The organism is Erythrobacter sp. (assembly GCF_030066995.1).
Lineage (GTDB): Bacteria > Pseudomonadota > Alphaproteobacteria > Sphingomonadales > Sphingomonadaceae > Erythrobacter.
In genome coordinates, this window is the sequence record NZ_JASJAP010000007.1 from 57026 (window position 1) to 112909 (window position 55884).

A 55884-nucleotide genomic window follows, 5' to 3' on the forward strand; every position below is an offset into this window, starting at 1 on the left:
CGAGTGAATCGGGGCCAGCCACCGCAGGGGCCAGCGCGGGCGTTGGGGTGCAGGTTGGCGCGTACAGCTCTCGTGAACGCGCGGAACAAGGCTGGCGGGTGCTTCAGCGTCAGTCGCAGGCGCTGGTTGGGCTGAAAAGCCGTATCCTCGAAGGGCAGGCGGACCGTGGCCGCGTGTTCCGGCTGCAAGCCGTCACGCCAACGCGGGCAGAGGCCAACGCGCTTTGTCGCACTCTCAAGAGCCAGGGTCTGGATTGCCAGGTCAAAGGCTAACGCGCTGATTGGCGCACAACCGGGGCCGTTTCGGCCCATTCTGGCCGAGTTTTGCCGCTGTTTCCCCCATTTTCGTCGAGGTGGTGGTTACCGCGCTTGCCTCCATGCCAAGCGGATGCAACGCTTGATCAATGACGCCCGCAATCTTTGGATTTTCCGGCCCCACCCTGACTGCTGACGAGCGAGCCTTCTTCCGCGAGGCGGATCCCGCTGGATACGTCCTGTTCAAGCGCAATTGCGAAAACCCCGAACAATTGCGCGCGCTCACCGACGATCTGCGGTCGATCCATGGGCGCGAGCGCCTGCTTGTCTCGATCGATCAGGAAGGCGGACGGGTCGCGCGCCTGCGCCCGCCGCATTGGTCCCCTTATCCAGCGGGCGAAGCGTTCGACAGACTTTACACTCGCGCGCCCGCCAGCGCGATCGAGGCCGCGCGCGCCAACGCCGAAGCAATGGCGCTGGAACTCGCGGCGATGGGAATAACGGTGACGTATCACCCGCCACTCGATCTGCGCCAACCGGGGGCTCACGATGTAATTGGCGACCGCGCGCTTGGCTCGGACCCGATGCAGATCGCCGCCATTGGGCGCGCCATGCTTGATGGGCTTGCGCGCGGAGGGGTTTCTGGCTGTATCAAGCATATGCCTGGCCATGGCCGAAGCATGGTTGATACCCACAAGGAAGTGCCAACGGTGCGCGAAAGCGCGCAGGAGCTGGAGCGCGATATCGCCCCTTTCCGTGCGCTTAGGTCAGCCAAGATCGGGATGACGGGCCACCTGATCTTCCCGGTGTGGGACCCCGAGAACCCGGCAACACTCTCGCCCACCATCATTCGCGACATCATTCGGGGCGCAATTGGTTTTGAAGGCCTCCTGCTGACCGACGACATCGATATGGAAGCGCTGACGGATACGATCCCTGAGCGCTCTGCACGCGCTTTCGCGGCTGGCTGCGACATTGTTCTCAATTGCTGGGCGAAAATGGACGACATGCAAGGTATCTGCGAGGTGGCGCCGGCAATGTCGGATGCGGTGGCCGCGCGGCTAGACGCGGCGCTTGCAGACACTCGGATTGCGGCAACCATCCCTCCGGCGCATAGCGAACTGCTCGCCAAGCGCGACGCACTGCTTGCGCTTGCCGGAGAAGCCGCGTGAGCGAGCGTGAAAAGGAGCTTCAGGCCGTGCAGCTCGGCGATGCTGAACAGTCCGACCGGGCGGACGCATTCATGCTTGCCGATGACAACGAGGCGCACACCGAACCGACCGCGCAAGGGTGGGGTAACTCCCAGCCGCCGCGCAGTCCTGGGGACAAGCTCTATCTGGAACTGGACGGCTGGGAGGGACCACTTGACCTGCTGCTTGATCTCGCTCGGCGGCAAAAGGTCGATCTGCGGCAGATTTCAATTCTCGCGCTGGTGGATCAGTATCTGGACTATATCGAGCGCGCAGCGGACCTAAAGCTGGAGGTGGCGGCGGACTACCTCGTGATGGCCGCCTGGCTTGCCTTCCTGAAATCCTCGCTCCTGCTGCCGAAGGAAGAACAGGAAGACCCAAGTCCGGAAGAACTCGCTCTGCGCCTGCAACTGCGTTTGCAGCGACTGGGGGCGATGCGTGAGGCGGCGGCGCGTTTGATGGCGCGCGACCGGATCGGGCGCGATATCTTTCTGCGCGGCGCGCCCGAAGGTTTGCGGATCGACCGCAATACGCAGTGGAAGTCGGACACTTATTCCCTGGTCCAGGCCTATGGCCAGGTGAAGGCTCGTACCGCGCCGCGGATCTATCACGTGGCCGACCGCCCGGTAATGACGCTCGACAGCGCGCTCGATCGCGTCTCCGCCATGCTGGGGGTGAGCGTGGACTGGATAGACATTCGTGACTTCCTGCCCCCGCATGCGAATTCCGACCTGCGCCGATCAGCGCTTGCGTCAAGCTTTGTGGCCGCGCTTGAACTGGCGCGTCTCGGTCGCGCGGAAATCGCTCAGGATGGAGCGTTTGAACCGCTGCGCATCCGCCGCCTCAAGGGTAGCGCTCAGCCGAAGGCCCGCTCATGAGCGAGTTGACCGACGATGCGGTGGCCCAACACGATGTCGCACCTGATCGCGCGCCCGACGAGGTAGAGCGCGCGCTGGAAGCAACCCTTTTTGCGGCCGAGAAACCGATGAGCGTCGATCAACTCGCGGCGCATCTGGGCGGGCTTGCGAACGCCAGTGTGCGGGAGGGCTTGCGCGCTTTGTCCGAGCATTACGCCGACAGGGGCGTGCGGCTCGTCGAACGCGCAAAGCGATGGCATTTCGAGACCGCGCCCGAGCTTGCTCATCTGCTGCGGCGCGAGCGCGAGCAGGTCAGGCGTCTGAGCCGCGCAGCGACCGAAGTGCTGGCGATCATCGCTTATCACGAGCCGGTCAGCCGGGCGGAGATCGAATCGATTCGCGGCGTGCAGACAGCCAAGGGGACGCTCGACGTGCTGCTGGAGGCGGGGTGGATCAAGCTCGCCGGTCGCCGCGAGGTGCCCGGCCGCCCAGTGATCTACGCAACCACAGCGGAGTTTCTCGACCATTTCGGCCTCGCCTCACGCCGCGACCTTCCCGGCATCGATGAATTGCGCGCCGCTGGCCTGCTCGACCCGGTCGATGAGGCGCTGGAGGACGCCATGTCAGCCGCCGCCAAGCCCGAAGACGAGCCCGAAGATGAAGGGGACTGTGAGGTCGAGATCGAAGACGAATTCCCGCGCGGCCTCGATTGATTGACCCGTCTGACTGGCGCATGAGCGCTTTGCGCCCTATATTGTGGTCGAACAAACCAAGGAAAGTGTGTCCCCATGGGTCTTAGCGTCTGGCAAATTGCAATCATCGCGGTGGTCGTCCTCGTCCTGTTCGGGCGCGGTCGCATCTCGGAAATGATGGGCGACTTCGGCAAGGGTATCTCCAGCTTCAAGAAAGGCATGAACGAGGATGTCGACGACACCTCTTCCAACGCCAGCGCCAGCAAGGCGCAGATTGAAGCGCCTGCAAAGGAGGTTGGTGGAGCCGAAACCACGCCGAGCGAGGCGGGCGATACCGCCAAGTCCTGAGTTTCACGCGCTCCCGAAAGGGACCACAATTGACGTAAGGAGCGGCGCCGCTGAGCGCGACCCATGTTCGATATCGGCGCTCTTGAACTGCTGGTGATCGTCATCGTTGCGGTGCTGGTTATCGGCCCCAAGGATATGCCCGCGGCCATGCGGACTGCGGGACGCTGGATCGGTCAGGTGCGCAAGGTTTCCGCGCATTTCCGCACCGGGATCGACGCCATGGTTCGCGAGGCCGAGCTAGAGGACATGGAAAAGAAGTGGAAGGCGCGAAACGAGGAGATCATGCGCCAACACCCGTCAACCGCCGAAAGCGCGGCGGGTGAAGGCGCGGGTTCCGATACGATGACGGGCCAACCGGTCTCGCAAGAATCGGCGGATGCCGCTCCTTTGGACGCGCCATCCGCTCCCGCGTCGAAGAAAGAGCCGTCGACCGGGCCATCAATCGAGCCGCCGGGGCAGCCCCCCGCCGCTGATGCGCCCGAGAAAGCGTGACCACGGCCATGGCGTTCGAGATAAAGGACATCGATGAGAGCAAGGCTCCGCTGCTGGATCACCTTGTCGAGCTGAGGACGAGGCTGGTTCGGTCGGTTGCTGCTTTGGTGATCGCGTTTGCCGTGTGCCTTTATTTCGCCGATCCGATCCTCGGTTTCCTGGTCCAGCCGCTGCGCGACGCGTTTCCTGAGGGTGAGGGGCAGTTGATATTCACGAAACTGCCCGAGGTGTTTTTCGTCGAGCTCAAAGTAGCGTTGTTTGCCGGGTTCATGATGAGCTTTCCGATCATCGCCAACCAGCTGTGGGCGTTTGTCGCGCCGGGCCTCTACGCCAACGAGAAGAAGGCGTTCCTGCCCTTTCTTTTTGCCACGCCCGTGCTGTTCTCGGCCGGAGCGGCTCTGGCGTATTACGTGGTGATGCCGACCGCTTTCCTGTTTTTCCTCGGCTATGGTGGATCGACCGGGGGGCTGGATATCAAGGCGCTGCCCTCGGCGGGGGACTACCTCAATCTGGTGATGCAGTTTATCCTCGCCTTTGGGGTCACATTCCTGCTCCCGGTGCTTCTTATGCTGCTGCACCGCGCCGGGATCGTGACGCGCGAGCAATTGGTGGGCGCGCGGCGTTATGTGATCGTTGGCGTTGTCGCGCTGGCTGCGATTGTCACCCCGCCCGATCCAGGCAGCCAGGTCATCCTCGCGGTGCCGCTATTGCTGCTGTTTGAGGGATCCTTGCTGCTGATGCGTTTTCAGGAAAAGAAAGTCCGCGCGCACGCGAATGGAAACGAGGGCAGCGCAAGCGAGAAAGCGTCGGGTGCGAGCGCAAGCGAGGTTGAGGAGCCTCAGCGCTGATCATCCTTGCGTGCGATGGGTGACGGTACTCACCACAAAGCGTTTCAGAGGTGGGTTGGGAATTCACCCATGTCGCAAGTATCGTGCCCTGCTCCTTTCCGGGTCTCCGGCACAAAAAAGCCCCGTCGAAGCGGGGCTTTTTCAAAACGTGTTTGACGGTTTAAGACTTAACCGCTGACTGAGTCGTCGTCTCCGTCATCGACTGCGATGACGATGCCGGCGATGATCGCGGCCGCCGCGAGGACACCGAGAATTACGCCCGATCCCTGAAGCTCGCTTTCGCCTTCAATGGGGGCGCTCGCGCGCTCGAAAGTGGCCTGAGCGATCGCCGGAGCCGTAGCAAGCGACAGCGCAGCGGTGGCCATGGCAATGTTGCGGAACTTCATCTGTTGTCTCCTGTGAGCTCTTTGTCTTCTTAAGAGTTGCTAGCTGAATAGGCCAGCTGTCGCGCGATTACAACCCACTTCGTGTATCAATTCGTCCGATCATTGGGCAAAAGAACAGAGCGTATTCAGTCTTCTAGGGCTTTGTGACAAAAATGCACCGCCTACCAAATGGTCAGAGCGCCATGTCGGGCCTTGGGCATATCGCAAAAGGCGTTAACACCTCGGTCTGTTCAAAGCGGACGGCAACGGCTTTGGCGTGCGATATAGGATTCAATCCCAACCAAATAGTGAATTCCCGGAAGAAACCAGGCCGTTTCTTTGCCCCTCCGCGTCTTTGACGAAGCACTGAGCCAATTCATCGGCCACGCACATTGCGCCCGCCGATCCAGACTTCCTCAATTTGTGTTCGCCGGATTTCCTGCGGCGAAGACAGAAATGGATCCCGGTCGACCAACAGGAAATCCGCGCGCTCTCCCGGCACCAGCCGTCCAAATCGACCGTCGGCGAAACCAGCGTAAGCGGCGTCGGCCGTAAACGCCCTGAGGGCCTGCTCGCGATTGACAGTCTCCTCAGCTCGCCATCCTCCGAACGGGTTCCCATTCTCATCGGTCCGACTGATTGCCACCGCGATGCCAGCGAAGGGATCGGCGGGCTCGACCGGCGTGTCCGAGCCGAAGGCGAGCTTTGCGCCTGCTTTCAGGACGCTGCGCCAGGCGTAGGCGCCGACTAGCCGATCTTGTCCCAACCGCGCCTCGGCCATTTGCATGTCAGAGGTCTGGTGGAGCGGTTGCATCGAAGCGATCGTCCCATGCCGACCAAAGCGCGACAAATCCTCCGGATGAACGATCTGGGCGTGTTCCACCCGCCAGCGCCGATCACCTTTGTAAACCTGCGAGAGTTCATCGATGGCCTGCAACACGTCACGGTTGGCGGCATCGCCAATCGCGTGAATGGCAGTCTGGAAATTGTCGAGCGCGGCGCGGCTCATGAGGTTACGCAGCTCGGTGGAACCGAGAAGCGGCACCCCGCGCGATTCCATCTTGTCCTTGTAAGGCTTTAGCAACAGCGCCCCGCGCGAGCCCAATGAACCATCGACAAACAGCTTGATCCCATTGAGTCGCAGCTTGTCATCATACAGCCACCTTGTGGGGCCCGGACCGCCGATCAGTTCCATCGTCTCGGCGTCGACCGCGTAGGACATGATCCGGATTTTCAGTTGTCCAGCGTCGCCTGCGCGGCGGAAGGTCTGCCAATCGGCCATGGTCGTGCGCATGTCCGCAACCGCCGTAACGCCGTACTCCAGCAGCTTTTCCTGCGCGGCGGCGAAGGCTGCGTCGCGGTCTCCCGGTCGCGCATTGGGGACAGCCGCGCTGACCAGGCTTTTGGCCCGGTCGACGAACACACCGCTTGGCGCGCCGTTCTCATCGCGGATCACCTGGCCGCCCGTGACATCGGGCGTCCCGGCAGTAACGCCGGCGATCTCCATGGCGCGGCTGTTTGCCCAGTTGGCGTGATTGTCGGCGCGTTCGAGCCAGACGGGGCGGTCGGCCACGACGCGGTCGAGCTCGGCGGCCGTCGGGAAACGACCGAGACCCCACTTCTCCTGGTTCCAGCCGCGACCAAGGATCCAGGGGCGCGCAGGGTTGTCCTCGGCAAATTGCCTGATCTTGCCGAGCGCTTCTTCGAGCGAAGTCGTGCCTGAAAGATCGAGCGTCAGCTGGCCAAAGCCCAGATCCATGACATGGACATGCGCATCGATCATGCCGGGCAGCATCACGCGTCCCGCGCCGTCGATCGCGAAATCGGTTTGGGGCCGGGCATCATCGCGCTTGAGGGTGTGGGTGATGATGCCTTCATCATCGAACACGAGGCCTGTGAAGCGCTTGATCTCCCCGTTCTCGTCGATCGTGATGCCTTCAACGTTGTCAACAAGCGTGTCGGCAAGGGCGGGCGTCGCAAAGAGCGCGATTGAGGCGGCAAAGACGGCGCGGAAGGTGCCTTTCATCGCGTGGTTCGCCTCAGGAATTCGACTTGGGCAGCCGAGTGACGAGCGCGCTCGTATCGGACCGTGCGCCGCCGACGGCCTGCACGTCAGCGTAGAACTGATCGACCAGAGCTGTAATCGGTGCAGAGAGCCCCAGCCGCCTTGCCTCGTCCAGCGCGTAGCCCAGATCCTTGCGCATCCAGTCAATGGCAAAGCCGAAGTCAAACTCATCCTGCGTCATGGTCGCCCAGCGGTTGTCCATCTGCCAGCTTTGCGCCGCGCCGCCTGAAATGGCTTCGTAGGTCTTGTCGAGATCAAGCCCCGCGCCTTGCGCCAGCCGGATCGCTTCGGAGAGCCCGCCGAGGACCCCGGCAATGCACATCTGGTTTGCCATTTTTGCGGTCTGGCCAGCGCCGGTCGGACCGACATGGACGATGGCCTTGGCGTAGGGCTGCATGATGGGCTGGGCGCGGGTCATGGCCCCCGCGCTGCCGCCACACATGATCGCTAGCTGGCCATTTTCCGCCCCAGCCTGTCCGCCGCTGACCGGCGCGTCGATGAACTCGACGCCCCTGCCAGCGCACGCCTTGCCCAGTTGGCGCGCCATGTCGGCTGAGGTGGTTGTGTGGTCGATCAGCAAGGCCCCCTCGCGCATCGCCGAGAGAGCGCCGCTGTCGCCTCTGATAACGCTGGCAATGTCCTGATCGTTGCCGACGCAGGAGATAACGACGTCTGCCTGCTCTGCGGCGCGATCTGGGGTGTCTGCAAGCGCGCACCGAACCCGTTCCTCGCCGCGCTCTTCGAGCCAGGTTTGGGCGCGCTGCGTTGTCCGATTGTAAACGAAGACATGATGGCCCGCGCGAGCCAGATGGGCCGCCATCGGTCCGCCCATAACGCCCAGCCCGAGAAAGGCGATGTTGGTCGAGGTGGTCATGCGCGCGGGTGCCTAACGGGTTATCTGCCAATTGCCAACGAAATCGAATTGCCCTTGCCGATGCAAAGGCCTAGTCCGGCGCGCGTCATGACCAACCCGCTCGCTCTTCACACCTCTGGTGCCACCCCGGCCGATCTCACCATCGAAGATGTTCGGGCCGCCGCCGCTCGGATCGAGGGCGCGGTGGTGAAGACGCCGCTGATGCATTCGATCACTCTGTCCGAAATTACCGGCGCGGATATCTGGCTGAAATTCGAGAATCTTCAGTTCACCGCCGCGTACAAGGAGCGCGGCGCGCTTAACGCTCTGTTGCACCTGACCGAGGACCAAAGGCGGCGCGGCGTGATCGCGGCCTCGGCCGGCAATCACAGCCAGGGCCTGTCCTATCACGGAACGCGGCTGGGTGTGCCGGTCACGATCGTGATGCCGCGCACGACGCCCACGGTAAAGGTGATGCAAACCGAGAGTGTTGGCGGGAATGTGGAGCTGTTCGGCGAGACATTCGATGACGCGGCTGGCTTTGCGCGCGAGCTTGAGCAGGAGCGCGGCCTGACTTTCGTGCATCCGTTCGACGATCCGCATATTGCGGCGGGTCAAGGCACGGTGGCGCTCGAAATGCTGGAGGCGAAGCCGGATTTTGACTGCCTCGTCACGCCGATCGGTGGAGGCGGGCTGATCTCCGGCATGGCCACCGTCGCGCGCGCGCTTGAGGCGAGGATCGAAATGGTGGGCGTGCAGGCAGAGCTATTCCCAAGCATGTACGCCGCGATCAAGGGCGGAGACCCGGCCTGCGGCGGCGACACGCTGGCCGAGGGTATCGCCGTGAAACGGCCCGGCGCCTTTACCTCGCAGGTCATCGCCGAAAAGGTCGATGACATCGTGCTGGTGGATGAGCCGAGCCTTGAAAAGGCGGTCGCGCTGCTGCTTCAGATCGAGAAGACCGTGGTCGAGGGCGCGGGCGCGGCCGGTCTTGCAGCGGTGCTCGCCAACCCTGAGCGTTTTGCCGGCAAGAGCGTCGGGCTCGTGCTGTGCGGCGGCAATATCGACACCCGGCTGCTGGCCAACGTGCTGCTGCGCGATCTGGCGCGGCAGGGGCGCCTGGCGCGATTGCGCGTCACCTTGCAGGACCGACCGGGCGCGCTGTTCAAGGTGATGCGTCTGTTTGACGAGCACAACGTCAACATCATCGAGATCTATCACCAGCGCATCTTCACGACCTTGCCGGCCAAGGGCCTGATCACCGACATCGAATGCGAAGCGCGCGATGCGGCGCAGGTTGAGCGTTTGGTTAGCGCGCTGCGCTCGGCCCATTACAAGGTCGATGTCGTCGAACTCAACTGAGTCGGCGTCGGGCTCTTTACCCTCGGCCGCGCGGCTGTTTCGAAACAGGGCAGGGCGCGCACGCAGGCTCGGAACCTGGTCCGATTTGGTCCGGGATCGCGGCCGAATGTGTGCATAGTCGGTCTTTAATTGTCCCGTTTCATGGTTAAGGGTCTTTTACCGGGGAACCGGAGTGGGCATAACAAAGTCTTAATAAAGACATCGCCGATTCTCCCAACGTGTAAGGACACCGATCACCAGTGACGGCTCCGATCCGCTTTCCTCGCTTCTTCGTGACAAGCCCCGCGCCCTGCCCGTATCTGCCGGGCCGTCAGGAGCGCAAGGTGTTCACCGAGCTCAAGGGCGCGCACGCGGATCAGTTGAACGAGGCGCTGGGCCGCATCGGTTTCCGCCGCAGCCAGACCGTCGCTTACCGGCCAAGCTGTCTCGATTGCCAGGCGTGCGTTTCCGTGCGTGTGGTGGCCGACGAGTTCAAACCCTCCTCGACCCAGAAACGCGATATCAAGCGCAACTCGGACCTTGTTGTCACCGAATGCCGCCCCTGGGCGACCGATGAGCAGTTCGAGCTGCTCACCAAGTATCTCGGCGTGCGCCACCCCGATGGGGGCATGTCGGCGATGGACGAGCTCGATTACGCCGATATGGTCGAACACACGCCTGTCACCAGCCATCTGGTCGAATACCGCGAACCCACGAATGACGGCTCGCCCGGACGACTGGTCGGCGCGTGCCTGACGGACCGCCAGGGCGACGGCCTGTCGATGATTTACTCGTTCTACGATCCCGAGCACACCGAGCGTCAGGGTCTGGGCAATTTCATCATCCTCGACCACATCAAGCGAGCCGCGCGTGATCGCTTGCCCTTTGTCTACCTTGGCTACTGGGTCGATGGCAGCCCGCGGATGGCGTACAAGGTACGTTATCGACCGCTTGAAACCCTGACGCGCGAAGGCTGGCGCCGAATGGATGAGGAGCAGCAGGCAAAGCTTATCGCCGCCGCCACCGCCCCGCGCGCCAGGGAAGACCGCGAGGCGGCAACCGCAGGCAGCAAGGATGGACAAGCGGTCCGATTTCGCGCGAGCTGACGCGCGATAAGCGCGCAGACCCCACTCCCAGCTGCTACCCAAGACCTTCGCGGTATAGCCGTTCTTCTTCCGAGCGGCGGCGCACCAGCCCCTTGAGGACGCGTCCCCCGGCCTTGTTCCAGCGTCGGAATTCGCGCGCCGCGCCCTCGTAATCCTGAGCCTTGTGCTTCTTTGTCAGCGTGGCGCGCGCGATCGCGCCGGTGTTGTAGTGAAAGCTGACGAGCGCATCGAATTGGGCCTGCGTTGTTGGCGAATCGCCAATCGCACGTGCGACGTCGCCTGCGTGGAGCTTGAGATCGCGGTCGAGACGCGCGTCGCACTGGCCTTGCGTCCACACTGTGCCGGGGCCGATCCGGCTCCCGCGGTCAAGGCCAGCGCCAGTCGCGCCCCAGCCAATCGTCCACGGATCACCGCCGGTGCCCGGATCGGGATAGGCCTCAAGCAGCCCGTCGGTGCGCAGCCGCGCGCAGCCTTCGAAGCGCTTGATCAGCGCGATCCCATCCGGACTCACGCGCCGCGCGGCAGCGTATCGTTCAACGGTTCGTCGTATGTACGGAACGCCTGATACACTTGGAACACTGTCCTGGGTCGAAAAATCCCGCGCTTGGCCGGCCCTGTCCGCCAGCACGCGGTCAATCGCCGCGTCGATCGCATCGACCTCGGATTGGCGAAAGCCGCGTTTGAGCATCGCGCGGATAGTGTCGAACAGTCTTTTACGCTTGGAAACGGGCATCGGCAAAGCCTCCTGTCAGGGTGGAAGAGGCCGGCTGATTAGGCACAAAAGGGCCGGGTAGGAAAACGGTTTGATGCGCTGGCGAGCGCGCGCACAAGAGGCAGGGGTGACAAGAGCTCTTGACTGACAAGAGTTCTTTACAGTAAAGAGCTCTTGTCAGGTCGCTAGGGGCGATTCGTTGGAAAACCGATTGAAGTATCACCGCGAACAGCATGGCTGGAGCCAGGGTGAGCTTGCCCGCAGGCTCGGCGTGTCGCGGCAGACGATCAACGCGGTTGAGACCGATAAATACGATCCTTCGCTGCCGCTCGCTTTGCGCATGGCAAAGCTGTTCGCGGTGAGTGTGCCTGATCTGTTTGTGGATCATTGGGAGCCAGGAGATGACGACGATGACTGACAAAGACCAGCGCATAAGCCGCAAGCTTGTGACGATCGCGGCTCTGTCTTTAGGTGCCGGAGTCATCGGCTATTTCGGCGGATATGCTTTTGGCGAAACGTCAGTGGAGACCGGCTACGAATTGAGCATGTCGGTGATCATCGCACTGGCGGTTGCCGTCATGTATCTGACCACAGCCGGGCTGGTGCTCGTCGGTACGGCAGTCCCAAAGTTCGGTGAGAACGTCCTTAATGTCGAGGATGCCGAAGAGATCGAGGAAATGCGAGCCATGGTGCTCAATTCAGCGTTCGCGCTCGGTTCGTGGGGCGCGGCGCTACTGGTCATTGCCCTGGCCGAACCCGCTGGCCCGATCAGTCCCTTACACTCATTTCTGGTATCGGCAGCTGGCATCGTTCTGGGATGCTATTTCGCGGCGGTTTCGTATCGCCACTCCGACGAATTGATGATGGCGGTGAACCGAGAGGCTGCCGTCTGGGCATACGGTCTGGTGTTCTGCGTAATCGGCGGCTGGGCGATGGCTGCGCACGCAGACCTGCTCGCGCCGCCAGCCCCGTTGGATGTCATGACGGGCTTTTACGCGCTGGTGCTGCTGGCGACCTGCATCGCAGCGGGACGCCGGGGGATGCTGAAGCTGCGGTGAACCAACAAAAAAGGCCGCCCGGTTTCCCGAGCGGCCCTTTCTGTTCTTGTGTGATCCTTTGGTCTTACGAGCTGTAATACATATCGAACTCGACCGGAGCCGGAGTGGTTTCGAGACGCATCTGCTCTTCCCACTTGAGCTCTGCGTAAGCCTCGATCTGGTCGACCGAGAAAACATCGCCCTTGAGCAGGAATTCGTGGTCTTCTTCCAGAGCCTCAAGAGCTTCGCGCAAGGATCCCGCCACGGTCGCCACTTCGGCCAGTTCGGCTGGCGGCAGGTCGTAGAGGTTCTTGTCCATCGCCTCGCCCGGATGGATCTTGTTCTCGATCCCGTCGAGACCCGCCATCAGCAGCGCCGAAAAGGCGAGATAGGGGTTGGCGAGCGCATCGGGGAAGCGGAACTCGACGCGCTTGGCTTTCTCGCCCGCGCCATACGGAATGCGGCACGAGGCCGAGCGGTTGCGCGCCGAATAGGCCAGCAGCACCGGCGCCTCGAATCCTGGCACCAGACGCTTGTACGAATTGGTCGTGGCGTTGGTGAAGGCGTTCACCGCCTTGGCGTGCTTGATGACGCCGCCGATGTAGTAGAGGCAGGTTTCCGATAGCCCTGCGTATTCGTTGCCCGCAAAGGTGGGCTTTCCGTCCTTCCAGATCGACATGTGGGAGTGCATGCCGGAACCGTTATCTTCCTTGATGGGCTTAGGCATGAAGGTCGCCGTCTTGCCATAGGCGTGGGCGACTTGCTGAACGACATACTTGTAGATCTGCACCTGGTCCGCCGCCGTGGTCAGCGAGCTGAACGTGATGCCGAGTTCGTGCTGGGCCGCGGCCACCTCGTGGTGGTGCTTGTCCATGTTGAGGCCCATTTCCATCATGGTCGCGACCATTTCGCCGCGGATGTCCATCGCGCTGTCGACCGGCGCGACGGGGAAATAACCTCCCTTTGCGCGCGGACGGTGGGCCATATTGCCCATCTCGTATTCCTTGCCCGAATTGGTCGGGAGCTCGATATCGTCGATCGCGTAGCCAGAGCCTGCGTAACCGTCTTCAAAGCGCACATCGTCGAACATGAAGAATTCGGGCTCAGGGCCGACATAGACGGTGTCGCCAATGCCGGTTGAGGCGAGATAGGCTTCGGCCCGGGTCGCGGTCGAGCGCGGATCACGCGAATAGAGCTGGCCGTCCGAAGGCTCGACGATGTTGCAGAACAGGCTGAGCATCGGCGTCGCGCTGAACGGGTCGATATAGGCCGCGTCCATATCGGGTTTCAGGATCATGTCGGATTCGTTGATGGTCTTCCACCCTTCGATCGACGAGCCATCGAACATCAGGCCGTCCTCCAGCGCGTCCTCGTCCATGACCGAGGCCGACATGGTGAGGTGCTGCCACTTGCCCTTGGGATCGGTGAAGCGCAGGTCGACCCACTCGATTTCCTCGTCCTTGATCTGTTTGAGAACGTCTTTCACGCTTGCCATGTTGTCTTGCCTCCAGATTGAAGTGGCTTGGGAATGCGCACGCCGCTGCCGGCGCGCGAGAGGGAACGCGGCCTAGACCGCGTCTTGATTGGTTTCGCCGGTGCGGATGCGGATGGCTGTGTCGATGGTCGAGACGAAGATCTTCCCGTCCCCGATCCGGCCCGTTTGCGCCGCGCCGGCGATGGCCTCGACCACGCGTTCGGCCTGATCGTCGGCGACGACCACTTCGAGCTTCACCTTGGGCAGGAAATCAACGACGTATTCCGCTCCGCGATAGAGTTCGGTGTGCCCTTTCTGACGGCCAAACCCCTTCGCTTCGAGCACGGTGATGCCGGAGACTCCGATTTCATGTAGCGCTTCCTTCACCTCGTCGAGTTTGAAGGGTTTGATGATCGCTTCGATCTTTTTCACGTAAGCCTGTTCCCGCCCCGAGCGCTGGTTGTGTTCTAATCGACCAAGAATCGCGGCCGAGTGTGTCGTATCGGGGTAGCGAACTCTTGGCGACGCGCAAGGATCATCCCGTATGCCTAAGGAAGTAGCAATATTGTGCGGCGCAGCGCAACCACCCTTATGGGAGAGGCGAGATTGCCTTTTTTTTAGGCAACGCTAAAGCCGCAACCCTGTGGTCTCGGGCAGGCCGCACATGATGTTGAGGTTCTGGATCGCAGCCCCGCTCGCGCCTTTGCCAAGGTTGTCGAGCCGGGCGATCAGGCGCGCGTTCCAGCCGCCTTCATTGCCGAAGACGAATAGCTCCATGCCGTCATGGGGCTGTGCGCCGTCGAGCAAAAGCAGCTCCGTCGGCGCCGCCTGCTCGTATACGCTCACGATTTGCGAGTCCGCATAGCGTTCGGCCAGGGTGACGCGGAGACTGTCGGCGTGTGGGTCCGTGGACATTGCGCCCAGGTGCAAGGGCACCTCGACGATCATTCCGCGAAAGGCGGGCACAACCGATGGCGCGAAGAGGACGCCGTGCTTCAGGCCCGCGTGCCGCTGCATTTCGGGACGATGTTTGTGCGCCAGGGTCAGGCCGTAAGTGCGAAACGCCAGATCCGGTTCGCCCGTATATCGATCGATCAGCGCTTTTCCGCCGCCTGAATACCCGCTCACCGCGTTGCAGGTGAACGGCCAATCGCCGGGCAGCAACCTCGCTTTGACGAGCGGGGCTATCAGTGCCAGAAACCCAGTGGGATAGCATCCAGGATTGCTTACAAATTGCGCATTGGCGATATTCTCTGAGCCGATGATTTCGGGAAAGCCATAGGTCCAACCATCCGCCACGCGGTGCGCGGAGGACGCGTCGATTATCCGCGTGTCGGACCCCTCCGCCAGCTTCACCGCTTCGCGCGCGGCATCGTCGGGCAGGCACAGGATCGCCACGTCGGCTTCGTGCAGCGCCTCGCGACGGGCCGCTTCATCCTTGCGCTCCGCCTCATCCAGCACCAGCAGCTCAAATTCGCTGCGCCCTTCAAGCCGTTCGCGGATTTCCAGTCCCGTCGTGCCCGCCGCGCCATCGATGAAAATGCGGGTCGGCACGCGGCTCAACCCGCTGTCAGGTCAAGGCAGTCGGTGTGAACATAGCCGCTCGGTCCTTCCGGACCCAGACAGCACCACACCCAATCCTTGCCGATATCGAGCACTTCGAGCGCGTGCCCCTTTTTGAGCACCACGTTCACATCGGCATCGTCGCGCGCGAGATAACGCATATTGGTCCGCTCGGCGCGCACGCTGGCCCGACCGGGAATGACATAATGCGCCGCCAGATGGGTGCCCGCCAGCGCGATATGCGCCAGGTCTCCGCGCAGCGGAAGCGTGCCGGGCGCGGGCTTTTCGACCGGACCTTTCAGGCCAAGATCACCGCTTGGCAGAGTGTACTGAGATGCCGTGTCGCCTGCGCGGCCCATGCCGTTATTTTCCTTGTTCGCCCCCTAAAGGCCGCGCTTAGCGGTAACGTTTGTGCGCGGCAAGCGTGGGGCGGTTGCCTGTCCCTAACTGGAATAGCGCGCCTGAAGCAGGCGCCAGGCTGCGCGCAGACCATAGGCCGTGCCGCCTTTGGCGCGCCCGGGCTTGGCAAAGGGGCGCCAGGCAAAGGTGTCGAAATGCACCCAGTCAATGCCTTCTCCCACAAACCGATCGAGGAAAAGCCCCGCCACGCTCGCGCCCGCGTAAGGGTTGGACTGCGCGTTGGTCATGTCCGCGATGTCGGAGCTCAGATATTCGCGATAGGCCTCGGGCAGAGGAAGCCGCCAGACTTCGTCTTCGACCTCGCGTCCCAGTTTCGCAAGTTCGTCCGCTGTCTCGTCGCGCCGCGCCATCATCGCCGCGTAATCCGGCCCCAGCGCAACGCGCGCGGCCCCGGTGAGTGTGGCAAAGTCGACGATGAGTTCGGGCTCTTCCTCGCTCGCGCGAGTGAGGGCATCGCCAAGGATCAGCCGACCTTCGGCATCGGTGTTGTGAATCTCGACGCTCAAACCCTTGCGGCTGGAAAGCACGTCCCCCGGACGAAAGGCGGGGCCGGAGATCGCGTTCTCGACCGCGGGCACCAGCAGGTGAAGCCGCACGGGTATCTTGGCCGCCATGATCAGCCCCGCCAGGGCGATTGCGTGCGCCGCGCCACCCATGTCCTTTTTCATCAAGCGCATTCCCGCCGAAGGCTTGATGTCCAGCCCACCGGAATCGAAGCACACCCCTTTGCCTACAATCGCAACGACCGGGTGAGTGTCATCGCCCCAGCTCAGGTGCATCAGGCGCGGGGCGTGGTGGCGCGCCGCAGCGCGGCCGACCGCGTGGACCATCGGATAGCCGGTCTCCAATTCGTCTCCGCGTATCGTCTTCAACGTCGCGCCATGCGCCTTCGCCAGCGCTTCGATTTCGGCTTCGAGCGCGGCGGGGCCCATATCCTCGGCGGGCGTGTTGACGAGATCGCGCACCTTCATCTCGGCCAGCGCTTCGGCCACCGCGGCCTCGATCCGTCCAACCTGATCGGTCAGCAGCACCCGAGGGCCTTGCGCGTCCTCATCATCCTTGTAGCGGGTGAAGCGATATTGCGCGGTCAGCCACCCAAACATCGCTGCGCCTGGCTCGGCGTCAACAAGGCGATACGTGCCTGCCGGAAGCTTCTCGGCCAGGGCGGAGAGGCTGTAGCTTGAAAGATCTTCGGGGTCGGAAACCCCGCCAAGAACGAACACGCCCTCGCCATCGGGCACAATCCCGATCTGCCCGGCGGCGCCCTCGAACTTTTGCGCGGCCAGGCTGGCGCGCTGGCCCGCGCTGAGCGATTTGAGCCGGTCATCCAGACCCGCTTTGGTCACAAGGTGGATGGCGGTGGCCTCTTGTCCGCGGTCTGGCGCGATAAGATCGGAGATTTCTGTCATGGCGCGTGCATAATCAAGTGGCTAGGCTTGTCACGTCTCAAATGCTGATCGGGGGCGAAGAACATGGCGACAAGAATTCTGATAGCGACCTCGGCGCTGGCGGCGCTCGCCGCGTGTTCTTCGTCGGAGGAGATGAACAGCGAGATCAACGCGGCCAGCGCGAATGCCGCGGCCATTCCTGACGACGCGGGTGAGAAACGCGAGATTTTGGTCGAGAACGCGGCGTTCAACTTCAGCTACGCCTGGCCGGCGCAAGTGGTCGCCATCCCAGCCTTCAACACCGCGTTTGAGGCGCGGGCGATCACCGCACGGGAAGAATTCGAGGCCATGGCGCGCGAAGCCCAGGCCGAGGCCGAACAATACGGCTATCCCTATCGCGTTTTCCAGACAACGTGGGAATGGAAGCTGGTCGGCGACACGCCTTTGCTGCTCAGCCTCGTCGGCGAGAACTACGCGTACACAGGCGGCGCGCACGGCAATTCGTTCTTCATGACGACCGTGTGGGACAAGGAGGCCAGCGTCGAACTCGCCGCTCTGGATCTCTTTACCTCGCCGGCCGCCTTTGATGCCGCAACGCGCGCGCAATTCTGCGCGCAATTGGCGGAAGAGCGAGGCAGAAAGCTGGGAGGGGCTGATGTGTCCGGTGATTGTCCGCCGCTGGGCGATCTAGCCGTGGCGCTGATTTCATCGCAGGGTGAGACGATCGATGCGGTCCAGTTTCTGGCCGCGCCTTATGTCGCCGGGTCCTACGCCGAGGGCTCCTATGTCATCACCCTCGATGTGAGCGAAGACCTTCTGGAAGCGGTCAGGCCCGCCTATCAAAGCGCCTTTGCGGGCAGCGGCTGATGGCTCGCAATTTTGCGAACCGTTCGCTATATAGCCGCGATGACCGAATATCAGCTCATCGAAAGCGACCAGACCGTCTACCGCGACGGCACGATCAAGCTCCACACCGAGGAAGGCTTTGAAGGGATGCGAAGGGCGGGGCATCTCGCCGCCACGATCCTCGACGAGGTCGCCGAATTGGTGCAGCCGGGCGTGACGACGCAGAGTATCGACGATGCGATCCGGGGCATGATGCTGGACGCCGGCGCGGTCCCGGCCACACTTGGTTATCGCGGCTACACGCATTCCTCGTGCATTTCGATCAACCATGTGATCTGCCACGGCATTCCGGGGCCAAAGCTGCTCAAGGACGGCGATATTCTGAACGTCGATGTCACCCCGCTGCTCGATGGCTGGCACGGCGATACAAGCCGGATGTTCTTTGCGGGCGAACCCTCGATCAAGGCCAAGCGGCTGGTCGATGTGACCTATGATTGCCTGATGCTGGGTATCGAGGCGGCGGCGCAGCCCGGCGCGCGGCTCGGCGATATCGGCGCCGCGATCGAAGCGCACGCGCGCCAGTTCCGCTACGGCGTGGTGCGCGAGTTCTGCGGGCACGGTCTGGGCCGCCTGTTCCACGACGCGCCCGAAGTGGTCCACGCTTCCAAGGCGGGCACGGGGCCGGAACTGAAGCCCGGCATGTTCTTCACCATCGAACCGATGATCAATCTCGGCAAACCCTGGGCCAAGGTGCTGGGCGACGGCTGGACCGCGGTCACCCGCGACAAGAGCCTCTCCGCGCAGTTCGAACACAGCCTCGCGATCACCGAGGACGGCGTGGAGATCTTCACCAAGAGCCCGACGGGTAAAGACAAGCCGCCCTATTGACGACGGTCGCGGTCGATAGCGCGCAGGCTGCGAACCGATGCGCTCGGTCGCCGATCTCTTCACATTCTACCGCATTGCAGCGGCGCCGGTGATCGCGGCGATGGCGCTGGCAGGGCAGCGAGACGCGTTCTTCATCCTCCTGATTGTCAGCTATTTCACCGACCTTGTCGATGGGCCGATCGCCCGGTGGCTTGGCAAGGCCTCGCGCAGCGGGGCAAGGCTGGATACGATTGCGGATGCTTCGACGACGCTCGCCGCACTGCTGGGAGTCTTTCTCTTCGAGCGTCGGTTTCTGGAGCCTGACGCCGCGTGGCTCTATGCCTTTTTCGCCAGCTACGCCGCAGCCGCCGCAGCCTGTCTCCTGCGCTTCCGCCGGCTTCCTGCCTATCACCTATTCTCGGCAAAAGCGGCCGCGTTCCTCGCCGCTGTCTTTGTCATCTGGCTTTACCTGTTCGGCTTTTCGCGCCCGTTCTTGCTCACGGTCGTGAGCCTGGGAGTGTTGGCCAATTTGGAATCCGTTCTCACGACCATCCGCCTAAGCCGCTTCCGGTCCGATCTCGGCAGCGTTGTGCTGTTGCGCGATGAGGACGGAGATGATGAAAGCTGAGGCGGATGGCTCACACAAACCACATGGCCAGCACCGCCACCATCGCCAGCACGACCGCGACCGAGAACGCCAGCATCGCCGCCGTCGCCTTGCTCACGCGTCTCAGCGCGGCCCATTCGTAGCCGAGCGTGATGGCAATGGTCAGCGGCGGTTGCAGGCCGATGGCGACTTGCGGGGGCAGGCCGAGCACATCGGTCACGCGTGCGTAGACCGGCGTCATGAAGGCCAGCGTGCCGATCAGCATCGCTTGGCGATGCGCGTGCATCTTGCGCTTCCGCGCAAATGCAATCGCGGCGACATAGAGCGGGATAAAGGTCACGAAAGCCGCGATGTTGACGATGGTGACTTCCGGGCGCCCGAACTCCCGCCCGATATCGATCGAGACGATCGCGCCCGAAACGCTCAGCGCCGCGACGAGTGCCAGCGAGACGGCACCAAACCAGCGATGAAGCTTCATGCGCCCCGCGCTGGCGAGATAGGCCTGGCTCGCCAGCAGACTCATCCAGGCGAACATCGTGACCGCGTGGAATGTGACCAGCGGCGTGTAGCGTGCGGCGCGTTCGGGGTGGACGATGACCTTGAGAGCGAAGGCCGTTACCGTGAACACGACCAGCGCGGCCGCGATATGGCCGAGCAGTCGATTGGCTTCTCTCGCGCTCATCGGAGCGGCTCGGGAGGTGTCGAAAAGCGACTCGTAAACCTGGATAATCAACCCCATAATGGGGCTCAACGCACGGCACGGATGGCGGCTCCCGCAGCGAACGGCGCGAGCGCGACAAGCCCCAGGCTGATCGCGGCGACGAAACCCAGGCTGGCCTCATCCTGCCGCGCCAGCGCGCCCGCGCCGAAGATCAGGATCGGCAGCGCGAGCGGGATCAGCAGCAGGCCCGAGAGCGCCGCTCCGCTGCGAAGGCTGGCAGTAAGCGCCGCGATGATAAGGCCGATCGCGGCCAGACCCGGCGTGCCCGCCAGCAACCCGATCAGCACCAGATGCAGCGTCGGTCCGTCGAGCTGCAACAGCGCGGCAGCGGGAAAGGCGGCGAGGATCAGCGGCGGGCCGAAACTGAGCCAATGGGCGAGCATGCGCACCGCCATCATCGCCTCCTCGCTCATTCCGCGCAGGCGCAGCTGATCGAAATGGCCAAGCTCGATGTCGCGCGTCACCAGCCGGTCGAGCGGCAGGATCGCGGCGAGCAGCGCGGCAATCCACACGACCCCGCCGCCCGTGCGCGCGAGCGTGGCGGCGTCCGGCCCCACCGCAAAGGGATAGAGCATGGCGACCGCGACAAAGAAGATGACGGGCAAAGCCGCGCCCGCCCCGCCCCCTCCATTGGCGCCGCCGGCGAAGGGAAAGAACAGCCCCAGATCGCGCCGCAGGGTCCAGCCGATCATGGAAGCGCCTCTTCGCGCACGGCAAAATCCTCGATCGCCAGCGTTTCCAGGCCCGGCACATCGAGCGCCTGATGCGAGGCGATCAGCGCGGTCCCTTGATTGTCGAGATGCTCGGCAATCAATTTGCTCACCAACGCCTGCGAGGCGGTGTCGAGTCCCGAGAGCGGTTCATCGAGCAACCACACAGGCGCGTTCTGTCCCAGCAGCCGGGCGAGACCCGCGCGCTTTCGCTGACCGGTGGAGAGATAGCGCACCGGTACATCGACCAGCGTTGAAAGGCACAGCCGTTCAAGCACCGCTGATGGGTCCGAAGCGCCGTCGAGTGCGAACCAGAAATCGAGCGCTGTGCCGAGCGTGCGTTCCGGATCAAGGCCGATGCGCTCGTCAAACAGCCCAACGGCGCCTTCGCAGCGCGCCGTTCCCGTCAAAGGCGGGGTGAGACCTGCAAGCGTGCGGATCAGTGTTGTCTTCCCACTCCCGTTCGCGCCGGTCACGTGACAGGCCGTCCCCGGACCCAGATCGAGCGATAACCGACGGAACAGCACCCGGTCGCCCCGGCGGCAGGCGAGGTCATGCGCGAAAATCCGGGGGCTCTCAGAACCTTGCATCGCGTCACGCGTTAGGGAAAAGCGTTCCCGCTCACAACTCACCTTTGCCAAGGAGCTTCAGCCAGATGTCCGTGCCCGAACTCTCCGACGATGACCGCGCCCGCCTGCTCGCCGACCATCCCGAATGGGAACTGACGCGCGAGGGCAAGGCCATTCAGCGCACGTTTCAGTTCAGCGATTTTTCCGAGGCATGGGGCTTCATGAGCCGCGTGGCTTTGATCGCCGATCGTCACGATCATCACCCCGAATGGTTCAACGTCTACGCCAAGGTCGAGATCACGCTCACCACGCACGATGCCGGTGGGCTTTCGACGCGCGATGCCAATATGGCGCGCGCAATCGACGCGCTGGTGAGCTGAGCCTCAGCGCCCCAACAGCGCGGCGCTATCGCGGTTGCGTTTGCGCACCCGCCCCGGCATCCAGCGCTTGGCGAAGTTGAGGGACTTGGCGGTCTTGCCGACGAGGTAATGCAGATCCTCGCCGTGAACCGCGTCCCACACGGTCTTGGCGACTTCCTCGACCGGCGTGATCTCGAGGCCAGCTTCTTGCACCCGTGAGCGGACCGTTTCGTTTGAGTTACGGTTTCCGGTGCCCTCAAGCAGCGGCGTGTCGATGAAGCTGGGGCAAATGGAGCATGACTTTATCCCGTCGGCGGCCCACTCGGCATCAAGGCTTTCGGCGATCCCGCGCACACCGAACTTGGTTGCGGAGTAGACGCTCATTCCTGTGCCCCCGGTAATCCCGGCCGCGCTCGCCATGTGGACGATGGCTGACCCCGGCGCGGTCTTCTTGAGGTGAGGGTAGGCCGCCTGCGCGCCATAGAGGACGCCGCGCAAATTGATATCGAGGCAGCGATCGATCTCTTCGACCTCAAGTTCGGCCAAGGGGCCGCCCGTTCCGATTCCGGCGTTGTTGACGACGACGTCGATGCGCCCTCCGGCTGCGGTCGAGAACGATTCGAGCGCAACATCCCAGGCCGCCCGGTCGCGCACATCGAGCTTGTGCGCGTATTTGAAGCCGCCCGGGATCAGGCCGAGCGTGTCTTCCATACCCTGCTCATCAATGTCGGTGACGCCGACAAACCAGCCGCGCTCGCCAAAATGGGTCGCGATTGCGCGCCCGATCCCCGATCCGCCGCCGGTGATGAATATAGAGCGCTTGGGTGCCCCGTTTGTCGATGCGCTCATACGATCCCTCTCCCGGATAGGTTGTCTTTCGCGAACCTAATTAGGCGAGGGCCTGGCGAATGTCATGCCCCTTTGAGCGCGGCTTCCAGCCCCGCCACGTGTTCTGCGCCCTCAAGGATTTCCGCCGTGCTTGCCGCGAGCGTTTCGCCGATTGGCTCGCTGCGCCCGCCAAGCGTCGAGGCGAGGAAATTCTCGGTGATCGCGCTATCCGCGATCGAGTTGACGGGGCGGGCAAAGCCGTGGCCTTCGTCGGGAAACAGGACATAGGTCACCGGGATACCGGCCTTCGTCATCGCACCTACGATCTGGTCGCTTTCCGATTGCTTGACGCGCGGATCGTTGGCGCCTTGCAGGATCAGAAGCGGCTTGGTGATCTGGTCGGCCTTGTAAAGCGGGCTCGCAGCCTTGAGCGCGGCGAGGCCCTCGGGCGTCGAGGGGTCGCCCATGCGCTCGTGAAAGGTCTTTACCAGCGGCGCCCAGTAGGGCGGGATCGTCGCAAGCAGGGTCTCAAGATTTGACGGGCCGACGATGTCGACCCCGCACGCAAAGACTTCGGGCGTGAAGGTCAGCCCGGCCAGCGTCGCGTAGCCGCCGTAGGAGCCGCCCATGATCGCGACCGTGTCCTTGGCCGTGACGCCCTCGGCCACGGCCCATTCGACCGCGTCGATAAGGTCGTCGTGCATGGCCAGGCCCCATTGCTTGTTGGCGGCGTTGAGGAAACTTTTGCCAAAGCCGGTCGAGCCGCGAAAGTTGACCTGCAGCACCGCGTAGCCGCGATTGGCGAGCCACTGGACATGGCTGGAAAAGCCGTAGGCATCGCGCGCCCAGGGTCCCCCGTGGACGAGCAGAACCATCGGCACTGGCGTCGCCGGACGCCCTGTGGCTTCGGGGTCCGAGCCGGGCGGCAACGTCAGGTAGGACGGCAGGGTGAGCCCGTCGCGCGCATCGATTTCGATCGGGTGCATCGGCTGGAGCGGCGCGCCTTCGAGTTCGGGGCGTGTGACGTAAAACGGCGTCAAAGTCTCCGCTTCGCGATCGTAGATGAAGGTCTGCGCCGGCGTGGTAACGGGGTCGTTCGCGACGATCCAGGTGCGATCGTCATAGGTGCGGCTGGTGATCGCGAACTCACCGTCAAGCCGCTCGCCTAGCCAGTCGAGCGCGGCTTTGATGTCCGGATCGATCGCGGTCCATTGTGTCTTGAGGTAATTCACCGAGTAGGCCAGCACCTCGCCGGTCTGCTTGTGGCTGAGTGTGCCGGAGATGTCCGCCTTGTCATGCTCGGCGATCAGCGTGCGCTGTCCGGTGGCGGTGTCCTGCGCGAAGAGCGCGCCGGTGTCGCGGCCGCGGCTGTCGAGCCAGTACAGAATCGAGCCATCGGTCGTATAGCCGGCGGGCGAAGTGGTGAGCGAATCCTCCATCGCGGTCGTTTCGAACGGGTCGGCCTCCACCACATTGTCAACGATGCGGAAATAGTCGGTTCCTCCCGCCTCGTTCTGCGCCATCGCCATGCGCAGCGTCAGCGAGTCATCGGCCATGAAACCGGCATAGGCGTTGTTTTCGTAGACCAGCTCTAGCGCGCCGGTGGCGAGGTTCAGGCGGTGGACGTCGTGGAATTGCGGGTCCCGATTGTTGAGGCCGATGAGAAGCGCATCGCGGATCGTCTCGGACGATCCCACAATATCGACGCGGGTGTTCTCGAACGGGGTGAGGGTGGTCTCGTCTCCGCTTGCGACGTTGACCGCGTAAAGCAGGAAGTTCTCATCCCCGCCCTTGTCCTGAATGTAGAGCACCGCGCTGGAATCGGGCGCCCAGAACTGACTGCGGATGGGACGCTCGGTCGATCTGGTGATGGGCTTGGCTGCCGCCTGATCATCGCGCGGGGCGAGCCAGATGTTGAGCACACCATCGAGCGGCGCGAGCCAGCTTAACCATTTCCCATCCGGCGAAAGCCGTCCGGCGGCTCTGGTCGGGTTCCCGAACAGATGTTCGCGAGGGATAAGGGCAAAGGCGTCGAGGCTGGCGGTCATGGTGTCTCCCGGTGTGTTCGCCGGACAGCTAGGGAGTGGCGGGTGTTATGCCAACACCGAAAGGTTCAGAGCGCCGGATTTGCGTAATAATGCCAGGTAAAAATCGCCATCGGCCCGCGATGGGGAGACCATTGTTCGCCCAGCGCGCGGGTTTCTTTCTCTCCGGGACGTTCTTCAAGCTCGAGGAGGCGTTTGATCCCCTCTTGCACGGCCAGATCTCCGGCGGGCCATATGTCAGCGCGCCCTTCAGCGAACAGCAAGTAGATTTCGGCGGACCAGCGCCCGATCCCCTTGATCCGGGTAAGTTGGGCGATGGCGTCGTCGTCGTCCTGGGGCATCGCGTCGAAATCGACCACGCCCGCTTCTACCAGCTCGCAAAGACTGCGCGCATAGCCCTGCTTCTGGCGCGAAAGGCCGCACGCGCGCAGCGTGTCAAAATCGCGGGCGAGCAGGTCTGTTGTGGTGAAGTCCGCCCCCAATTCCGTTTCCAGCTTGTTCCACATCGAGCTGGCCGCGGCGACCGACACCTGTTGGCCCACGATCGTGCGCAAAAGGGTCTTGTAGCCGCGATCGCGAAGGCGCGCTTGGGGATAGCCCACCCGTTCCAATTGCTCGGCCACCCGCGCATCGTTTTGCGCCAGCGCGTCAAGCCCTTCCTTTATTCGCTCTGCGGTCAACCCCATCTCAATCTCACCGTTGCCACTGGCCACGGAACCTCCTAGCAGCCACGAGGTTTGACCGATAGCGCGCACCTTGCGCTGTATTAAGAGCAAAGGATGTAACACCCATGCCCAAGCTGACCGTCACCAACCGCGCTGGTGAAACGAGCGAAATCGACGTCGAAGACGGCCTCACCGTGATGGAAGCGATCCGCGATAACGGGTTTGATGAACTGCTCGCGCTGTGCGGCGGGTGCTGCTCTTGCGCGACCTGCCATATCTATGTCGAAGACACCGCAGGTGGCACACTCTCGAATATGAGCGAAGACGAAGACGACCTGCTGGAATCCTCCGATCACCGCAAGGACAATTCGCGCCTTTCCTGCCAGGTTCCCTTCTCCGCCGAGCTTGACGGATTGAAGGTGACTATTGCGCCTGAAGATTAAAGTTGATTGCGGCGCGCGTGGGCAGGGATTACCCGCTCGGGCATGAACATCACAAAGCCTATTGGCGACACGCTCGCCCTTATCGGTAACACCCCGCTCGTTCGTCTCTCCGGGCCCAGCGAGGTGGCGGGCTGCGACATCTGGGGTAAGTGCGAATTCGCCAATCCGGGCGCATCGGTAAAGGACCGCGCCGCGCTCTACATGATCCGCGACGCCGAAACGCGCGGCGAACTCAAGCCCGGCGGCACCGTTATCGAAGGCACGGCTGGCAACACAGGTATCGGGATCGCTCTGGTCGCCAACGCGCTTGGCTACAAGACGGTTATCGTCATGCCTGACAACCAGTCCAAGGAAAAGATGGACACGCTGCGGGCCCTGGGCGCCGAGCTTGTCCTTGTCCCGCCGACCAAATACGCCGATCCTGCGCATTTCCAGCACGTCTCGCGCCGCATGGCACAGGAGACCGAAGGCGCGATCTGGGCCGGGCAGTTCGACAACGTCGCCAATCGCCGCGCGCATATCGAAGGCACTGCGCCTGAATTGTGGGAGCAGACCGAAGGCCGGATAGACGGCTTCACGTGCGCGGCGGGCACGGGCGGGACGATTGCGGGCGTCGGGCTGGGCCTTAAGCAAAGAAACCCGGATGTGCGCATCGCGCTGACCGATCCGCACGGCGCGGCGCTCTACAATTACTACGCGCATGGGGAACTCAAATCCGAAGGTTCGTCGGTGGCCGAGGGCATCGGGCAGGGCCGTATCACAGCCAACCTTGAAGGCGCGGTGATCGACACGCAATTCCGCATCTCCGACGAGGAAGGGCTTGTGTGGGTGCGCCGCCTCCTGCGCGAAGAGGGGCTGTGCCTTGGCCTGTCGTCGGGTATCAACGTGGCCGGCGCGATTGAGCTGGGCAAGCAACTGGTCGCGCAGGGGCGCGAAAAGCCCCAAGTGGCGACCATTCTGTGCGACACCGGCTTTCGCTACCTCTCCACGCTCTACAACGCTGAGTGGTTGAAGGCGAAAGGTCTGCCGGTGTTTGACTGGCTGGAAAGCCCCCGCGAGGGCTGATAGGGTTCGCAGCGCCATGGCAGCGCGCAATTTTCTCGAACGGCTGGGAAACTCGGTGTCTCCACTTCGGGTCGCTGACGGGGATGAAGCGCCCGAGAACGCGCCTTTGGGTGGCACGCGCGCCGAGGCGACCCAGCGACTGCAAGTGGGCCTCACCGGCTTGTGCGCGATGATCCTTGTCATCGGGATCGCCAGTATCCTTGGTGGACAGGCCGATATCGCCGAAGAAGCTGCGGTGCCGGACGCTGCGCCGACAACCGAGCCCAGCGCTACGCCCGCGCAGCGTGATCCGCTTGCAGATGCGGGGGTTGTGCCGGACATTCCTGCACAGCCCGAAGCGATCGGAACCGATGCGGAGAAGCCGGACGACGCAATTCTGACCGACGAGGATGGTGCAGTCACAGTGCCAGACACCCCTCCGTCCGACCTGCAGGACGATGCCAGGGGCACAGACGAGCTGCAGAATGACCTTCGGTGAGGAGTTGGATGCCCGCATGCTCTGGGGATTTTGCGGGATTGGCTCGGTCTATTGCGGGTGGGTGCGACTCCAAGGATGGGACGGTAGGGGATTCGCAGGCAAAATCCGGGCATTCGTGGTGCGACTTAGGGAAATCCCGAGGTCGAATGCCAACAGACGGCGCCTCGGACATGACTAAAGTCTAAAGAAAAGAGTGAGTTACAGATACTTCCCCTAAAATCCCTAATTTCACCCTAGAATCCCCAATCATTCCCGGATAATACCGGGTTCCATCAAACACGTCGCTTGTTTCTCGCGCCATGCCCTCGATTGGCGCGCCGCTCGCGCTCACGCGCGGGTCGGCACGGGGAGGGCTGCGCCCGAAGCCGACCGGTTTGAGGATGGGATCGGTCATCGGGACCGGTCTGGCAAGGGTGAAGGGGAGTGGCCGCTGTGTCGGCGTTTGGAGGATATTCTGGACAGGCCTATTCGCCCGCGGGCGATAAGGGTCGCTTTGTCCTGCCTCCGGACTTTCGCAACGGCATCAAGTTGGCAAGCGGTGGGCAGAAGACCCTGTGCCTTGCGCGCCATCACAAATGGAAAGAGGGCTGGAAGTGCCTCATCGGCTTTGGCGTCAATTATGAGGCCGAGCTCGAAAACCTTCTGGCGCATGAGGAAGACATGGCGGCGCGCACGGGCGAACCCTTCGACCGCGATCGACGCCGGATGAGCCTCTACAGCTATCGCAAGCTGCCCTTCGATGACAGCGGTCGCTTCGTCATGCCCGAAGCGCTGCGCAAGCGCGCCGGGATCGAAGCCGGCATCTACCTCAATGGAATGGGGACATATTTTACGCTTTGGGCGCCGGAAACGCTCGAAAAGCTGGGTGAGGATTTCGAAGACATCCTGATGGACTGCGAAGACGCCATGGCCGAGGCCGAGGCGAAATCGCGCAAGCGGGGTGGGTGATGGTCGGCAAGGCTCTTCACACATCGGTCCTGATTGACGAAGTGGTCGCGGCGGTTGAGCCCGCGCCGGGCAAGGTCATGGTCGATGCGACCTATGGCTGGGGCGGCTACAGCGCCGCGCTGCTCAAGCGCGGCGCGCGGGTCTACGGGTTTGACCGCGATCCCTACGCAATCGAAAACGGCGCGGCCGACGTTGCGCGCTGGGGCGGTCTGCTCAGCCTGCATCCACACCGTTTCTCCGCAATGCGCGAAGAGATGACGCGTCTCGGCGTGCCGCAGGTCGATGCCGTGGTGATGGATATCGGCGTCTCATCCATGCAGCTCGATCAGGGTGAACGCGGCTTTTCGTTCCAGCAGGATGGCCCGCTCGATATGCGCATGAGCCAGTCGGGCGAAAGCGCGGCCGACTTCCTCAACACCGCGGACGAAGCCGCGATCGCCGACGTACTCTACCAGTATGGCGAAGAGCGTCAGTCGCGCCGGGTGGCCCGCGCCATCGTCGCGGCGCGCCCGCTGGAGACGACCGGCGATCTGGCGCGTGTGGTGCGCCGCGCGCTTGGCCACCGCCCGCATGACAAGAAGGACCCCGCCACGCGCAGCTTTCAGGCCGTGCGCATCCATGTGAACGATGAGTTGGGAGAGCTCACCGCCGGGCTCGCCGCCGCCGAAGCGCTGCTGCGCGAGGGCGGTGTGCTGGCGGTCGTCTCGTTCCACAGCCTTGAGGATCGCATTGTCAAACGCTTCCTGCGCCAGGCATCGGGCGCGGGCCGCGCGGTCTCGCGTCACCTGCCCGGAGAGATTCCCGCTCCGCCGCCGACATTCACCCGCCTTTCCAGGGCGATCCACCCCAGCGAAGCGGAGATTGAGCGCAACCCGCGTGCGCGCTCTTCGGTCCTTCGCCACGCGGTTCGCACCAACGCCCCTGCCCGACAGACTGCCGAAAGGATGACGCCATGATGATGACCACTTCGCGCCTGCGCCAGATCGGATGGAGCGTTGTGCTGGGCGTGTGCATCGCCGCGTTTGCGGTGCTCAGCCTGACCGTGCATGCGGTGCGCAACGAGGTTCTGCTGGCCGATATCGACATCGTCAGGCTTGAGATCCGCAAGCAGCGCCTCGAAACCGAGTTTCAGGCGCGCGCGAGCCAGCATCAGCTCGCGCGCTGGAACCGGGTGGACCTGGGATTTGGCGCACCGCGCGCGGACCAGTATCTTGAAGGGCGTCAACAGCTCGCCGCGCTCGGGCAGCCGCGCGGACCAGGTGCGCCCTCGCCGATCCGGGTCGCGCGCGCCGATCCGGGGAGCGCGCCGTCCGCCTCCGCCCGCGACATGGTCTCGCCCGTCTCCGGACGACCGGTTACGCTCGCCTCGGCGCAGGCGCCCGATGACGCGGGCACGCTGTTTACCGAAGCCTTCGGGGATTTTCTGATCGAAGCCTCGCCCATTCGCCCGGCCAAGGCGCAGACCTCGGCGACCGCCAGCCTGACCGGCGAGGTCGCTGAATGACGCCAGGCGCACGCGCCCTCGGTTCGCGTCAGGGCAACCTGTTTGACGCGGTGCCCGAGCTGCTTGGCGAAGCCGGGCGATCGCGCGCGTCCGAACCTACCGCCCCCGCCGTCCCTACGCGTGAGCAAGACGGCCAGGGCGACCGTGAGGTGCGCGGTTTCACGACGCCGGAATCGCCTCAGTCCGTCCGGGCGAGGCTTCTCAACAACGCCAGACAAAGGGTGCTGTTGCTGGCGCTCGCCTTCATCGCTCTGGCGCTGGTGGCGCTGGTGCAGATCGTGTGGCTTGGCCTTGACGGTGCTGGCCCCTCGAAGCGGCTTGGCGCGGGCTCGCTCAAACCGGCGCGTGCACAGATCACCGATCGCAACGGAGCGCCGCTCGCGGGCGCGTTTCCGACCTATTCGCTCTATTTCTACCCCGAGGCGATGAGCGAGAGCGGCGGGAGCCCGCTTGTGCGTTCTCCGGCCGATCTGGCGCGCGAATTGAAGTCGATCTTTCCCGACATGGACGAAGCGACGGTCGAGGCGCAGCTCGCGTCGGGCAAAGGCGGACATCTGCGCGAGCGCATCCTGCCCGAGGAAGCCAACGCGGTCTTTGCGCTGGGCGAGGTCGCGCTGCAATCGCCCGTGCGTCTGGTGCGCCATTATCCGCAAGGCCGCCTTGGCGCGCACGTTATCGGACGGGTCTCGGACGACGGTGATACGCAATACGGCCAGTTCGGCATTGAGGCGACGCAAAACGAGCGCCTGTCGGACCCCGATTTGCGCGCTGAGCCGCTCGAACTCTCGATCGATGTGCGGGTGCAAGGCGCTCTCGAGGACGAAATGGGCCGGGGCATGAGACTCGCGAACGCGGACGGCGCGGCGGGCGTGGTGCTCGACGTTGACACGGGCGAAGTCATCGCGATGGCCTCGTTCCCCGATTTCAACCCCAACCGGCTCGACCAGCAGGACGTGCCCAACACGCGCAACCGCGTGACCTTTGCGACCTATGAGCTCGGATCGGTGTTCAAACCGCTGACCGTGGCCGCCGCGATTGACGCTGGAGTTGTGCGCGACCTGACGCGCAGCTGGGACGCAAGCCCGATCAAGGCAGGCGGTCGCACGTTCAAGGATTACGAGGAGAAGGGCAAAAGCCTGACGATACCCGAAGCGCTGGCCTATTCGTCCAACACCGTCACCATGCGCGTTGCCGAGAAGCTTGGCCCGGAACGCTTGCGCGGCGTCTGGCTTGATCTGGGTATGAACCGCCCGGTCGATATCGAGCTTGTGAACGTGGGCAAGCCCATCTGGCCCAAGGGCAAATGGTCGGCGCTCAAGACCAAGGTTGCTGCCTATGGCCACGGCTTCAACGTGACCCCGCTCCATCTTGCGAATGCCTACGCCGCGATGGTCAATGGCGGGATTTTCCGGCCCGCGACGCTGCTGAAAGCCGAGCCGGGCGTGAGCGAGAAAGGCACCCGCGTCTTCAAGGCCTCTACCTCACAGAAGATGCGTCAGCTCTTGCGTCTCATCGCCAAGCACGGGACGGGCCGCAACGCCAACGCGGCAGCGACGGGTTTCCGCGTCGGCGGCAAGACGGGATCGGCGGAAAAGCTTGTGGACGGGCGCTATTCCAAGACCCGCATTGTCAGCACCTTCGCCGCTGCCTTTCCGATGGACCGCCCCCGCTATGTGGTGGTGGTCGCGCTCGATGAGCCCAAGATCACCTACGCAACGCCGGCGCGCACGGCCTATTGGAATGCAGCCCCGATTGTCGGCAACCTGATCCGCCGCGCCGGGCCGATGCTGGACGTGCGCCCGCACAACACGCGCGATGTCGACGTCAGCGATCTGGAACACCTTTTGAAGGATCGTTCATGAAGCTGGCGGCGCTCGGGCGACGGATCGGCCTGGAGATTGAGACCGCGGGCTCGGTGTCGGTGACCGGCTTCGCCATCGATCACCGCAAGGTGGCGCCCGGCACCGTGTTTGGCGCCTTCAGGGGCGCGCGTTTCAACGCCGAAGACTTCATCCCCGCAGCTGTGGAGGCGGGCGCGGTGGCGGTCGTTGCGCGCCCGCAAGCTCGCGTGGAGGGCGCATCGCACATCGCAAGCGCCGAGCCGCGCTGCACCTTCGCGCAGCTCGCCGCAGGGTTTTTCACTCCGGTGCCGGAAACCATCGTCGCGGTAACCGGGACCAACGGCAAGACCTCGACCGCGGAGATGACCCGCCAGATATGGCGCATGTGCGGCCACCCGGCTGCCAGCATCGGGACTTTGGGCGTCACAACGCCCGATGGCAGCGTTTCAACCGGGCTCACGACGCCCGATATCGTCACCTTCCTCAGCAATATGAGCGGATTGGCGCGCGAGGGCGTGACGCATGTCGCCTACGAAGCGTCCAGCCACGGCCTCTCGCAATTTCGCAATGAGGGTCTTTGCGTAAAGGCAGGGGCTTTCACCAATTTCAGCCGCGATCATCTCGACTATCATGGCACGATGGAAGCGTATTTCGAGGCGAAAATGCGGCTGTTCGACGAGGTGGTCGCGGACGAAGGTGTTGCGGTGATCCATGTGGACTCGGAGCCGGGCGAATGGACTTCCAAGGCGATTGAGCGCGCCAATCGGCGTGGTCTGGAGGTGCGCACGGTCGGCGAGGGCGGTGATTTCCTGCGCCTCAAACGCCGTGAAGCGACGCAACTCGGTCAGACACTCACTCTTGAGCACGCGGATGTCGCGCACACGGTAAGGCTTCCGCTGATTGGCGCGTATCAGTCGGCGAACGCGCTGGTTTCGGCGGGGCTCGCGCTCGCGACGGGTGCGCCTGCCGCTCAGGTGTTCGACGCGCTGGGCCGCCTGAACCCTGTGCGCGGGCGGCTGGAGCGCGCGTGTCTGACCCCTGCCGGGGCGCCGGTCTATGTCGATTACGCGCACACGCCCGACGCTCTGGAAGCGGCCATCGCGGCGCTGCGGCCCCATGTCGACACCGCCAAAGCGGGAAGGCTCATCGCCGTGTTCGGTGCGGGCGGAGATCGCGACGCCGGCAAACGCGCGCCCATGGGCGCAGCCGCGGCGCGCGGCGCCGAAACCGTTATCGTCACCGACGACAACCCTCGCGGCGAAGCGCCGGGGTCTATCCGAGCGCAGATTCGGGACGGCGCTCGCGAGGCGGGCGGCGCAGCGAGCGTTATCGAAGTCGCCGGACGCCGCGAAGCCATCGCCGCCGCCATTGCTGAGGCCGGGGCCAACGACATCATCCTCATCGCCGGCAAAGGTCATGAGCAAGGACAGATAATCGGGTCAGGAGACACAATGAAAATCTTGCCATTCGACGATGTCGAGGTTGCGCGCGAATGCGCAGGCGCGCTCGCCAAGGGAGGCGCGGCGTGAGCGCGGCGATGGCTAGCAAGCGTCCGCTGCTGCACGCTTGGCCGAAGGCCGCGCGCGACACACTGCCGCTGGCGCTGTGGGACGCGCCGGCGATCGCGGCGGCGACGGGCGGTCTTACAAGCGCGGATTTCCAGGTCTCGGGCGTCGAGATGGACAGCCGCGATGTGCGGCCCGGCGATCTGTTCGTCGCGCTCAAGGGTGAGGCGATGGACGGGCATCGCTTCATCCCGATGGCTTTCGAGAAGGGCGCGGCGGCTGCGATCACCGATCGCCCGGTCGATTACCCGCACGTTCTGGTGGAGGACACTACGATGGCGCTCCAAGCGCTCGCCCACGCGGCGCGCGAGCGCAGCGAAGCGGTGCGCATCGGCGTGACCGGATCGGTGGGCAAAACCGGGGTGAAAGAGGCGATCTTCAACGCGCTCGACCGCGCCAGCCGGGGCGCGGCGCATCGCTCGGTGCGCTCATATAACAATCACGTCGGCGTGCCGCTCAGCCTTGCGCGGCTACCAGCCCGCGCGCGCTTTGGCGTGTTCGAGATGGGGATGAACCACGCGGGCGAAATCGCGCCTCTAGCTGGCCATGTCCGCCCGCACGTTGCCCTCATCACCACCATCGCGCCCGCGCATATCGAAAACCTCGGCAGTATCGAGGCGATTGCGGATGAAAAGGCGCAGATCTTCACCGGGCTGACCGAAGGCGGAACCGCGATCATCCCCGCCGATCTGCCCGAGACCGAGCGTCTGATCGGCCACGCGCGGCGGTTGGGGGTTGCGATCGTGACCTTCGGACGCGGCATAGACGCGGATATCCGGCTGCTCGACGCAATTCCAAGCCCGCATGGCGGTTCGCTTGTGACCGCCGACCTTGGCAATCAGCGCCTGTGTTACACCGTTGCCGAGCCAGGGGAGCACTGGATCACCAATTCGCTCGCCGTCATCGCGGCGGTGCGGGCGGCCGGAGGTGATCTGGCCAGCGCCGGGCTTGCCCTGGCCGAGATGGGCGGTCTCAAGGGGCGCGGCGCGCGGTTCAGCGCCGATGTGCCCGGCGGCAAGGCGCTGTTCATCGATGAGAGCTACAACGCCAACCCTGCGTCCATGCGCGCCACCTTGCGCGTGCTGGGGCAGACACCGGCGCATCGCCGCGTCGCGGTGCTCGGCGCGATGAAGGAGTTGGGCGACTTTTCCGATCGGTTCCACGCGCAGCTGTGTGAGCCGCTTATAGAGGCGCAGATCGACCACGTGATACTGGTGGGCGACGAAATGGGCGCTTTGGAGGGCGAATTGGGGAAACCGCGTGGGGCTTCGCTTGGCAAGGCCCCCAGCTTCGCGCATTGCGATGGACCTGACGAGGCGATTGCGGCGCTTGAAGAGTTCTCACTCACGCACGGCGATGCGGTCCTTGTAAAGGGGTCCAACTCGGTCGGTCTCGGCAAGCTGGTGACACACTTTACGAGCGCGCAAAGCTGAGCCGCGCCAGGGGATCGTTGAATGCTCTACCTTATCGCGGAATGGTTGGAATTTGAAGGTATCTTCAATCTGGTGCGCTACCAGACCTTCCGCGCGGGCGCGACGCTGCTCACGGCGCTGTTTCTGGGCCTGCTGATCGGGCCACGGTTCATCAATCTGCTGCGCGTGCGTCAGGGAAAAGGGCAGCCGATCCGCGAGGACGGGCCGGAGAGCCACTTTGCCAAGCGGGGCACGCCCACCATGGGCGGCCTGATGATCCTGATCGCGCTGACGCTGTCGCTGATGCTGTGGATGGACCTGCGCAACCCGTTCGTCTGGGCGTGTCTTGCAGTGACCATCGGCTTTGGCCTGATCGGCTTTCTCGACGACTATGACAAGGTTACCAAGAACTCGCATCGCGGCGTCTCGGGCAAGATCCGGCTGCTGATGGAGTTCCTCGTGGCCGGGATTGCGAGCTACATCATTGTCAGTCAGATCAACACCAACCTCTACATCCCGTTCTTCTCGGACGTCTCGATCCCGCTCAGCTATGGCTATTACGTCTTTGCCGCCTTTGTCATGGTGGGGGCGGGCAACGCGGTGAACCTGACCGACGGCCTCGATGGGCTGGCGATCATGCCCGTAATCATCGCCAGCGGCACCTTCGCGATTATCGCCTATCTTGTCGGGCGAGCGGACTTTTCCGAGTATCTCGGCATCCCGCACGTGCCCGGCGCAGGCGAACTCGCGATCTTCTGCGCGGCAATCATGGGCGGAGGCCTCGCTTTCCTGTGGTTCAACGCGCCCCCGGCGGCGGTCTTCATGGGGGACACGGGCAGTCTGGCCCTTGGCGGCGCGCTCGGCGCGATTGCGGTGGCTTCGCATCACGAAGTGGTGCTGGCGATTGTCGGCGGCCTGTTCGTGCTCGAAGCACTCAGTGTCATGATCCAGGTGTTCTGGTTCAAGCGCACAGGTCGGCGGGTGTTCCTAATGGCGCCTATCCATCACCACTTTGAGAAAATGGGCTGGAGCGAGAGCAAGGTCGTGATCCGTTTCTGGATCATCGCCATCGTGCTCGCGCTCGCCGGATTGGCCACGCTGAAGCTGCGATGATCACGAGCGCCGCCTTTGCCGGAAAGCGTTACGCGGTGCTGGGCCTTGCGCGCTCGGGCGCGGCGGCGGTCGATACGCTTTTGGCGAGCGGCGCCGAAGTCACCGCGTGGGATCGTCAGGATATTGCGCGCGAGCCGTTTGCCGGGCGCTGCGAAATCGCCGATCCGCTTGAGCTGGATCTGACCGGATTTGACGCGCTGGTCGTCTCCCCGGGCGTACCGCTCAACAACCACCCGATCGCCGTGCGCGCGAGCGCCTACGGCGTCCCCATCATTGGCGACATCGAACTCTTCGCGCAGGCGCGCGGTGATCTCTTGCCGCACAAGGTTATCGGCGTCACCGGCACCAATGGCAAATCAACCACGGTCGCGTTGGTCCACCATATCCTGAGCATGGCCGGAGTGCCTGCCATCCTTGGAGGCAATATCGGCGAGCCGATCCTGGCGCAGGAGCCGCTTGCGCCAAATGACCACGGGGTTGGCGTCTATGTACTCGAGCTGTCGAGCTACCAGATCGATCTGACGCACAACCTCGATTGCGACGCCGCGGCGCTGACCAATATCACGCCCGACCATCTTGATCGCTACGCCGGTTTTGCCGCCTATGCCGCCGCCAAGGCGCGGCTTTTTGCGATGCAGTCCGCGCGAAATTTGGCGGTGTTCGGTTCGTTGGCAGAGCCGTCTTTGGCTGTCCTGAAGGCAGAGCAAGCCCGTCGTCCCGAAGGCCGCGCCATGGCCGCGAACCTCGATCGCTTTGCCGACCTGCAACACGAATGGCCCACCCTTCAAGGGCCGCACAACCTCGAAAACGTCGCGGTCGCGGTCGCTCTCGTTGAGGAGTTGGGCATCAAGGAAACGCAGTGGCGCCACGCTCTCCCGCGCTTTCGCAATCTGCCGCATCGCATGGAATTTGTCTGCGAGGATGCAGGCGTTGTCTACATCAACGACAGCAAAGCGACCAACACCGCCTCCACCGCTCCCGCGCTCGCGGCCTATCCGCCTGACGAGGCTGGACCGCGGGTCCACTGGATTGTCGGCGGGCTCGCCAAGGAAGACGGGCTGGGCGAATGCGAAGTTCAGCTCGGCAATGTCGCCGCTGCCTACACGGTGGGCGAGGCCGGCCCGCGCTTTGCGGACTTGCTTGAGCCGCTTGTGCCGCGCGTTGAGCGCTGCGAACTGGTCTCCGAAGCGGTCCGCCGTGCGCAGCAATGCGCAAGGCCCCGAGATGTCGTGCTGTTCTCCCCCGCCTGCGCCAGCTTCGATCAGTTCCGCGACTACGAAAAGCGCGGTGAGCACTTCCGTCAACTCGTCGGCGTCATGGCCGAATGCGCGCCGGAGGATTGCGCCCCGGCCGGCCCTTACAAGGATATCGCTGCGTGATGCACTCGAACGCCTCCGGAGCGCCCAGCGTGGGGCCGATACCCGTGCCCGCACGGCGCGGCTGGCGCGAAGCGGTGCGCGTCTGGTGGAGCGAGCTGGATCGCGTCCTGCTCCTGCTTGTCGGGCTGCTCATGGCGATGGGGATCATCGCCGTGCTCGCCGCCTCGCCCGCCAGCGCGGATCAGCTTTCGACCAGTCTCGAGACTTTGGATCCGTTTCGTTTCCTCAAGCGCCATCTTGCCTTCCTGTGTGCGGGCCTGGGTGTGATGGTCGCCTTCTCCTTCCTCAGTCGCGACAACGCGCGGCGCGCGGGTCTGTTGGTTGCTATCATCATGTTTGCATTGCTGATGCTGGTGCCGCTCGTCGGGTTTGAGAGGAAAGGCGCGACGCGCTGGCTCGACCTTGGGCTCAGCCTGCAACCCAGCGAATTTCTGAAGCCCGCCTTTGCCATCACGCTCGCGTGGATACTCAGCTGGCGGATGCGCGATCCGCATCTACCGGTGTTCTGGCTGGCCACGGGCCTTACGCTTGCATGCGCCTCGCTGCTGATGCTTCAACCAAATCTTGGCGAGACGCTGTTGTTCGTGGGGACGTGGTTTGTGCTGATCTTCCTGGCCGGCGTGTCCGCGTGGCGCATGGGCGGCATTGTCGCGACGGGTCTGGCGGCTCTCACGCTGGTTTATTTCACCTATGAGAACGGACGGGCGCGGATCGACGATTTTCTGGGCGGGGGCACCGCCTTCGATCAGGTGGACCTTGCCAACCGCACCCTCTTGAACGGGGGGTGGAGCGGCAACGGGCTGTGGCTGGGCACGCGCAAGTACAACCTGCCCGAAGCGCACACCGATTACATCTTTTCCGTCATCGGCGAAGAATTCGGACTGCTCGTCTGCGCGCTCGTCGTCATTCTCTACCTCGCTCTCATAGCGCGCGTGCTGGTGCGTCTGGCGGGCGAGGAAGATATGTTCGCGGTGCTTGCGGGCACCGGCTTGATCGCGCAATTTGGTGGCCAGGCGTTCATCAATATGGCGGTAAACCTGAGGCTTGCCCCTGCGACGGGCACAACATTGCCGCTGATCAGCTATGGCGGATCATCGATGCTGGCGGTGTGCTTCACCCTTGGGCTATTGTTGGCGATCACCCGGCGCAACCCGTTCCTCGAACGCGACGTGCCGGGCATACGAACACTCTTCGAGCGCAAGGAGGCGCCCGCATGAACAGACCGGGCAAAATAACCGGTGCCCCGCAAAGCGTGCCCTCGGGCGCGAGCCGCCATTTCGTGCTGGCCGCCGGAGGGACAGGGGGGCACCTGATCCCTGCCTTTGCGCTCGCGAGCGAACTCGAAGCGCGCGGCCATCACGTCGCGCTGATCACCGATGAGCGCGGCGCGAACATTCCCGGCAAGCCCGACAGCGTACCCGCTCACGTCCTGCCCGCCGGACGCTTTGGCAAGAACCCGTTGAAGTGGCCCGCCGGTATCGCCTCGGTGCTCGAAGGGCGGCGCATGGCGCTGCGCCTGTTCGAGGCGTTTGAGCCCAGCGCGGTTGTTGGCTTTGGCGGCTATCCTTCGCTCCCCGCGCTGCTGGCCGCGTCGTCGGCAAAGGTGCCCAGCGTCATCCATGAACAGAACGCGGTGCTTGGCCGGGTGAACCGCCTGCTCGCGGGCCGTGTCGATGCTATCGCCACCTCCTATCCCGAGGTCGAGCGCTTGAAGCCCCGCTTTGCGTCCAAGACGCACCTTGTCGGAAATCCCGTGCGCGAAGAGGTTCTCGCGCTGCGCGATCAGGATTTTCCGACGCTGACCGACGAAAGCCTGTTGCGCGTGCTCGTAACCGGGGGATCGCAGGGCGCACGCGTTCTGTCCGAAGTGGTCCCTGATGGCCTCGCCATGCTGCCACCGCCGCTTCGTCGGCGCTTGCAGATCACCCAGCAATGCCGCTCGGAAGATTTGGACGGGGTGCGCGAGCGTTACAAGGCGCACGACATCCCCGCCGAGCTTGGCACCTATTTCGAGGATATGCAGGAACGGCTCGCCGACGCGCATCTGTTCATCGGACGCGCGGGCGCATCGACGATCGCAGAGCTGACCGCGGTTGGCCGTCCAGCGATCCTGATCCCGCTGCCTATCGCAACCGATGATCACCAGGCGGCGAACACGCGCGAAGTTGTCAAGGCGGGCGGGGCGCGCATGATCCGGCAGGACAATTTCGTGCCCAAGGAGCTTGCCAAGCAAATCCAGGCCATGGCGCAAAAGCCCGGCAGCCTTGCCAACGCGGCGCATGGCGCGTGGAATTGCGGTCGGCCCAACGCGGCGAAAGATCTGGCGGACCTTGTCGAGACGCTCGGCGGCATTGATCTGATGGATGTGATCCAAGTCGGTGAGACCGTGCCCAAATCGGCGCAGGCCGCCACCGCACCGAAGCCTGCGACGCGCGATTGGCCAGAGAAGACCGACGCATCATGAAGGGCGTTGGAACCGATATTGGCGTTATTCACTTCGTCGGCATTGGCGGGATCGGCATGTCCGGCATCGCCGAGGTGATGCACAATCTCGGTTACACTGTGCAGGGCTCCGACATTGCCGAGGGGCCCGGTGTCGAGCGGCTGCGCGCGCGCGGGATTTCGGTGCACATCGGTCACGCAAAGGAGAACGTTGAAGGCGCAGCCGTGGTGGTCACGTCTACGGCGGTGCGCCGAACCAACCCCGAAGTCGCCGCTGCGCTCGAATTGCGCATCCCCGTGGTGCGCCGCGCGGAGATGCTGGCTGAGCTGATGCGGCTCAAATCCACCGTCGCGGTCGCAGGCACGCATGGCAAGACGACCACGACCAGCATGATCGCCGCGCTGCTGGACAAGGGCGATATCGACCCCACCGTCATCAATGGCGGCATCATCGAGCAATATGGCTCCAACGCGCGGCTGGGCGATTCCGACTGGATGGTGATCGAAGCCGATGAAAGCGACGGCAGCTTTCTTCGCCTCGATGGTACAATCGCGGTCGTGACCAATATCGATCCCGAGCATCTGGATCATTACGGCGATTTCGAAGGCGTGAGACGCGCCTTTATCGAATTCATCCATAATGTGCCCTTTTACGGCGCGGCAATCCTGTGCGTCGATCATCCCGAAGTGCAGGCGGTGATAGGCGAAGTGCGCGACCGCAAGGTCGTCACCTATGGCTTCTCGCTCCAGGCCGATATCTGCGGAGTAAACGTCCAGCCAACGGCGGGCGGAAACACGTTCGATGTGATCGTGCGCCAGCGCGGCGAGGAAGACCGCCGGATCGAAGGCGTGCGCCTTCCCATGCCGGGGCGCCACAACGTCCAGAACGCGCTTGCGGCGATAGCGGTGGCGATCGAGATGGGCTGTTCGGACGAGGTCATCCGCGAAGGCTTTGGCGGCTTTGGCGGCGTGCGTCGGCGTTTCACCAGGGTGGGCGCAATCGATTTGGGCTCGGGCAGCGTCAGCGTGATCGACGACTATGCGCACCATCCGGTCGAAATCCGCGCGGTGCTTGGCGCGGCGCGCGAGGCGGTATCGGGAACGAAGGGACGCGTGATCGCGGTCGCGCAGCCGCATCGCTATTCGCGCCTCAAGGATCTGATGGACGACTTCCAGACCTGCTTCAACGAAGCGGACAGCGTCTACATCACTCCCGTCTACGAAGCGGGCGAAGCGCCCTTGCCGGGGGTGGACAGCGCCGCACTCGCGGCCGGATTGCGATCGCGCGGACACCGCTGCGCGCATACGGTTGAGGACAGAGCGGAGCTGGCCAGCGCGCTCGCGGGCGAGATTGCGCCCGGCGATATCATTGTCTGCCTTGGCGCAGGGGATATCACCCGTTGGGCCGCCGGTCTTGCCGGGGCGATTGGGGTGGAGCGGGCGGCGTGAGTGCGACCGATCAGCCCGGCCCAAATCAGCCTGGGGACGTCGTCAACACCGACGATGGCCGGGCGCCGACCTGCAATGTCGAGGGCGCAGTCAAAGCGCCGGTCCCGCTTGAAGGCCTTCGCGGCGCGGTGACGGGCAAGGCTCCGCTCGCAAAGCTTGTCTGGTTCAAGACCGGCGGGGTGGCGGACTGGCTGTTCGAGCCGGCGGATATTGATGACCTCAAACTCTTCATGGAGCGGCTGGAGGGCAGCCTGCCGGTCATGGCGCTGGGCCTGGGCTCCAATCTCATCATCCGCGATGGCGGAGTGCCCGGCGTGGTGATCCGATTGGGCAAGGCCTTTGCCACAGTCGAGGTCACCGGCGAGTGCGAGCTGACCTGCGGGGGTGCAGCGAGCGGCATTCTAGTGGCTTCCACCGCGCGCGACGCGGGGATTGCGGGGCTTGAATTCCTGCGCGGCATTCCCGGAACGGTGGGCGGCTTTGTGCGCATGAATGGCGGCGCGTATGATCGCGAGGTGTCCGATATTCTTATCGATTGCGATGTGATCCTGCCCGACGGCCACTGGGTGACTCTGCCGCTGGCGGATTTGCAGTATTCCTATCGTCATTCGGTCTTGCCCAAGGGCGCGATTGTCGTCTCCGCCCGCTTCAAGGGCACACCCGGCGATCCGGCTGAGATCGGTGCGGAGATGGACCGCATCGCCAAGGCGCGCCAAGAATCCCAGCCGCTGCGCACCAAGACGGGCGGATCGACCTTCAAGAACCCCGAGGGCATGAAGGCCTGGCAGCTGGTCGATGAGGCGGGATGCCGCGGCATGACGCTGGGCGGCGCGATGGTAAGCGATAAACACACCAATTTCCTCATCAACACCGGCTCCGCGACCAGCGCGGATATCGAGGAACTGGGAGAGCTGGTGCGCAAGAAAGTCTACGAGAAAACCGGCGTGTGCCTCGAATGGGAAATCCAGCGAGTGGGGCGGCCATGAGCAAGTCCGCCACGCCAATTCACGTCGCCGTCCTGATGGGTGGCTGGGCGAACGAGCGGGAGGTCTCGCTTATGTCCGGCCATGGCGTCGCCGATGCGCTGGAAATGAAGGGCTATCGCGTGACGTCCATCGATATGGGCCGCGATGTGGCGGCGAGGCTCGCCGAGGCCAAGCCCGATGTCGTCTTCAACGCGCTCCACGGCGTGCCGGGCGAGGATGGGAGCGTGCAGGGTATGCTCGATCTGATGGGTTTGCCCTACACGCATTCGGGGCTCGCGACCTCGGTCATTGCCATCGACAAGCAGCTGACCAAACAGGCGCTCGCGCCCCACGGCATTCCCATGCCTGGCGGTCGCATCGTGCCGTCCGAGGAGCTTTTCGAACGCGATCCGCTGCCGCGCCCCTATGTGCTCAAACCAGTCAACGAAGGCTCCAGCGTGGGCGTCGCCATCGTTACCGAGGATTCCAATGTCGGCAACCCGATCGCGCGCGAGGCCGCAGGGCCCTGGCAGGAGTTTGCCGAATTGCTCGCCGAACCCTTCATCAAGGGCCGCGAGCTCACCACCGCCGTGATCGACACGGGCGAAGGTCCGCGCGCGCTCGGCGTCACCGAACTCATCATCGAGCACGGCTTTTACGATTACGAGCACAAATACACCGAAGGCCGGACGCAGCACGTGTGCCCGGCCAAGGTTCCGCCCGAAATCGCGGCGCTTTGCGAAGAGTACGCGATAAAGGCGCATCAGGCGCTCGGCTGTAATGGAACAAGCCGCACCGACTATCGCTGGGATGACGAGCTGGGCGAGGAAGGCCTTTTTGTGCTCGAAACCAACACGCAGCCCGGAATGACGCCCTTGAGCCTGGTGCCCGAACAGGCGCGCCACGCGGGGATCGATTACGCCGAATTGGTCGACCTTCTGGTCAAGGACGCTTTGCGGGTTCACGCTGAAAAGGAGGCAAGCAATGGCTAGATTGGCGCGCTCCGGGTCCAAGGGTGTTCGCCGCGCAGCCAAATCGCAGAGCCGCGCCGCCGGCGCGCGCCGCGCGAAGGCGAAGACGACCGGTGCGCTCGATACGGTCATGGGCGTGGTGCCCCTTAGCGAAGAGCAATGGAGCCGCGTTTTCATGGCGCTGATCCTTGGCGCTGCGCTGCTGCTTGTGGGCACGATTGCGAGCCTTGCCGGTGTGCCCGCTCTCGCCCGCGCGGAGTTTGCGCGGGTTGCGGGCGAGGCTGGCTATTCGCTGAGCACGGTGCGCGTGACGGGAACCGAACGGATGGACGAAGCGCAAGTCTACGCGCTCGCGATGCAGCAACAGAACCGGCCGATGCCCGATATCGACATCGTCGAGCTGCGCGAGAGGATAAAGCGGCTCGAATGGGTGGAGGACGCAAGGGTCTCGATCCAGCTGCCGGACACGCTGGCCATCGATATCGTCGAACGCGTGCCGCACGCACTTCTGGAAAAGCCGGGTGGCTTGATCCTGATAGACCGAACCGGGCAGGAATTGCCCTCCTCAGCGCCTGAGCAAGCCGACGAGCGGATGATGCGCGTCTCCGGCGATGGCGTGGCCAAGAGAATGCCCGATCTTGACGCGCTGTTTGCGGCCGCTCCGGCGATCGAAGAGCAGGTCGAAGTGGCGGAATGGGTGGGCAATCGCCGCTGGGATTTCACCTTCGCAACAGGCCAAGTCCTGATGCTACCCGAGGGTAAGCTGCGCGCTAGCAAAGCGCTCACGGAGTTTGCAAAGCTCGATGGGCAGTATCGCCTGATCGGTGGTAAAGTGGTGCGCATCGACATGCGCGATCTGCCGCGGGTTTACATGCGTGAGCCGGGCCGGGCAGATCGCTACGAATTTGCCGCAGGAGGGGCGTGATGGCTGCGCGCAAGGGCACACGAACCGGAGTGGGCAGACAGATGGCCAAAGCCGCGCCCGGCAAGGCGCGCCTGATCCGCACATTTGGCGCGGTGAACATCGGCAGCTTTCGCATTTCCGCGATGATCATGGGAGAGACCGAGACGGGCGACCTCGTCGTCCTGGGCTCCGGGCACCGGATGAGCGCGGGGGTGAAGCGTGGCTATGTGACCGATCCCAAAGCGGCGACCCATGCCATCCGTGATGCCGTCGAGCGCGCCGAGCAGAACGCTCAAACGCCGATCAATTCGGTTTGGGTCGCGTGCTCGGGCGCGGGGTTGGAAAGCTATGTCTATCCCACGGATATCGACATAGGAGGCCGACGTATCGAGGAGGAGGACATCGACGGCCTTCTCGCACTGGCGCGCGCTGGCATTCAGCCTGACGGGCGCGAAGTCCTGCACGCGCAGCCGGCGCACTTTACGCTCGACGGCGCGGATGGGGTCGTCAATCCGCGCGGGATGTACGCCGAGCGGTTGGGTGTTCATGTTCACGTCACCCTGGCGCAGGGCGCGCCACTGCGAAATCTTCGCGAAGCGGTGCACAACGCGCATCTCAAGGTCGATGGCGTCGTCGCCGCCCCGCTCGCCACCGCCTGCGCCTGCCTTACCGAAGACGAGCGCGATCTGGGCGTGGCGCTGGTTGAGATCGGCGGCGATGTCACCAACGTCTCGGTCTTCGCCGCGGGGATGATGCTGGGGCTGCGCTCGATCGATATGGGCTCAGGTCATATCACTGACGCGATTGCGAGCCGGTTCGGGATCCGACGCAGCCAGGCCGAGCGCCTGAAGTGCGTGGCAGGCTCCGCGATTGCCAGCCCGAGCGATCACCGCGAGTTGATCCCGGTGCACGGCCCAAACGAAGGCGCGGATACCGACGACGAAGAGGGTGCTTCCATGCCCCTGGCGCGGGGCGCGGACGAGAAAAATCGCATCGCGCGCTCGGAACTCGTCTCGGTTGTGAATCAGCGTCTGGCGCAGTTGACCAAGCAGATCGACAAGGCGCTCAAGGAGCTTGGCTTTGCCGGCCCCAACGCGGGCCACGTGGTTTTGACCGGTGGCGGCGCTGAGCTGGTCGGACTGGTGGACTTTCTCCAGGGCGCGCTCGGCGTTCCGGTCCGCCTTGGTCGCACTGCTTCCCTCAAGGGCCTGCCCGAGGCGCATTCGACGCCCGGCTTTGCAACACTGGCCGGGCTGTGCCTCTACGCCGCCGATGACCCTGTCGACATCAAGTCGCATCATCCGCGAGCGCAAACGGTGATGAGCCCGGCGCGTTCGTCGAGCCCCTGGGCCGCCTTAACGCGGTTGTGGAAGGCTTCGCGCGAGTACTTCTGAAGAACCGGACGAAACCTTGACCAGAGCAAAACACAAAGGACAGGCTTCGGGAACTTCGGATGATGGTTTACAAAGTGTAAAGGGTCGCTGTGGATAAGGGTGTGAATGGTATCAACGGCGCATGACGAATGTGTCACAGACGAACAGACGCCTGAGTTCTATCTAACTCAAATAAATCAGGCGTCCGGAGGAACAGGCGGATGAGCATCAATATCGGACCGGCAGCCAGCGACGATTTGCGCCCCAGGATTACCGTCATCGGTATCGGCGGCGCGGGCGGAAACGCCATTGCCAACATGATCGCCTCCGAGATCGAGGGTGTCGATTTCATAGTGGCGAACACCGACGCGCAGGCGCTCAGTAGTTCTCCGGCCGAAAAGCGCGTTCAGCTCGGCACCGAGATTACCAAGGGTTTGGGCGCGGGAGCGAAGCCTGAAGTGGGCAAGGCGGCCGCCGAAGAGACCGTCAAGGAAATCGAAGAGGCGTTGCAAGGCGTAAACATGGTGTTCATCGCTGCCGGCATGGGGGGCGGCACGGGCACAGGCGCGGCGCCGGTGATCGCGGAGACCGCGCGCCGGATGGGGGTTCTGACCGTCGGTGTGGTGACCAAGCCCTTCCTGTTCGAAGGCACGCGGCGCATGCGCGCGGCCGAGGCGGGGATTGCCGATCTCCAACAGCACGTCGATACGCTGATCGTCATCCCCAACCAGAACCTGTTCCTGATTGCCAGCCAGGACACCACTTTCAAGCAGGCCTTTGAAATGGCCGACGAAGTGCTCCAGCAGGGCGTGCGCTCGATTACCGACCTGATGGTCATGCCGGGCCTCATCAACCTGGATTTTGCCGACGTGCGCTCGGTGATGAGCGAGATGGGCAAGGCGATGATGGGCACGGGCGAAGCCGAGGGCGAGAACCGCGCCAAGGATGCCGCCGAGCAGGCCATCGCCAACCCTCTGCTTGACGGTGTTTCGATGCAGGGCGCCAAAGGCGTGATTATCTCGATTATCGGCGGCGAGGACATGAAGCTGTTCGAGGTCGACGGCGCGGCCAACCATATTCGCGGCCTGGTCGACGAAGACGCCAACATCATCTGGGGCAGCGCGTTCAACCCCGACCTTGACGGCAAGATCCGCGTGTCGGTGGTCGCAACCGGGATCGACCAAAGCGCTGAGGGCGCACCTCCGCGCCCGGCGGAGACGGCAGCGGGCGCCGCCGCGCTCTCCGGCGTTTCTTCCATGCCATCTTCGCGGGCGCCGCAACGGCCAGTGCTCGATCTGATGGGCGAGGCCGAGGCGCCGGAGCCAAAATCCGAAGCGGTCTTCAAGCCAGTGCCCGAGCCGGAGCCCGAAGAGGACACCGCATCGGAGGGGGGCGACGACGACGCCATCACGCTGACACCGCCGGAGCCTGATCCAGCGCCGATCACTCTGACGCCGCCTGAAACGTCGGCTTATGAGGACGATGACGCCGCCGAAGTCGAAAGCGACGAAGGCGTCGACTTTGAGCCTGAGGAAGAGTCGGCCACGCTCACCAAGCCGAGCGCTCTGTTCGCCAAGGCGGACGCTGATGAGAGCGACGCCGAAGAGGACGAACGCAGCGATCCCGATGAAGCCAAGCCTTTCGACCTTAGCGGGATGCAGGCGGGCGACGATATGGGCGAGCTTGAAGACGAAGACGTCGATGAGATCATTGATCCGCTTGCCGGTTTGCGCGGCGCGGAGGATGAGCCTTTCGATCTCGCCGGCAGCGAGGCTCCTGAAGAGGACGCGGTCTATTCCGAGATCGACGAGGCCGAAGGCGCCGAGGATATGAGCGAAGACGAGAGCAAGGCCAATGGCGAGGCCGAGACGGCCGAGGGATCGAGCACTCTGTTCGAGCGGATGGCCAACTTGTCGCGCAGTTCGGGTCGCGATGAAGACGAGGACGATGACGACGATGACGACGCGCCTGCGCTCAGCATCCCGCGTTTTCTGGGTCGGCAAAACAATCAGTAATGAAAAGCGCGTCTCGGCTGGGATTGCCGCTCACCGCTTAGCGGGCGCACCGCTCCGGTCGGCGCGATTTGCCGGGTCGAGGTCTGGATGCGCCGTCCTATTGCGCTAGCGCCGGATGCGAAAATGAAGATGCCCATCCCGATGCACCCCATCCCGTCGTACAATGTGCGGCGTTGGCTTGGCTTGACCGCGCTTGGCGCCGCGCTGGCTTCGGGCTTGACCATCGCCGCCAGCGCGCAGGTGATGACCTCGCGTCCGGTCTCTCAGCCATTGCCCTCGCAGGACACGCAGCGGCTCAATCGCGCGCTGGTGGCGCTTGCCCGGACGCCAAACCGGGTTCCCGCGCTCCTCGAAGCGGGGGACGCGGCGCTGGCGGTGGGCGATTTGAACGCGTCGCTGGGCTTCTTTCAAAGAGCGCGCGAGGTGGACTCGCAGAACGCGCGCGCCGCGCTGGGGCTAGCCAAGGTGTATTTGCGATCTGGGCGGCCAGTGCGCGCCCTGTCGCTGTTCGAGGCGGCCGAGAGCCAAGGCGCTGAAGCCCTTGAGGTGGGTTCGGACAAGGCGCTGGCGCTCGACATGGTCGGCGCGCAGACGCGCGCGCAGCAAGCCTACCTGGCGCTTCTTGAAGTCAGTCCAAGGGACGAAGAGGCGCGTCGGCGCCTGGCGATCAGTTACGCGATCAGCGACAATCAAGCGTCTTTCGAGGCCACCTTGCGCCCGCTTATCGAACGCCGCGACTTTGCCGCCTTTCGCGCACGGGCCTTCAGCCTGGCCATCCTGGGAGAGCAGGACCGCGCCGCCGCGATCACCGACGCCGTGATGCCGCGCGAACTGGCGCAGCAGATCACGCCTTATCTCGAATTCATGCCCCGCCTCACACCCGCGCAGCAGGCGGCGGCGGCCAATCTCGGCGTCTTCCCGCGTGCGGCGGATATCGGCCGCGACACGCCCCAGATCGCTGAGCTTTTGTCGGCTGGCGATTCGGACGGCTCGGAGCCGGGCCGAGCGGCGCCAGCGCCCGCCACGCAGCAGACCGCTCCCGATCGGCGCCTTGAACCGATGGGGCGCGCGCTTGGCGATGGCCCCGTGCGGGTCGAGGACGCGCTTACAGCGCAAGCCGCGCAGACCCTGACCCCATCGACCGGCGAACGGCAGCCCCAGGCGACGCAAGCTCCAACCGCCGAAACGCCGCGCGTGGCGGATGCGTTTGGAGATATTGTGGCTTCCAGATCGCAGACCGTTACCGCGACGCCGAGCGAGGGTGCGGTCGATATCGCCGCCCTCGATATCCCGCGCGAGCCGCCGCCCGAGCCCGAAAAGCCGGTCAATCCGAGTCGCATTTGGGTCCAGCTGGCGATCGGGCAGGATCTCAAGGCGCTTGGATTTGATTGGCGGCGGCTCGAACGCAAGGCGCCTCGCCTGCTTGGTAAGTTCACTCCGCACACCGTGCGATGGGGGCAGACCAATCGCCTGCTCGCCGGGCCGGTCGATTCCCGCCAGGCGGCCCGCGAACTGATCAACGCGCTGAAGAAAAGGGGCATCGACGCGTTCCGGTATACGAGCCCGGAAGGTCTTGAAATTGAGCTACTTAGTGAGCCGTAGAGACACGCTCGGTGCGCTGTCCCCGCCTTTCTGTTCACAGCCTTTGAACAAGCCAGAACGCTTTTGCCCAAGAGCCGGTTGAGGCGGCGTTGCAAAAGGGCAGGAAGCCAGCGCATTGAGGCGGCTCATGACTAGCCCCCTTCTTACCGCAGGATCGCACCCATGAGACCGCGCGAGCCCGAATTAAACGACGATCAGGACGCTGCACCCATCGAGATGCTGGCGGCTCTGTTCGAAGCGCGCGGGTGGGAGTGCTTCATCATTTCGGACGACGAATTGACCGCGGAAGTTCAGGGCAGCTGGGCCAAGTATCAGCTGCGCGCGATCTGGCGCAGTTCCGACAATGTCCTGCAGTTTCTCTGCCTGCCCGACATTCGCGTTGCCGACGACAAGCGCCCGCGCGCCTATGAGCTGCTCAGCCTTGTCAATGAGCAGATGTGGCTGGGCCATTTCGATATCTGGTCGAACGGCGATGTGCTGCTGTACCGGCACGGCGCGCTGCTGGGCGATGATGGGATGCTGAGTCTCGATCAGGCGCAGGCGCTGGTGGAGAACGCGATCGAGGAATGCGACCGCTTTTATCCGGCTTTCCAGTTTGTCCTTTGGGGAGACAAGCGCCCGCGCGAGGCGCTGGAAGCGGCCATGGTTGACGTGGGCGGCGAAGCGTAACATTCCCTTGCGCGTATGACGTTCAGGCTCTTGATGATCGGCTGCGGCAATATGGCAGGCGCGATGCTCGCCGGGTGGCTGGCATCGGGGCTTGATCCGCGCCGCTTCACCGTGCTCGACCCCGCTCTTGAAACCGCGCCGGAAGGCGTGGCGTTGTTTCATTCGCCTGAAGAGATGCCCGGCAACCACGACGCGGTTCTGCTGGGCTTCAAGCCTCAGCAATTGGGCGCGCTCGCACCGGGCTTTCAGAGCCTAGCAGGCGAGGGCGTGGCGGTTCATTATCTGCTCGCCGGGCTCACGCTGGCGCAGGTTCGGGCGGCGTTTCCCAAGGCCCGCGCTATCGTTCGGGTGATGCCGAACCTCGCCGCGCGCCTTGGCAAGTCGCCGGTCCTACTTGCGCAAAGCGGGCTTGCGGAAAGCGAACGGGACGATATGCAGACGTTTTACGACACGCTTGGCACGGCTGTCTGGCTGGAGGATGAAGGCCGCTTCGATCTGCTCACCGCGCTCGCAGGTTCGGGGCCGGGTTTTGTCTATCGCTTTATTGACGCGTTGGCGGTGGCGGCTGAACGGCTCGGCGCCGAGCGCGAGCAGGCCGTCGCGCTGGCTACAGCCATGGTGGATGGCGCAGCCAGCCTGGCCGCGACCTCCGATGTCTCGCCCGGTGCGCTTGCGGACCGGGTTGCAAGCCCCGGTGGAATGACGCGGGAAGGGCTCAACATTCTCGATGAAGACGAGGCTTTGATCGAGCTTTTGACCGAGACGCTCGACGCGACGGCGCGGCGCGGGGCGGAGTTGAGCGCGGGTAACGGTTAGAGCGCTGGCGGGCCAGCCCGTTCATCTGACTGCAATTCAAGGTTAACAATTACCCCCTATCCTGCGCGGGTTTCGCTTGAAAAGCGTTCGCAAAGGACCGATATTACAAACCAACGGCCGCACTGTTGCGCGCCGCCTTTGGAGACAAAAGGGATCCATAATGGCTGATTGGAACAATCAACAGCGGACACGCCAGAGCTTTGGCTCGGTTCCGCGCGCTGGCGGGGACGTCGCTGGCGTCAAATTTGACGAGGGCCTGCGTTCCTACATGCTCTCGATCTACAATTACATGGGATCGGCGGTTCTGCTGACCGGTATTGTGGCGATTGTGGCCGCGTTCAGCGGTTTCACCGCATCGCTTCTTGGCACGCCATTGCAATGGGTGGTCGCACTGGCGCCGCTTGGCTTCATCCTTGCGATCAGCTTTGGCCTCAACAAGATGAGCGCGGGCACGCTGCAAGCCGTGTTCTGGTCTTTTGCGGTTGCCATGGGTCTATCGGTTTCGTGGATATTCCTCGCCTATACTGGCCCCTCGATTGCCGTGACCTTCTTCGCGACCGCGGGCGCGTTCGCGGGCCTGAGCCTGTTCGGCTACACGACCAAAAAGGATCTGTCGGGCTTGGGCTCGTTCCTGATTATGGGCGTGATCGGACTGATCATCGCCTCGGTCATCAACCTGTTTCTGCAGTCGGGGCCGCTGGCCTTCGTGATCAGCGGGATCGGCGTCCTCGTGTTCGCTGGGCTCACCGCCTACGATACGCAGCGCCTCAAGGAGCAGTACACCTATCTTCGCGGCACGCCCTTTATGAAGAAGGCCGTGATCCTGGGCGCGACGAACCTCTATCTGGACTTCGTCAACATGTTCATGTTCCTGCTGCAGTTCCTTGGCAGCCGCGAGTAATCCGACGGACACTTCGGGAACCTGTGTTCCCGCAGCTGTGTATTTCTTTCGCCCGAGCGTCTTTTACCGACGCTCGGGCGTTTTCTTTATGGGCTGAGCCGATTAACCCAATACGCATCGCCGCTTAATCGCCACGCAAAGCGGATATCGGTAGGCTTGCGAACAGACAGGCCGGACGGACCAAGGAGAGAGGCAAAACGCTCTGATGCACGGATTGAGGATTGAAGAAGCCAAGAGGGGTGGCGCTTCGTGCGAGGACGCGAATTCCTCCCGTGCCCGGCCCAGAGGTGCCAAGGCCCTGCTCGTCAGTTTCGGCCTCGCCGCGCTCGCGGCCTGCTCGACCCCTGAACCTCCGCCGCCTCCACCGCCCCCGCCGCCTCCACCGCCCCCTCCACCTGCGCCCGTCCTCGAACCCACGCCCTACCGTCCGCTGCCCCCAGGCGGCGCGGCCTACGTCATGCAGATCCCGCCGAAGAACGCGCTCGGTCAGCGCATGACGGTCAACCGCAATCTCTCGCAAGATGAGCGCGTCTGGCACTTTCGTTCGGCCTGGAACGTGGCGGCTCTCAATTGCCGGGACGAGGTCTATCGGCCTATCCTCGAGGGCTACCGGGCCTACATCGTCGACAACGCGCGCACTCTGCGCCGGCTTAACGACCGGGTGGAAGAGGAGTATCGCGAACGCGAGGTAAGCGCGCGTGACGCTCTGCTGGCGCGCGAAGACCACATGACGAAGGTCTATAACTTCTTTGCGCTGCCGTCCGCGCGCGGAGACTTCTGCCGGGTGATGCTCGACATCTCCAATCGTTCCCTGGCCTCTCCGCCAGAGGATCCGGTTGATTTTGCGCTGGCAAATTTCCCACTTCTCGAAGTGCCTTTCGATCGGTTCTTCATGGCCTATGAGGGTTATCAGGTCGCCGCCGCGCAGTGGGACGAGAGGTATGGCCAATACCATGGACCCTCGCAGCCTGGCTGGGTCGCGGTGCAGGCGGCGCGGGAAAGGGACCAAACGCTTCCCTCGGTCGAGGATAGCGACCCCAGCGACACCTTGGTCGCGCCCACCGAGGTCGCCGGCACCATGATCGATCCCGACACCGGGGCGGTGGTGCCCGTGATCCCGGTGATAGAGGGTGTCGTTTCGCAGCCTTTGGTCCAGCCGATCCCAATCGAGCCGCCGGAGACCGCCGGCGACGCGTCGGGCTTGGAGCGAGAATCCGCTGGCGGCGCCCTTTAAGGTCTTTTGGCCGCTTGCAAGCCGCCAAGTCCCGCGCTAAGGGGCGCGGCCTGTTCGGGTTTCGACCCGTCAGATAAGACACTGGAACGGGGCCGTAGCTCAGTTGGGAGAGCGCGTCGTTCGCAATGACGAGGTCAGCGGTTCGATTCCGCTCGGCTCCACCAGTGGCACTTGCACCACCCTTCTTGACTGTCTAATTCAACTGACACGCACCGGTAACGAGAATGCGGTGGGCCTTCTCGCGTCAACGCGAAAGGCGAATCCGCAGCTGTCCCCGCAACTGTAAGCGGCGAGTCGTCGGCTCGCGCCCCTCAACCGGGGCAGCCACTGAGCGATGCGCTTGGGAAGGTGAGCCGATAGCGACGACCCGCAAGCCAGGAGACCGACCGGCGCGGGTCGCTTGTTGCCCCTCTCAGGGATTGAAGAGGCGCGAAAAAGGATTTCGTTTCGAGCGACGATTTTGGTGGCTGCGCGGGGGCGTTCCTCGCGCGGTGTCACTTCGTTTGCTCGAAAGGGAACCGACACGTGAAATTGAAGATGTTTTTGAGCAGCGCGGCGATTGGCGCGCTGGCTTGGAGCGCACCTGCGCTTGCGCAGGATGGTGATGGAGAGGATACGAACGCGCAAGTGATTGGAACTGGTCCGTTTCCAATCCTCGTGACTGCCTCTCGCAGCGAGAGCGTTCTCGTCAGTGACTTCACCGGTTCGGTGACTGTCATCACCCCTGAGCAGATCGACCAACGCCAAATCCGCAATATCGAAGACGCGCTTCGCGATGTGCCGAGACTCGCTGTGAGCAGCATCGCCGGGCAGACGCAGATCCGCTTGCGCGGGACCGAGGCGAACCATGTGCTCGTACTGGTCGACGGGATCGAGGTCTCCGATCCGGGCAGCGGCGAATACGATATCGGCACGCTGCAAGCCGAGATCGGCAGCTGTGTTGAGGTTCTGCGCGGACCCCAGTCCGCTGTGTGGGGCAACGATGCGATCGGCGGCGTGGTTTCGTATCAAAGCGCGAGCGGACGCGATTTGGATGGTTTCGCGACCTTCCTCGAAGGTGGAACCAACAATACGGTTAACGGCTCGGCACGCTATGGTGTGGTGGGCAAGGGTTGGGATGCGGCTCTGTCGGCAACCCTAGTCAGCACCGATGGCGAACCTAACACGCGCGCGGCGGTGAACGCGACATTGGCCGCGACAGCTACACTCTCTCAGGCAAGGATGCGGTCGAGGTTGCCGATAAGCTCACCCTGCGCGCCGTCGCCCGGTACGTCCTGACTGAGGGTGACTTCAACGATCAGGTTGCTGGCATCCTAGTGGACAGCCCCGGAACCCGGTTCGAGAACGAGACCGTCTCGGCACTGGTTGGTGCGCGGCTGGATTTGCTCAACAGCGCGTGGACACACGATCTCTCCGCGCAAATCACCGACGCCAACCGCCAGACGGACGCGCCGACCGGCTTTCCAAGCTCGACCGAAAGCGACCGCTTCGAGGCCTCTTTTGTAACAGTTTACGACTCTGGCGGGACCGATCACTCGCTTACATTCGCTGCGGATTATGAGCTCGAAGGGTTCAACAATGTCCTGACCTTCGATGATCGCAACGAAGCTGAGAATATCGGTTTTGTCGGCCAGTATCGCTACGCGGGCGACGACTTCGACGTCTCCGCCTCGCTGCGCCACGATATCAACGATCTATTTGAGGACGCTACCACCTTTCGCGTGGGCGCGGGGTTTCGCGTCACCGACACCACCCGCCTGCGCGCTTCGCTGGGAACTGGCGTGAAAAACCCAACGCTCAGCGCGCTGTTCGGCTTCTTCGATGGGGTTTTCGTGGGCGATCCCGATTTGCAGCCCGAAAAATCGACCGGCTGGGAAGTGGGCCTGGATCAGACCTTGGCCGCTCGCCGGTTGACGGTCTCGCTAACCTATTTTAACGCCGAACTCGAGTACGAGATTTTCTCCGTCTTCGATCCCGTCACCTTTGTCTCCTCTCCCGATAATCGGACGACGAAGAGCGCGCAGCAGGGTGTGGAACTAGCTGGATCGGCCGATCTGGGCAGCGGGTTCACTTTCAACGGGGCGTATAGTTTTCTCGAAGCGGAAGAGAACGGAGCGGAGGGAATTCGCCGACCCAATCATCTCGCCAGCGCCGTGCTGGACTGGACGGCGAAGGATAAGAAGGCTTCGGCCAATCTGGCGGTGCGCTATAACGGTGAGGCGCTGGATGACAATTTTGCAACCTTCCCAGCGACGGTTGAGACGCTGGAGGCCTACACGCTGGTTAACTTCAATGTCCGCGTGAAGCTGATCGATGGCATCTATCTGTTCGGTCGGATCGAAAACCTGCTCGATGAACAGTACGAGCAGGTCTTCAGCTTTGTTTCGCCCGGCGTCAATGGTCTAGTGGGCTTTGAAGCGCGGTTCTAATCCCCTCGCTTTTCATTGAGGAAATGCATAGGTGCAAGCCCATGCATTTCCTCGATCAGGCCAAAATCTATTTGAAGTCAGGCGCGGGCGGGCCGGGGGCGGTCTCGTTCCGGCGCGAGAAGTATATCGAATATGGCGGTCCGGACGGCGGCAACGGCGGCAAGGGCGGGGACATCGTTTTCGAGGCTGTGCCTGGCCTCAACACGCTGATCGACTTTCGTTACGCCCAGCATTTCAAGGCCAAGCGCGGCAATCACGGGCAGGGCAAGGACCGCACCGGAGCGGGCGCGCCGGACCTCGTGATCGAAGTGCCGGTGGGCACGCAGGTGCTTTCCGAAGACAAGGAAGAGGTGCTGGCGGATTTCACCGAAGTGGGTCAGCGCGTGGTCTTCCTCGAAGGCGGGCAGGGCGGGCGCGGCAACGCCTCTTACAAGAGCGCGACCAACCGCGCGCCGCGCCAGCATCAGCCGGGTGAACCGGGCGAGGAAATGTGGGTGTGGCTGCGCTTGAAGCTGCTCGCCGATGTGGGCCTTGTCGGGCTGCCCAATGCGGGCAAATCGACCTTCATCAACGCGGTCTCCAACGCGCAGGCTAAGGTCGGACACTACGCGTTTACGACGCTGATCCCCAAGCTTGGCGTGGTGCGCCACAAGGGGCGCGAATTCGTGCTTGCCGACATTCCGGGCTTGATCGAGGGCGCGGCGGATGGGGCGGGGATTGGCGACCGCTTCCTTGGCCATATCGAGCGCTGCCGGGTGCTCATTCACCTGATCGATATTGCGGGCGAAGACCCGGCCAAGGCCATGCGCGTCGTGGAGGAGGAACTGGCTGCTTACGGCGCGGGGCTCGACGACAAGCCCAGGCTGGTCGCGCTCAACAAGCTCGACCTTGCCGACACAGAACTCGGCGCGGCCTTCGCGGAAGAATTGCTCGCAGCGGGAGCGGACAAGGTCTTTACTGTCTCGGGAGCGACCGGGGAGGGGATCGATGCGCTGCTCGACGCCGTGCTCGGCTATCTGCCCGATCGCACGGCGACCGAGACCAAGTCGGTCGAAGTCGAGGACGAGAACGAACTTGGCGATGGGGAGGGCTCGGGCGAATGGTCGCCGATCTAGCCGCGCTGCTTGACCCCGTCAGTACGCGC

General features: G+C 63.6%; 58 protein-coding genes, 1 tRNA gene and 1 riboswitch (2 of these 60 only partly in view). Of the genes, 44 read left to right on the top strand and 15 right to left on the bottom strand.

The window, feature by feature from the left end:
- The 7 genes from QNI87_RS15195 to tatC all read left to right on the top strand — a co-directional run.
- On the top strand, positions 1 to 272 hold the final stretch of the coding sequence (locus QNI87_RS15195) for an SPOR domain-containing protein (protein ID WP_300598091.1). 475 nt of this gene lie to the left of the window's left edge; only the last 272 of its 747 coding nucleotides appear in the window; its start codon lies off the left edge, out of view; it ends in the stop codon at positions 270 to 272.
- Between the two features lie 131 nt (positions 273 to 403).
- Complete coding sequence (gene nagZ, locus QNI87_RS15200; protein ID WP_300598093.1) at positions 404 to 1426, top strand: beta-N-acetylhexosaminidase; 1023 nt, start codon at positions 404 to 406, stop codon at positions 1424 to 1426.
- Complete coding sequence (locus tag QNI87_RS15205; protein ID WP_300598095.1) at positions 1423 to 2322, top strand: ScpA family protein; 900 nt, start codon at positions 1423 to 1425, stop codon at positions 2320 to 2322. The genes nagZ and QNI87_RS15205 overlap by 4 nt, the downstream gene beginning before the upstream one ends.
- A complete protein-coding gene (gene scpB / locus QNI87_RS15210) occupies positions 2319 to 3014 on the top strand; it encodes an SMC-Scp complex subunit ScpB (protein WP_300598097.1) in 696 nt (231 codons plus the stop codon). The genes QNI87_RS15205 and scpB overlap by 4 nt, the downstream gene beginning before the upstream one ends.
- Before the next feature lie 75 nt (positions 3015 to 3089).
- The gene (gene tatA, locus QNI87_RS15215) at positions 3090 to 3341 is read left to right on the top strand and encodes a twin-arginine translocase TatA/TatE family subunit (protein ID WP_300598099.1); all 252 of its coding nucleotides are present in this window, start codon (positions 3090 to 3092) and stop codon (positions 3339 to 3341) included.
- A 63-nt stretch (positions 3342 to 3404) separates the two neighbouring features.
- Complete coding sequence (tatB, locus tag QNI87_RS15220; RefSeq protein ID WP_300598101.1) at positions 3405 to 3833, top strand: Sec-independent protein translocase protein TatB; 429 nt, start codon at positions 3405 to 3407, stop codon at positions 3831 to 3833.
- An 8-nt stretch (positions 3834 to 3841) separates the two neighbouring features.
- On the top strand, positions 3842 to 4681 hold the full coding sequence (tatC, locus tag QNI87_RS15225; protein ID WP_300598244.1) for a twin-arginine translocase subunit TatC: 840 nt from the start codon (positions 3842 to 3844) through the stop codon (positions 4679 to 4681).
- 167 nt (positions 4682 to 4848) lie between these two features.
- Here tatC and QNI87_RS15230 read toward each other — a convergent pair whose 3' ends face one another.
- The 3 genes from QNI87_RS15230 to QNI87_RS15240 form a co-directional block, all read right to left on the bottom strand.
- Complete coding sequence (locus tag QNI87_RS15230; protein ID WP_300598103.1) at positions 4849 to 5067, bottom strand: hypothetical protein; 219 nt, start codon at positions 5065 to 5067, stop codon at positions 4849 to 4851.
- A gap of 355 nt (positions 5068 to 5422) precedes the next feature.
- A complete protein-coding gene (locus tag QNI87_RS15235; protein WP_300598105.1) occupies positions 5423 to 7072 on the bottom strand; it encodes an amidohydrolase family protein in 1650 nt (549 codons plus the stop codon).
- Positions 7073 to 7085: 13 nt separating this feature from the next.
- Positions 7086 to 7985: an NAD(P)-dependent oxidoreductase gene (locus QNI87_RS15240; protein ID WP_300598107.1), complete on the bottom strand. Its 900-nt coding sequence runs from the start codon at positions 7983 to 7985 to the stop codon at positions 7086 to 7088.
- 87 nt (positions 7986 to 8072) lie between these two features.
- On the opposite strand from QNI87_RS15240, the gene QNI87_RS15245 reads away from it, so the two are divergent.
- Positions 8073 to 9326 (top strand): threonine ammonia-lyase, encoded by a 1254-nt coding sequence (locus tag QNI87_RS15245; RefSeq protein ID WP_300598109.1) that lies wholly within the window; start codon positions 8073 to 8075, stop codon positions 9324 to 9326.
- 239 nt (positions 9327 to 9565) lie between these two features.
- Complete coding sequence (locus QNI87_RS15250) at positions 9566 to 10411, top strand: arginyltransferase (RefSeq protein WP_300598111.1); 846 nt, start codon at positions 9566 to 9568, stop codon at positions 10409 to 10411.
- Between the two features lie 34 nt (positions 10412 to 10445).
- Here the strand turns inward: QNI87_RS15250 and QNI87_RS15255 are convergent, their stop codons facing one another.
- Positions 10446 to 11144, bottom strand: coding sequence for a lysozyme (locus QNI87_RS15255; protein ID WP_300598113.1), 699 nt, complete (start codon positions 11142 to 11144; stop codon positions 10446 to 10448).
- Between the two features lie 178 nt (positions 11145 to 11322).
- On the opposite strand from QNI87_RS15255, the gene QNI87_RS15260 reads away from it, so the two are divergent.
- A complete protein-coding gene (locus tag QNI87_RS15260) occupies positions 11323 to 11541 on the top strand; it encodes a helix-turn-helix transcriptional regulator (RefSeq protein ID WP_300598115.1) in 219 nt (72 codons plus the stop codon).
- Positions 11534 to 12181: a hypothetical protein gene (locus QNI87_RS15265; protein WP_300598117.1), complete on the top strand. Its 648-nt coding sequence runs from the start codon at positions 11534 to 11536 to the stop codon at positions 12179 to 12181. The genes QNI87_RS15260 and QNI87_RS15265 overlap by 8 nt, the downstream gene beginning before the upstream one ends.
- A 64-nt stretch (positions 12182 to 12245) precedes the next feature.
- Here QNI87_RS15265 and glnA read toward each other — a convergent pair whose 3' ends face one another.
- The 5 genes from glnA to QNI87_RS15290 form a co-directional block, all read right to left on the bottom strand.
- Positions 12246 to 13655, bottom strand: a complete 1410-nt coding sequence (gene glnA / locus QNI87_RS15270) for a type I glutamate--ammonia ligase (protein ID WP_300598119.1) — start codon at positions 13653 to 13655, stop codon at positions 12246 to 12248.
- Between the two features lie 72 nt (positions 13656 to 13727).
- Positions 13728 to 14066, bottom strand: a complete 339-nt coding sequence (locus QNI87_RS15275; RefSeq protein WP_300598121.1) for a P-II family nitrogen regulator — start codon at positions 14064 to 14066, stop codon at positions 13728 to 13730.
- 195 nt (positions 14067 to 14261) lie between these two features.
- Positions 14262 to 15188: an N-acetyl-gamma-glutamyl-phosphate reductase gene (gene argC / locus QNI87_RS15280; protein WP_300598122.1), complete on the bottom strand. Its 927-nt coding sequence runs from the start codon at positions 15186 to 15188 to the stop codon at positions 14262 to 14264.
- Between the two features lie 5 nt (positions 15189 to 15193).
- The gene (locus QNI87_RS15285) at positions 15194 to 15556 is read right to left on the bottom strand and encodes a hypothetical protein (RefSeq protein WP_300598124.1); all 363 of its coding nucleotides are present in this window, start codon (positions 15554 to 15556) and stop codon (positions 15194 to 15196) included.
- 84 nt (positions 15557 to 15640) lie between these two features.
- The gene (locus tag QNI87_RS15290) at positions 15641 to 17026 is read right to left on the bottom strand and encodes a M17 family metallopeptidase (RefSeq protein ID WP_300598126.1); all 1386 of its coding nucleotides are present in this window, start codon (positions 17024 to 17026) and stop codon (positions 15641 to 15643) included.
- A 63-nt stretch (positions 17027 to 17089) separates the two neighbouring features.
- On the opposite strand from QNI87_RS15290, the gene QNI87_RS15295 reads away from it, so the two are divergent.
- The 3 genes from QNI87_RS15295 to QNI87_RS15305 are packed head-to-tail and all read left to right on the top strand — an operon-like array spanning position 17090 to position 19346.
- Positions 17090 to 17872, top strand: a complete 783-nt coding sequence (locus tag QNI87_RS15295; RefSeq protein ID WP_300598128.1) for a DUF4163 domain-containing protein — start codon at positions 17090 to 17092, stop codon at positions 17870 to 17872.
- 39 nt (positions 17873 to 17911) lie between these two features.
- Positions 17912 to 18739 carry a type I methionyl aminopeptidase gene (map, locus tag QNI87_RS15300; protein WP_300598130.1) on the top strand — a complete coding sequence of 276 codons (828 nt, stop codon included), beginning with the start codon at positions 17912 to 17914 and terminating at the stop codon, positions 18737 to 18739.
- Positions 18740 to 18776: 37 nt separating this feature from the next.
- Positions 18777 to 19346 (top strand): CDP-alcohol phosphatidyltransferase family protein, encoded by a 570-nt coding sequence (locus tag QNI87_RS15305; RefSeq protein WP_300598132.1) that lies wholly within the window; start codon positions 18777 to 18779, stop codon positions 19344 to 19346.
- A 10-nt stretch (positions 19347 to 19356) separates the two neighbouring features.
- Here QNI87_RS15305 and QNI87_RS15310 read toward each other — a convergent pair whose 3' ends face one another.
- The 3 genes from QNI87_RS15310 to ccmA all read right to left on the bottom strand — a co-directional run bounded on the left by QNI87_RS15310 (position 19357) and on the right by ccmA (position 21346).
- A complete protein-coding gene (locus tag QNI87_RS15310) occupies positions 19357 to 20007 on the bottom strand; it encodes a hypothetical protein (RefSeq protein WP_300598134.1) in 651 nt (216 codons plus the stop codon).
- Between the two features lie 65 nt (positions 20008 to 20072).
- On the bottom strand, positions 20073 to 20738 hold the full coding sequence (locus QNI87_RS15315; RefSeq protein ID WP_300598150.1) for a heme exporter protein CcmB: 666 nt from the start codon (positions 20736 to 20738) through the stop codon (positions 20073 to 20075).
- Positions 20735 to 21346, bottom strand: coding sequence for a heme ABC exporter ATP-binding protein CcmA (ccmA, locus tag QNI87_RS15320; RefSeq protein WP_300598152.1), 612 nt, complete (start codon positions 21344 to 21346; stop codon positions 20735 to 20737). Before ccmA ends, QNI87_RS15315 begins: the two co-directional genes overlap by 4 nt.
- A 65-nt stretch (positions 21347 to 21411) precedes the next feature.
- Here ccmA and QNI87_RS15325 point away from each other — a divergent pair, with 65 nt between their 5' ends.
- Positions 21412 to 21705 (top strand): 4a-hydroxytetrahydrobiopterin dehydratase, encoded by a 294-nt coding sequence (locus QNI87_RS15325; protein WP_300598154.1) that lies wholly within the window; start codon positions 21412 to 21414, stop codon positions 21703 to 21705.
- Between the two features lie 3 nt (positions 21706 to 21708).
- On the opposite strand, the gene QNI87_RS15330 is transcribed toward QNI87_RS15325, so the two are convergent.
- The 3 genes from QNI87_RS15330 to QNI87_RS15340 form a co-directional block, all read right to left on the bottom strand.
- Positions 21709 to 22533 carry an SDR family oxidoreductase gene (locus QNI87_RS15330; RefSeq protein ID WP_300598156.1) on the bottom strand — a complete coding sequence of 275 codons (825 nt, stop codon included), beginning with the start codon at positions 22531 to 22533 and terminating at the stop codon, positions 21709 to 21711.
- Between the two features lie 62 nt (positions 22534 to 22595).
- Complete coding sequence (locus QNI87_RS15335; protein WP_300598158.1) at positions 22596 to 24560, bottom strand: S9 family peptidase; 1965 nt, start codon at positions 24558 to 24560, stop codon at positions 22596 to 22598.
- 65 nt (positions 24561 to 24625) lie between these two features.
- Entirely contained in the window at positions 24626 to 25243 is a 618-nt protein-coding gene (locus QNI87_RS15340; protein ID WP_300598246.1) for a DNA-3-methyladenine glycosylase 2 family protein, read from the bottom strand.
- A gap of 104 nt (positions 25244 to 25347) precedes the next feature.
- Between QNI87_RS15340 and QNI87_RS15345 the strand changes: the two genes are divergently transcribed.
- From QNI87_RS15345 to proB, 29 genes are all read left to right on the top strand, one after another.
- Positions 25348 to 25665: a 2Fe-2S iron-sulfur cluster-binding protein gene (locus QNI87_RS15345; protein ID WP_300598160.1), complete on the top strand. Its 318-nt coding sequence runs from the start codon at positions 25348 to 25350 to the stop codon at positions 25663 to 25665.
- Between the two features lie 42 nt (positions 25666 to 25707).
- Complete coding sequence (locus tag QNI87_RS15350; RefSeq protein ID WP_300598163.1) at positions 25708 to 26730, top strand: cysteine synthase A; 1023 nt, start codon at positions 25708 to 25710, stop codon at positions 26728 to 26730.
- Between the two features lie 16 nt (positions 26731 to 26746).
- Positions 26747 to 27208 carry a hypothetical protein gene (locus tag QNI87_RS15355; RefSeq protein ID WP_300598165.1) on the top strand — a complete coding sequence of 154 codons (462 nt, stop codon included), beginning with the start codon at positions 26747 to 26749 and terminating at the stop codon, positions 27206 to 27208.
- 432 nt (positions 27209 to 27640) lie between these two features.
- The gene (locus QNI87_RS15360) at positions 27641 to 28156 is read left to right on the top strand and encodes a division/cell wall cluster transcriptional repressor MraZ (protein ID WP_300598167.1); all 516 of its coding nucleotides are present in this window, start codon (positions 27641 to 27643) and stop codon (positions 28154 to 28156) included.
- Entirely contained in the window at positions 28156 to 29112 is a 957-nt protein-coding gene (gene rsmH / locus QNI87_RS15365; protein WP_300598169.1) for a 16S rRNA (cytosine(1402)-N(4))-methyltransferase RsmH, read from the top strand. The genes QNI87_RS15360 and rsmH overlap by 1 nt, the downstream gene beginning before the upstream one ends.
- Complete coding sequence (locus QNI87_RS15370) at positions 29109 to 29660, top strand: hypothetical protein (protein WP_300598171.1); 552 nt, start codon at positions 29109 to 29111, stop codon at positions 29658 to 29660. Before rsmH ends, QNI87_RS15370 begins: the two co-directional genes overlap by 4 nt.
- Positions 29657 to 31522 (top strand): penicillin-binding protein 2, encoded by a 1866-nt coding sequence (locus QNI87_RS15375; protein WP_300598173.1) that lies wholly within the window; start codon positions 29657 to 29659, stop codon positions 31520 to 31522. The genes QNI87_RS15370 and QNI87_RS15375 overlap by 4 nt, the downstream gene beginning before the upstream one ends.
- Entirely contained in the window at positions 31519 to 33030 is a 1512-nt protein-coding gene (locus QNI87_RS15380) for a UDP-N-acetylmuramoyl-L-alanyl-D-glutamate--2,6-diaminopimelate ligase (RefSeq protein WP_300598175.1), read from the top strand. Before QNI87_RS15375 ends, QNI87_RS15380 begins: the two co-directional genes overlap by 4 nt.
- 8 nt (positions 33031 to 33038) lie before the next feature.
- Positions 33039 to 34499, top strand: coding sequence for a UDP-N-acetylmuramoyl-tripeptide--D-alanyl-D-alanine ligase (gene murF / locus QNI87_RS15385; protein ID WP_300598248.1), 1461 nt, complete (start codon positions 33039 to 33041; stop codon positions 34497 to 34499).
- Between the two features lie 21 nt (positions 34500 to 34520).
- Complete coding sequence (mraY, locus tag QNI87_RS15390) at positions 34521 to 35591, top strand: phospho-N-acetylmuramoyl-pentapeptide-transferase (RefSeq protein WP_300598179.1); 1071 nt, start codon at positions 34521 to 34523, stop codon at positions 35589 to 35591.
- Positions 35588 to 36970, top strand: coding sequence for a UDP-N-acetylmuramoyl-L-alanine--D-glutamate ligase (gene murD, locus QNI87_RS15395; RefSeq protein ID WP_300598181.1), 1383 nt, complete (start codon positions 35588 to 35590; stop codon positions 36968 to 36970). The genes mraY and murD overlap by 4 nt, the downstream gene beginning before the upstream one ends.
- Complete coding sequence (locus QNI87_RS15400) at positions 36970 to 38187, top strand: putative peptidoglycan glycosyltransferase FtsW (RefSeq protein ID WP_300598183.1); 1218 nt, start codon at positions 36970 to 36972, stop codon at positions 38185 to 38187. Before murD ends, QNI87_RS15400 begins: the two co-directional genes overlap by 1 nt.
- Complete coding sequence (gene murG, locus QNI87_RS15405; protein WP_300598185.1) at positions 38184 to 39434, top strand: undecaprenyldiphospho-muramoylpentapeptide beta-N-acetylglucosaminyltransferase; 1251 nt, start codon at positions 38184 to 38186, stop codon at positions 39432 to 39434. The genes QNI87_RS15400 and murG overlap by 4 nt, the downstream gene beginning before the upstream one ends.
- Entirely contained in the window at positions 39431 to 40861 is a 1431-nt protein-coding gene (murC, locus tag QNI87_RS15410) for a UDP-N-acetylmuramate--L-alanine ligase (protein ID WP_300598187.1), read from the top strand. Before murG ends, murC begins: the two co-directional genes overlap by 4 nt.
- 128 nt (positions 40862 to 40989) lie before the next feature.
- Positions 40990 to 41847, top strand: a complete 858-nt coding sequence (gene murB, locus QNI87_RS15415) for a UDP-N-acetylmuramate dehydrogenase (protein ID WP_300598250.1) — start codon at positions 40990 to 40992, stop codon at positions 41845 to 41847.
- A complete protein-coding gene (locus QNI87_RS15420) occupies positions 41844 to 42818 on the top strand; it encodes a D-alanine--D-alanine ligase (protein ID WP_300598189.1) in 975 nt (324 codons plus the stop codon). Before murB ends, QNI87_RS15420 begins: the two co-directional genes overlap by 4 nt.
- Positions 42811 to 43722 carry an FtsQ-type POTRA domain-containing protein gene (locus QNI87_RS15425; protein ID WP_300598191.1) on the top strand — a complete coding sequence of 304 codons (912 nt, stop codon included), beginning with the start codon at positions 42811 to 42813 and terminating at the stop codon, positions 43720 to 43722. The genes QNI87_RS15420 and QNI87_RS15425 overlap by 8 nt, the downstream gene beginning before the upstream one ends.
- Before the next feature lie 41 nt (positions 43723 to 43763).
- Complete coding sequence (gene ftsA, locus QNI87_RS15430) at positions 43764 to 45095, top strand: cell division protein FtsA (RefSeq protein ID WP_300598252.1); 1332 nt, start codon at positions 43764 to 43766, stop codon at positions 45093 to 45095.
- Positions 45096 to 45295: 200 nt separating this feature from the next.
- Positions 45296 to 47089, top strand: coding sequence for a cell division protein FtsZ (gene ftsZ, locus QNI87_RS15435; protein ID WP_300598193.1), 1794 nt, complete (start codon positions 45296 to 45298; stop codon positions 47087 to 47089).
- Between the two features lie 123 nt (positions 47090 to 47212).
- On the top strand, positions 47213 to 48691 hold the full coding sequence (locus tag QNI87_RS15440; protein ID WP_300598195.1) for an SPOR domain-containing protein: 1479 nt from the start codon (positions 47213 to 47215) through the stop codon (positions 48689 to 48691).
- Positions 48692 to 48853: 162 nt separating this feature from the next.
- Complete coding sequence (locus QNI87_RS15445) at positions 48854 to 49360, top strand: YbjN domain-containing protein (RefSeq protein ID WP_300598198.1); 507 nt, start codon at positions 48854 to 48856, stop codon at positions 49358 to 49360.
- Positions 49361 to 49375: 15 nt separating this feature from the next.
- Positions 49376 to 50176, top strand: a complete 801-nt coding sequence (locus QNI87_RS15450) for a pyrroline-5-carboxylate reductase dimerization domain-containing protein (protein WP_300598200.1) — start codon at positions 49376 to 49378, stop codon at positions 50174 to 50176.
- 160 nt (positions 50177 to 50336) lie between these two features.
- Positions 50337 to 51077 carry a Bax inhibitor-1/YccA family protein gene (locus QNI87_RS15455; protein ID WP_300598202.1) on the top strand — a complete coding sequence of 247 codons (741 nt, stop codon included), beginning with the start codon at positions 50337 to 50339 and terminating at the stop codon, positions 51075 to 51077.
- A 457-nt stretch (positions 51078 to 51534) separates the two neighbouring features.
- Positions 51535 to 52311, top strand: a complete 777-nt coding sequence (locus QNI87_RS15460; protein ID WP_300598204.1) for a hypothetical protein — start codon at positions 51535 to 51537, stop codon at positions 52309 to 52311.
- Between the two features lie 88 nt (positions 52312 to 52399).
- Positions 52400 to 52475 (top strand) — tRNA-Ala (locus QNI87_RS15465).
- A 32-nt stretch (positions 52476 to 52507) separates the two neighbouring features.
- Positions 52508 to 52717: riboswitch (cobalamin riboswitch) on the top strand.
- A gap of 119 nt (positions 52718 to 52836) precedes the next feature.
- Complete coding sequence (locus tag QNI87_RS15470) at positions 52837 to 53589, top strand: TonB-dependent receptor plug domain-containing protein (RefSeq protein ID WP_300598206.1); 753 nt, start codon at positions 52837 to 52839, stop codon at positions 53587 to 53589.
- Between the two features lie 38 nt (positions 53590 to 53627).
- Positions 53628 to 54740, top strand: coding sequence for a TonB-dependent receptor (locus QNI87_RS15475; protein ID WP_300598208.1), 1113 nt, complete (start codon positions 53628 to 53630; stop codon positions 54738 to 54740).
- Positions 54741 to 54781: 41 nt separating this feature from the next.
- Entirely contained in the window at positions 54782 to 55855 is a 1074-nt protein-coding gene (obgE, locus tag QNI87_RS15480; protein WP_300598210.1) for a GTPase ObgE, read from the top strand.
- A protein-coding gene (gene proB / locus QNI87_RS15485; RefSeq protein ID WP_300598212.1) for a glutamate 5-kinase crosses the window boundary here: on the top strand, positions 55840 to 55884 show its 5' portion. It continues 1080 nt past the right edge of the window; 45 of the gene's 1125 nt are visible here — the first part of the coding sequence; the start codon lies at positions 55840 to 55842; the stop codon falls past the right edge of the window. Before obgE ends, proB begins: the two co-directional genes overlap by 16 nt.

Bases quoted from the DNA above. Each gene is read 5' to 3' on its own strand.
- murC (WP_300598187.1), top strand. From the start codon at position 39,431: ATGAAGGGCGTTGGAACCGATATTGGCGTTATTCACTTCGTCGGCATT.
- tatA (WP_300598099.1), top strand. From the start codon at position 3,090: ATGGGTCTTAGCGTCTGGCAAATTGCAATCATCGCGGTGGTCGTCCTC.
- QNI87_RS15460 (WP_300598204.1), top strand. From the start codon at position 51,535: ATGCAGATCCCGCCGAAGAACGCGCTCGGTCAGCGCATGACGGTCAAC.
- QNI87_RS15245 (WP_300598109.1), top strand. From the start codon at position 8,073: ATGACCAACCCGCTCGCTCTTCACACCTCTGGTGCCACCCCGGCCGAT.
- QNI87_RS15285 (WP_300598124.1), bottom strand. From the start codon at position 15,556: ATGGGCCGCGCAGGCGACACGGCATCTCAGTACACTCTGCCAAGCGGT.
- glnA (WP_300598119.1), bottom strand. From the start codon at position 13,655: ATGGCAAGCGTGAAAGACGTTCTCAAACAGATCAAGGACGAGGAAATC.
- scpB (WP_300598097.1), top strand. From the start codon at position 2,319: ATGAGCGAGTTGACCGACGATGCGGTGGCCCAACACGATGTCGCACCT.
- ftsA (WP_300598252.1), top strand. From the start codon at position 43,764: ATGGCCAAAGCCGCGCCCGGCAAGGCGCGCCTGATCCGCACATTTGGC.
- QNI87_RS15345 (WP_300598160.1), top strand. From the start codon at position 25,348: ATGCCCAAGCTGACCGTCACCAACCGCGCTGGTGAAACGAGCGAAATC.
- QNI87_RS15400 (WP_300598183.1), top strand. From the start codon at position 36,970: ATGCACTCGAACGCCTCCGGAGCGCCCAGCGTGGGGCCGATACCCGTG.
- tatB (WP_300598101.1), top strand. From the start codon at position 3,405: ATGTTCGATATCGGCGCTCTTGAACTGCTGGTGATCGTCATCGTTGCG.
- QNI87_RS15350 (WP_300598163.1), top strand. From the start codon at position 25,708: ATGAACATCACAAAGCCTATTGGCGACACGCTCGCCCTTATCGGTAAC.
- QNI87_RS15340 (WP_300598246.1), bottom strand. From the start codon at position 25,243: ATGGGGTTGACCGCAGAGCGAATAAAGGAAGGGCTTGACGCGCTGGCG.
- murD (WP_300598181.1), top strand. From the start codon at position 35,588: ATGATCACGAGCGCCGCCTTTGCCGGAAAGCGTTACGCGGTGCTGGGC.
- QNI87_RS15370 (WP_300598171.1), top strand. From the start codon at position 29,109: ATGATGATGACCACTTCGCGCCTGCGCCAGATCGGATGGAGCGTTGTG.
- QNI87_RS15335 (WP_300598158.1), bottom strand. From the start codon at position 24,560: ATGACCGCCAGCCTCGACGCCTTTGCCCTTATCCCTCGCGAACATCTG.
- QNI87_RS15440 (WP_300598195.1), top strand. From the start codon at position 47,213: ATGAAGATGCCCATCCCGATGCACCCCATCCCGTCGTACAATGTGCGG.
- QNI87_RS15240 (WP_300598107.1), bottom strand. From the start codon at position 7,985: ATGACCACCTCGACCAACATCGCCTTTCTCGGGCTGGGCGTTATGGGC.
- murF (WP_300598248.1), top strand. From the start codon at position 33,039: ATGGCTAGCAAGCGTCCGCTGCTGCACGCTTGGCCGAAGGCCGCGCGC.
- mraY (WP_300598179.1), top strand. From the start codon at position 34,521: ATGCTCTACCTTATCGCGGAATGGTTGGAATTTGAAGGTATCTTCAAT.
- QNI87_RS15315 (WP_300598150.1), bottom strand. From the start codon at position 20,738: ATGATCGGCTGGACCCTGCGGCGCGATCTGGGGCTGTTCTTTCCCTTC.
- obgE (WP_300598210.1), top strand. From the start codon at position 54,782: ATGCATTTCCTCGATCAGGCCAAAATCTATTTGAAGTCAGGCGCGGGC.
- QNI87_RS15235 (WP_300598105.1), bottom strand. From the start codon at position 7,072: ATGAAAGGCACCTTCCGCGCCGTCTTTGCCGCCTCAATCGCGCTCTTT.
- QNI87_RS15445 (WP_300598198.1), top strand. From the start codon at position 48,854: ATGAGACCGCGCGAGCCCGAATTAAACGACGATCAGGACGCTGCACCC.
- QNI87_RS15420 (WP_300598189.1), top strand. From the start codon at position 41,844: ATGAGCAAGTCCGCCACGCCAATTCACGTCGCCGTCCTGATGGGTGGC.
- QNI87_RS15375 (WP_300598173.1), top strand. From the start codon at position 29,657: ATGACGCCAGGCGCACGCGCCCTCGGTTCGCGTCAGGGCAACCTGTTT.
- QNI87_RS15290 (WP_300598126.1), bottom strand. From the start codon at position 17,026: ATGACAGAAATCTCCGATCTTATCGCGCCAGACCGCGGACAAGAGGCC.
- tatC (WP_300598244.1), top strand. From the start codon at position 3,842: ATGGCGTTCGAGATAAAGGACATCGATGAGAGCAAGGCTCCGCTGCTG.
- QNI87_RS15255 (WP_300598113.1), bottom strand. From the start codon at position 11,144: ATGCCCGTTTCCAAGCGTAAAAGACTGTTCGACACTATCCGCGCGATG.
- murG (WP_300598185.1), top strand. From the start codon at position 38,184: ATGAACAGACCGGGCAAAATAACCGGTGCCCCGCAAAGCGTGCCCTCG.
- QNI87_RS15305 (WP_300598132.1), top strand. From the start codon at position 18,777: ATGCGCTCGGTCGCCGATCTCTTCACATTCTACCGCATTGCAGCGGCG.
- QNI87_RS15450 (WP_300598200.1), top strand. From the start codon at position 49,376: ATGACGTTCAGGCTCTTGATGATCGGCTGCGGCAATATGGCAGGCGCG.
- QNI87_RS15265 (WP_300598117.1), top strand. From the start codon at position 11,534: ATGACTGACAAAGACCAGCGCATAAGCCGCAAGCTTGTGACGATCGCG.
- QNI87_RS15295 (WP_300598128.1), top strand. From the start codon at position 17,090: ATGGCGACAAGAATTCTGATAGCGACCTCGGCGCTGGCGGCGCTCGCC.
- QNI87_RS15355 (WP_300598165.1), top strand. From the start codon at position 26,747: ATGGCAGCGCGCAATTTTCTCGAACGGCTGGGAAACTCGGTGTCTCCA.
- QNI87_RS15325 (WP_300598154.1), top strand. From the start codon at position 21,412: ATGTCCGTGCCCGAACTCTCCGACGATGACCGCGCCCGCCTGCTCGCC.
- ccmA (WP_300598152.1), bottom strand. From the start codon at position 21,346: ATGCAAGGTTCTGAGAGCCCCCGGATTTTCGCGCATGACCTCGCCTGC.
- QNI87_RS15230 (WP_300598103.1), bottom strand. From the start codon at position 5,067: ATGAAGTTCCGCAACATTGCCATGGCCACCGCTGCGCTGTCGCTTGCT.
- QNI87_RS15380 (WP_300598175.1), top strand. From the start codon at position 31,519: ATGAAGCTGGCGGCGCTCGGGCGACGGATCGGCCTGGAGATTGAGACC.
- QNI87_RS15425 (WP_300598191.1), top strand. From the start codon at position 42,811: ATGGCTAGATTGGCGCGCTCCGGGTCCAAGGGTGTTCGCCGCGCAGCC.
- map (WP_300598130.1), top strand. From the start codon at position 17,912: ATGACCGAATATCAGCTCATCGAAAGCGACCAGACCGTCTACCGCGAC.
- QNI87_RS15310 (WP_300598134.1), bottom strand. From the start codon at position 20,007: ATGAGCGCGAGAGAAGCCAATCGACTGCTCGGCCATATCGCGGCCGCG.
- QNI87_RS15455 (WP_300598202.1), top strand. From the start codon at position 50,337: ATGGCTGATTGGAACAATCAACAGCGGACACGCCAGAGCTTTGGCTCG.
- rsmH (WP_300598169.1), top strand. From the start codon at position 28,156: ATGGTCGGCAAGGCTCTTCACACATCGGTCCTGATTGACGAAGTGGTC.
- QNI87_RS15330 (WP_300598156.1), bottom strand. From the start codon at position 22,533: ATGAGCGCATCGACAAACGGGGCACCCAAGCGCTCTATATTCATCACC.
- ftsZ (WP_300598193.1), top strand. From the start codon at position 45,296: ATGAGCATCAATATCGGACCGGCAGCCAGCGACGATTTGCGCCCCAGG.
- nagZ (WP_300598093.1), top strand. From the start codon at position 404: ATGACGCCCGCAATCTTTGGATTTTCCGGCCCCACCCTGACTGCTGAC.